51 protein-coding genes and 1 pseudogene (2 of these 52 running past the window's edge) are annotated in these 57,671 nt (G+C 72.1%); 34 read left to right on the top strand and 18 right to left on the bottom strand.

Going from position 1 to position 57,671, the window contains the following annotated elements:
- The 9 genes from JOD49_RS02880 to JOD49_RS02840 all read left to right on the top strand — a co-directional run.
- Positions 1–847, top strand: the 3' portion of a protein-coding gene (locus JOD49_RS02880; protein ID WP_205305894.1) for a TlyA family RNA methyltransferase. The gene continues 182 nt to the left of window position 1, outside the view; the window shows 847 of its 1,029 coding nt (coding positions 183–1,029); the start codon falls outside the window, past its left edge; the stop codon is at positions 845–847.
- Positions 844–1,839, top strand: coding sequence for an NAD kinase (locus JOD49_RS02875; RefSeq protein ID WP_205305893.1), 996 nt, complete (start codon positions 844–846; stop codon positions 1,837–1,839). Before JOD49_RS02880 ends, JOD49_RS02875 begins: the two co-directional genes overlap by 4 nt.
- A 2-nt stretch (positions 1,840–1,841) precedes the next feature.
- Complete coding sequence (gene recN, locus JOD49_RS02870) at positions 1,842–3,590, top strand: DNA repair protein RecN (RefSeq protein WP_205305892.1); 1,749 nt, start codon at positions 1,842–1,844, stop codon at positions 3,588–3,590.
- 5 nt (positions 3,591–3,595) lie between these two features.
- Entirely contained in the window at positions 3,596–4,780 is a 1,185-nt protein-coding gene (gene steA, locus JOD49_RS02865) for a putative cytokinetic ring protein SteA (protein WP_205305891.1), read from the top strand.
- Positions 4,781–4,865: 85 nt separating this feature from the next.
- Positions 4,866–5,951 (top strand): copper transporter, encoded by a 1,086-nt coding sequence (locus tag JOD49_RS02860; protein ID WP_205305890.1) that lies wholly within the window; start codon positions 4,866–4,868, stop codon positions 5,949–5,951.
- A gap of 5 nt (positions 5,952–5,956) precedes the next feature.
- Positions 5,957–6,874 (top strand): hypothetical protein, encoded by a 918-nt coding sequence (locus JOD49_RS02855; RefSeq protein WP_205305889.1) that lies wholly within the window; start codon positions 5,957–5,959, stop codon positions 6,872–6,874.
- Complete coding sequence (gene murJ, locus JOD49_RS02850; protein ID WP_239525126.1) at positions 6,871–8,559, top strand: murein biosynthesis integral membrane protein MurJ; 1,689 nt, start codon at positions 6,871–6,873, stop codon at positions 8,557–8,559. Before JOD49_RS02855 ends, murJ begins: the two co-directional genes overlap by 4 nt.
- Positions 8,560–8,674: 115 nt before the next feature.
- Positions 8,675–10,351 (top strand): CTP synthase, encoded by a 1,677-nt coding sequence (gene pyrG / locus JOD49_RS02845; protein WP_307822337.1) that lies wholly within the window; start codon positions 8,675–8,677, stop codon positions 10,349–10,351.
- Between the two features lies 1 nt (position 10,352).
- Positions 10,353–10,997, top strand: coding sequence for an NUDIX domain-containing protein (locus tag JOD49_RS02840; protein ID WP_205305888.1), 645 nt, complete (start codon positions 10,353–10,355; stop codon positions 10,995–10,997).
- A gap of 96 nt (positions 10,998–11,093) precedes the next feature.
- Here JOD49_RS02840 and JOD49_RS02835 read toward each other — a convergent pair whose 3' ends face one another.
- Together JOD49_RS02835 and JOD49_RS02830 are read right to left on the bottom strand one after the other, a co-directional pair.
- On the bottom strand, positions 11,094–13,394 hold the full coding sequence (locus tag JOD49_RS02835) for an exo-beta-d-1,3/1,6-glucosidase (protein WP_205305887.1): 2,301 nt from the start codon (positions 13,392–13,394) through the stop codon (positions 11,094–11,096).
- A gap of 207 nt (positions 13,395–13,601) precedes the next feature.
- The gene (locus JOD49_RS02830) at positions 13,602–14,174 is read right to left on the bottom strand and encodes a TetR/AcrR family transcriptional regulator (protein WP_205305886.1); all 573 of its coding nucleotides are present in this window, start codon (positions 14,172–14,174) and stop codon (positions 13,602–13,604) included.
- Positions 14,175–14,248: 74 nt separating this feature from the next.
- On the opposite strand from JOD49_RS02830, the gene JOD49_RS02825 reads away from it, so the two are divergent.
- Positions 14,249–14,872: a sugar O-acetyltransferase gene (locus JOD49_RS02825; RefSeq protein WP_205305885.1), complete on the top strand. Its 624-nt coding sequence runs from the start codon at positions 14,249–14,251 to the stop codon at positions 14,870–14,872.
- A gap of 95 nt (positions 14,873–14,967) precedes the next feature.
- Positions 14,968–18,345, top strand: a complete 3,378-nt coding sequence (locus JOD49_RS02820) for an AfsR/SARP family transcriptional regulator (RefSeq protein ID WP_205305884.1) — start codon at positions 14,968–14,970, stop codon at positions 18,343–18,345.
- Positions 18,346–18,408: 63 nt separating this feature from the next.
- On the opposite strand, the gene JOD49_RS02815 is transcribed toward JOD49_RS02820, so the two are convergent.
- The 3 genes from JOD49_RS02815 to JOD49_RS02805 all read right to left on the bottom strand — a co-directional run bounded on the left by JOD49_RS02815 (position 18,409) and on the right by JOD49_RS02805 (position 21,380).
- Positions 18,409–19,242: an ABC transporter permease gene (locus tag JOD49_RS02815; protein ID WP_205305883.1), complete on the bottom strand. Its 834-nt coding sequence runs from the start codon at positions 19,240–19,242 to the stop codon at positions 18,409–18,411.
- Positions 19,239–20,264: an ATP-binding cassette domain-containing protein gene (locus JOD49_RS02810; RefSeq protein ID WP_205305882.1), complete on the bottom strand. Its 1,026-nt coding sequence runs from the start codon at positions 20,262–20,264 to the stop codon at positions 19,239–19,241. Before JOD49_RS02810 ends, JOD49_RS02815 begins: the two co-directional genes overlap by 4 nt.
- A gap of 177 nt (positions 20,265–20,441) precedes the next feature.
- Complete coding sequence (locus tag JOD49_RS02805) at positions 20,442–21,380, bottom strand: COX15/CtaA family protein (RefSeq protein ID WP_205305881.1); 939 nt, start codon at positions 21,378–21,380, stop codon at positions 20,442–20,444.
- A gap of 198 nt (positions 21,381–21,578) precedes the next feature.
- On the opposite strand from JOD49_RS02805, the gene JOD49_RS02800 reads away from it, so the two are divergent.
- Entirely contained in the window at positions 21,579–22,409 is an 831-nt protein-coding gene (locus JOD49_RS02800) for a hypothetical protein (RefSeq protein WP_205305880.1), read from the top strand.
- A gap of 96 nt (positions 22,410–22,505) precedes the next feature.
- On the opposite strand, the gene JOD49_RS02795 is transcribed toward JOD49_RS02800, so the two are convergent.
- Both JOD49_RS02795 and JOD49_RS02790 read right to left on the bottom strand, forming a co-directional pair.
- Positions 22,506–23,312: an ABC transporter permease gene (locus tag JOD49_RS02795; protein ID WP_205305879.1), complete on the bottom strand. Its 807-nt coding sequence runs from the start codon at positions 23,310–23,312 to the stop codon at positions 22,506–22,508.
- A complete protein-coding gene (locus tag JOD49_RS02790) occupies positions 23,309–24,268 on the bottom strand; it encodes an ABC transporter ATP-binding protein (protein ID WP_205305878.1) in 960 nt (319 codons plus the stop codon). The genes JOD49_RS02795 and JOD49_RS02790 overlap by 4 nt, the downstream gene beginning before the upstream one ends.
- Before the next feature lie 169 nt (positions 24,269–24,437).
- Between JOD49_RS02790 and JOD49_RS02785 the strand changes: the two genes are divergently transcribed.
- The 8 genes from JOD49_RS02785 (at position 24,438) to JOD49_RS02750 (ending at position 31,541) form a co-directional block, all read left to right on the top strand.
- Positions 24,438–25,334, top strand: a complete 897-nt coding sequence (locus JOD49_RS02785; RefSeq protein ID WP_205305877.1) for a helix-turn-helix transcriptional regulator — start codon at positions 24,438–24,440, stop codon at positions 25,332–25,334.
- A 1-nt stretch (position 25,335) separates the two neighbouring features.
- Positions 25,336–26,790, top strand: coding sequence for a Fe-S cluster assembly protein SufB (gene sufB, locus JOD49_RS02780; protein ID WP_191791376.1), 1,455 nt, complete (start codon positions 25,336–25,338; stop codon positions 26,788–26,790).
- Positions 26,791–28,023 (top strand): Fe-S cluster assembly protein SufD, encoded by a 1,233-nt coding sequence (sufD, locus tag JOD49_RS02775; protein ID WP_205305876.1) that lies wholly within the window; start codon positions 26,791–26,793, stop codon positions 28,021–28,023.
- Positions 28,024–28,033: 10 nt separating this feature from the next.
- Positions 28,034–28,375 carry a non-heme iron oxygenase ferredoxin subunit gene (locus JOD49_RS02770; RefSeq protein ID WP_030152220.1) on the top strand — a complete coding sequence of 114 codons (342 nt, stop codon included), beginning with the start codon at positions 28,034–28,036 and terminating at the stop codon, positions 28,373–28,375.
- A 34-nt stretch (positions 28,376–28,409) separates the two neighbouring features.
- Positions 28,410–29,177, top strand: a complete 768-nt coding sequence (gene sufC / locus JOD49_RS02765) for a Fe-S cluster assembly ATPase SufC (protein ID WP_138824653.1) — start codon at positions 28,410–28,412, stop codon at positions 29,175–29,177.
- Positions 29,178–29,258: 81 nt separating this feature from the next.
- Positions 29,259–30,557, top strand: coding sequence for a cysteine desulfurase (locus tag JOD49_RS02760; protein WP_205305875.1), 1,299 nt, complete (start codon positions 29,259–29,261; stop codon positions 30,555–30,557).
- A gap of 94 nt (positions 30,558–30,651) precedes the next feature.
- Positions 30,652–31,197, top strand: a complete 546-nt coding sequence (sufU, locus tag JOD49_RS02755; protein WP_205305874.1) for a Fe-S cluster assembly sulfur transfer protein SufU — start codon at positions 30,652–30,654, stop codon at positions 31,195–31,197.
- Positions 31,194–31,541 (top strand): metal-sulfur cluster assembly factor, encoded by a 348-nt coding sequence (locus JOD49_RS02750; RefSeq protein WP_030152224.1) that lies wholly within the window; start codon positions 31,194–31,196, stop codon positions 31,539–31,541. Before sufU ends, JOD49_RS02750 begins: the two co-directional genes overlap by 4 nt.
- Positions 31,542–31,672: 131 nt before the next feature.
- Here the strand turns inward: JOD49_RS02750 and JOD49_RS20460 are convergent, their stop codons facing one another.
- From JOD49_RS20460 to JOD49_RS02735, 3 genes and pseudogenes are all read right to left on the bottom strand, one after another.
- Positions 31,673–32,620: a restriction system modified-DNA reader domain-containing protein gene (locus tag JOD49_RS20460; protein WP_205305873.1), complete on the bottom strand. Its 948-nt coding sequence runs from the start codon at positions 32,618–32,620 to the stop codon at positions 31,673–31,675.
- Between the two features lie 281 nt (positions 32,621–32,901).
- Positions 32,902–33,510 carry a dihydrofolate reductase family protein gene (locus JOD49_RS02740; protein ID WP_205305872.1) on the bottom strand — a complete coding sequence of 203 codons (609 nt, stop codon included), beginning with the start codon at positions 33,508–33,510 and terminating at the stop codon, positions 32,902–32,904.
- 215 nt (positions 33,511–33,725) lie between these two features.
- Positions 33,726–34,690: pseudogene (locus JOD49_RS02735) on the bottom strand (IS481 family transposase).
- A 180-nt stretch (positions 34,691–34,870) separates the two neighbouring features.
- Between JOD49_RS02735 and JOD49_RS02730 the strand changes: the two are divergent.
- Positions 34,871–35,422, top strand: coding sequence for a hypothetical protein (locus JOD49_RS02730; protein WP_205305871.1), 552 nt, complete (start codon positions 34,871–34,873; stop codon positions 35,420–35,422).
- Positions 35,423–35,482: 60 nt separating this feature from the next.
- On the opposite strand, the gene ypfJ is transcribed toward JOD49_RS02730, so the two are convergent.
- Positions 35,483–36,388 carry a KPN_02809 family neutral zinc metallopeptidase gene (gene ypfJ, locus JOD49_RS02725; RefSeq protein WP_205305870.1) on the bottom strand — a complete coding sequence of 302 codons (906 nt, stop codon included), beginning with the start codon at positions 36,386–36,388 and terminating at the stop codon, positions 35,483–35,485.
- A gap of 388 nt (positions 36,389–36,776) precedes the next feature.
- Between ypfJ and JOD49_RS02720 the strand changes: the two genes are divergently transcribed.
- Positions 36,777–38,375, top strand: coding sequence for an ABC-F family ATP-binding cassette domain-containing protein (locus JOD49_RS02720; RefSeq protein WP_205305869.1), 1,599 nt, complete (start codon positions 36,777–36,779; stop codon positions 38,373–38,375).
- Positions 38,376–38,494: 119 nt separating this feature from the next.
- On the opposite strand, the gene JOD49_RS02715 is transcribed toward JOD49_RS02720, so the two are convergent.
- Genes JOD49_RS02715 through JOD49_RS02705 form a run of 3 tightly spaced genes read right to left on the bottom strand, consistent with a single transcriptional unit; the run spans position 38,495 to position 40,282 of the window.
- Positions 38,495–39,547 carry an SURF1 family cytochrome oxidase biogenesis protein gene (locus tag JOD49_RS02715; protein ID WP_307822335.1) on the bottom strand — a complete coding sequence of 351 codons (1,053 nt, stop codon included), beginning with the start codon at positions 39,545–39,547 and terminating at the stop codon, positions 38,495–38,497.
- Entirely contained in the window at positions 39,544–39,792 is a 249-nt protein-coding gene (locus JOD49_RS02710; RefSeq protein WP_030152230.1) for a hypothetical protein, read from the bottom strand. Before JOD49_RS02710 ends, JOD49_RS02715 begins: the two co-directional genes overlap by 4 nt.
- A complete protein-coding gene (locus tag JOD49_RS02705) occupies positions 39,785–40,282 on the bottom strand; it encodes a DUF3099 domain-containing protein (protein WP_307822333.1) in 498 nt (165 codons plus the stop codon). The genes JOD49_RS02710 and JOD49_RS02705 overlap by 8 nt, the downstream gene beginning before the upstream one ends.
- 171 nt (positions 40,283–40,453) lie before the next feature.
- On the opposite strand from JOD49_RS02705, the gene JOD49_RS02700 reads away from it, so the two are divergent.
- The 3 genes from JOD49_RS02700 (at position 40,454) to JOD49_RS02690 (ending at position 42,684) form a co-directional block, all read left to right on the top strand.
- On the top strand, positions 40,454–41,182 hold the full coding sequence (locus JOD49_RS02700; RefSeq protein WP_307822332.1) for a beta-ketoacyl-ACP reductase: 729 nt from the start codon (positions 40,454–40,456) through the stop codon (positions 41,180–41,182).
- A 150-nt stretch (positions 41,183–41,332) separates the two neighbouring features.
- Positions 41,333–42,100, top strand: coding sequence for an enoyl-ACP reductase FabI (gene fabI, locus JOD49_RS02695; protein ID WP_205305868.1), 768 nt, complete (start codon positions 41,333–41,335; stop codon positions 42,098–42,100).
- Positions 42,101–42,186: 86 nt separating this feature from the next.
- Positions 42,187–42,684, top strand: a complete 498-nt coding sequence (locus JOD49_RS02690; protein WP_307822331.1) for a SixA phosphatase family protein — start codon at positions 42,187–42,189, stop codon at positions 42,682–42,684.
- A gap of 125 nt (positions 42,685–42,809) precedes the next feature.
- Here the strand turns inward: JOD49_RS02690 and serB are convergent, their stop codons facing one another.
- Positions 42,810–43,475 carry a phosphoserine phosphatase SerB gene (gene serB / locus JOD49_RS02685; protein WP_205305867.1) on the bottom strand — a complete coding sequence of 222 codons (666 nt, stop codon included), beginning with the start codon at positions 43,473–43,475 and terminating at the stop codon, positions 42,810–42,812.
- A gap of 4 nt (positions 43,476–43,479) precedes the next feature.
- Positions 43,480–44,718: a glucose-1-phosphate adenylyltransferase gene (locus JOD49_RS02680; protein WP_205305866.1), complete on the bottom strand. Its 1,239-nt coding sequence runs from the start codon at positions 44,716–44,718 to the stop codon at positions 43,480–43,482.
- Between the two features lie 138 nt (positions 44,719–44,856).
- On the opposite strand from JOD49_RS02680, the gene glgA reads away from it, so the two are divergent.
- On the top strand, positions 44,857–46,077 hold the full coding sequence (gene glgA, locus JOD49_RS02675) for a glycogen synthase (protein WP_205305865.1): 1,221 nt from the start codon (positions 44,857–44,859) through the stop codon (positions 46,075–46,077).
- Here glgA and JOD49_RS02670 read toward each other — a convergent pair.
- Positions 46,041–46,871, bottom strand: coding sequence for an Rv1486c family protein (locus tag JOD49_RS02670; RefSeq protein ID WP_205305864.1), 831 nt, complete (start codon positions 46,869–46,871; stop codon positions 46,041–46,043). The genes glgA and JOD49_RS02670 overlap by 37 nt on opposite strands.
- A gap of 27 nt (positions 46,872–46,898) precedes the next feature.
- Here JOD49_RS02670 and JOD49_RS02665 point away from each other — a divergent pair, with 27 nt between their 5' ends.
- The 6 genes from JOD49_RS02665 (at position 46,899) to JOD49_RS02640 (ending at position 54,780) form a co-directional block, all read left to right on the top strand.
- A complete protein-coding gene (locus JOD49_RS02665) occupies positions 46,899–47,684 on the top strand; it encodes an ABC transporter ATP-binding protein (RefSeq protein ID WP_205305863.1) in 786 nt (261 codons plus the stop codon).
- Positions 47,685–47,890: 206 nt separating this feature from the next.
- Positions 47,891–48,340 (top strand): NfeD family protein, encoded by a 450-nt coding sequence (locus JOD49_RS02660; protein WP_205305862.1) that lies wholly within the window; start codon positions 47,891–47,893, stop codon positions 48,338–48,340.
- A gap of 217 nt (positions 48,341–48,557) precedes the next feature.
- Positions 48,558–49,784, top strand: coding sequence for an SPFH domain-containing protein (locus tag JOD49_RS02655; RefSeq protein ID WP_205305861.1), 1,227 nt, complete (start codon positions 48,558–48,560; stop codon positions 49,782–49,784).
- A gap of 253 nt (positions 49,785–50,037) precedes the next feature.
- Positions 50,038–50,754 (top strand): TetR/AcrR family transcriptional regulator, encoded by a 717-nt coding sequence (locus JOD49_RS02650; RefSeq protein WP_307822330.1) that lies wholly within the window; start codon positions 50,038–50,040, stop codon positions 50,752–50,754.
- A gap of 151 nt (positions 50,755–50,905) precedes the next feature.
- A complete protein-coding gene (locus tag JOD49_RS02645) occupies positions 50,906–52,645 on the top strand; it encodes an ABC transporter ATP-binding protein (protein WP_205305860.1) in 1,740 nt (579 codons plus the stop codon).
- A 215-nt stretch (positions 52,646–52,860) separates the two neighbouring features.
- The gene (locus tag JOD49_RS02640) at positions 52,861–54,780 is read left to right on the top strand and encodes an ABC transporter ATP-binding protein (RefSeq protein WP_205308753.1); all 1,920 of its coding nucleotides are present in this window, start codon (positions 52,861–52,863) and stop codon (positions 54,778–54,780) included.
- Between the two features lie 99 nt (positions 54,781–54,879).
- On the opposite strand, the gene JOD49_RS02635 is transcribed toward JOD49_RS02640, so the two are convergent.
- Positions 54,880–55,323, bottom strand: a complete 444-nt coding sequence (locus tag JOD49_RS02635; RefSeq protein WP_205305859.1) for a hypothetical protein — start codon at positions 55,321–55,323, stop codon at positions 54,880–54,882.
- Between the two features lie 202 nt (positions 55,324–55,525).
- Here JOD49_RS02635 and JOD49_RS02630 point away from each other — a divergent pair, with 202 nt between their 5' ends.
- Together JOD49_RS02630 and JOD49_RS19930 are read left to right on the top strand one after the other, a co-directional pair.
- Complete coding sequence (locus tag JOD49_RS02630) at positions 55,526–56,542, top strand: phosphodiester glycosidase family protein (RefSeq protein WP_205305858.1); 1,017 nt, start codon at positions 55,526–55,528, stop codon at positions 56,540–56,542.
- 6 nt (positions 56,543–56,548) lie between these two features.
- Positions 56,549–57,671, top strand: partial view of a glycosyltransferase family 2 protein gene (locus tag JOD49_RS19930; RefSeq protein WP_307822329.1) — the 5' portion only. It continues 116 nt past the right edge of the window; only the first 1,123 of its 1,239 coding nucleotides appear in the window; the start codon lies at positions 56,549–56,551; its stop codon lies off the right edge, out of view.

Genomic DNA, 57,671 nt, shown 5'->3' with positions numbered 1-57,671 from the left:
CGCCTCGCGGGCCGCTTTCAAGCTGGCCGGTGCCCTCGATGCGATCGCTGCCGAGGTTCCGGGCGACGCCCCTCGCACCGCGGGTGCGTCGTGCCTCGACCTGGGCGCCTCGACGGGCGGGTTCACCGACGTCCTGCTGCGCCGCGGGGCACGTCGGGTCGTGGCGGTCGACGTCGGGCACGACCAGCTCGTGCCCGGGTTGCGCGAGGACCCGCGCGTCGTGGTCCGTGAAGGCTTCAACGTCCGCGACCTCGCCCCGGACGACCTCGACGAGACCCCCGACGTGGTCGTGGCCGACCTGTCCTTCATCTCGCTGCGCCTGGTCCTGCCCCCCGTCGCCGCGGTCGTGGCGCGCGGTACGGACCTGCTGCTCATGGTCAAGCCGCAGTTCGAGGTCGGGCGGGAGCGGCTCGGCACCGGGGGAGTGGTCCGCGACCCGGCTCTGCACGCGCGGGCGGTGCTCGACGTGGCGCTCGACGCCGCCGCCCTGGGCCTGCAACCGCTCGGCGTGATCCCCAGCCCGTTGCCCGGACCCAGCGGCAACCGCGAGTTCTTCGTGTGGTTGCGCGCGACCGGCGGGCCGGCGGACCTCGACCGGGAGGCGCTGGCCCGCGCCGTCGAGCACGCCGCGGCGTCTCCCGTGACGACCGAGCCCGTCGTCGCGCTCGTCGCCCGCACCGGGCACCCGGGGGATCGCGAGGGCACGGACGTCATCGATCTCACGGCCGCCCCGGGCACCTCCGGACGCCGGGACCTGACAGACTCGCAACCGGTGCCCGACGACGGCGCGCCGCCCCAGGACCACGGCACCGCCGCGGACCCACGACCGACCGGAGGAGCCCTGTGACCAGGAGAGTGCTGATCGTCACGCACGGTGGACGACCCGAGGCGGTCGTCGCGCTGCACGAGGCGGTCAAGGAGCTCCAGGACGCGGGCTTCGAAGTCGGCCTCCACGACGACGACCTCGCCGAGACCTTCGGCGACCACATGGCCCAGCTGCGCACCCGTGAAGGGGTCGCGGAGTCCGAGGTCGTCATGGTCCTCGGCGGAGACGGGACCATCCTGCGTGCCGCCGAGCTCACGCACGGGACCGGTGTCCCGCTGCTCGGCGTCAACCTCGGCCATGTGGGCTTCCTCGCGGAGGCCGAGCGCGAGGGCCTGCCCGCGGCTGTCCAGCGCCTCGCGGCGCGCGACTACGTGGTCGAGGAACGAGGCGTCCTCGAGGTCCGCGTCACGCTGCCCGGCGAGGACGAGCCACGGATCGGCTGGGCGCTCAACGAGGCGACGGTCGAGAAGGCGTCCCGCGAGCGCATGATCGAGGTCGCGATCGGGGTCGACGGGCGGCCGTTGTCGTCGTTCGGCTGCGACGGCGTGGTTATGTCGACCGCGACCGGCTCGACGGCGCACGCCTTCTCTGCCGGTGGGCCGGTCGTGTGGCCCGACGTCGACGCGATGCTCCTCGTCCCCCTCGCGGCGCACGCGCTCTTCGCCCGCCCGCTCGTCGTCGGCCCGCGCTCGACGTTCGCGCTCGAGCTGTTGCAGCGCTCGGGCGCCGCGGTGCTCACGTGCGACGGTCGTCGCCGCATCGACTTGCCGGCAGGCGCCCGCGTCGAGGTCTCGCGCGGGGACACACCCATCCTCCTGGCGAGGCTCTCCACGGCCCCCTTCACGGACCGGCTCGTCTCCAAGTTCTCGCTGCCAGTGGTCGGCTGGCGCGGTCGCGTCGCCGAGGACGCCGCGGACGCGGTCCGGGTCGCCCGCAAGGCGGCCACCGACGCCGTGGACGCCGCCCGGCTCGGCGGCTCGCGCCCCACCGCCCCCGACCCGAAGGAGGACTGACCGTGCTCGAAGAGATCTCGATCGAGAACCTCGGCGTCATCCGTTCCGCCCGTGTCCCGCTCCACCCCGGCCTGACCGTGATCACGGGCGAGACGGGCGCCGGCAAGACCATGGTCCTGACCGGACTGGGCCTCCTCATGGGGGGCAAGGCCGACCCGTCCTCGGTCCGCCCCGGCGCGACGGGCGCCGTGGTCGAGGGCCGCCTGCGCGTGAGCGGGCGCGACGCCGTCGGGCAGCGCATCGACGAGGCCGGCGGGAGCGTCGACGACGACGGGACCGTGGTCGTGCTGCGCACCGTCGCGGCCGAAGGCCGCTCGCGCGCGCACCTGGGTGGGCGCAGCGTGCCCCAGGGCGTGCTCGCCGAGATCGCCGACGACCTCGTGACCGTGCACGGGCAGGCCGACCAGCTGCGCCTGCGCACCCCGAGCCACCAGCGGGCCGCGCTCGACGCGTTCGCGGGTCGCGCGCACGCCGACCTCCTCGACGAGTACCGGGCGGCCTGGACCGAGCGCACGGGCCTGCTCGAGGAGATCGCCGACCTCACGGCCCGCGCCCAGGAGCGGGCGCGTGAGGCCGAGCTGCTGCGCATCGGCCTCACCGAGATCGAGCGGGTCGACCCGCAGCCCGGCGAGGACACCGAGCTCACCTCGCTCGTCGCGCGCCTCGGGAATGCCGAGGAGCTGCGCCTGGGCGCCCAGGCGGCCCACGACGCGATCGTGGGTGACGACGCCCTCGACGGGACGGACGCGCCCGGCGACGCGGCGTCGGCCGTCGAGCGCGCCCGGCGTGCGCTCGAGACCGCGAGCCACCTCGACCCGGGCCTGGCCGGGCTCGTCGAACGGATCGCGGGCGTCGGCTACGTCCTCGCGGACATCGCGACCGAGGTCTCGGGCTACGTCGAGGACCTCCAGGCCGACCCGGGCGGTCTCGAGCAGGCGCACACCCGCCTGGCGGCTCTCAGCGCGCTCACGCGAACCTACGGCGAGACGATCGACGACGTCCTGGCGTGGGCCAGCGACGCCGGCCTGCGCCTGCTCGACCTCGACGACGGCGGCGAACGCCTGCGCTCGATGACCGAGCGCGCCGACGAGCTCACCGCACTCCTGTCAGCGCTGGGTGCCCGGATCACCGCCGCACGCACCGCCACGGGGGAGCGCCTGGCCCGAGCGGTGACGGACGAGCTCGCGGGACTCGCCATGACCGGGTCGAACCTCGTGGTCGACGTGGTGCCCGCCGACGAGCCCGGCCCGTGGGGCGCCGACGTCGTGACCCTCTCACTCGTGCCGCACCCCGGCTCGCCGCCGCGTCCGCTCGGCAAGGGAGCGTCGGGCGGCGAGCTGTCCCGCGTGATGCTCGCGATCGAGGTGGCGCTGGCCACCTCGGGCGCCGACGCAGGCACCGACGACGCGGCACCGCTGCCCACGTTCGTGTTCGACGAGGTCGACGCGGGCGTCGGCGGCCGGGCGGCGGTCGAGGTCGGACGGCGGCTCGCGTCCCTGGCCCGCACGGCCCAGGTGATCGTCGTGACGCACCTCGCCCAGGTCGCCGCGTTCGCCGACTCGCAGCTCGTGGTGACCAAGTCGCCGGGAGGCGCCGACGGTGTCGACCCCGTCACGGTCACGGGAGTCCACGAGGTCACGGGTGACGACCGGGTCCGCGAGCTGGCGCGCATGCTGTCCGGCCAGGACGAGTCCGACGCAGCGCTGCAGCACGCGCTCGAACTGCTCGAGTCCTCGGTCGTGGGACGATAGCGGCGATGAGAATCACTCTGCGCAGAACCACGTCCGACGCGACGGAGCCCGGGACCAGCGGCCCCGCCCGGGTCGACGCCCGCACCAAGGCGCTCACCAAGCGGCTCAAGCCCGGTGACGTCGCGGTCATCGACCACCTCGACATCGACCGGGTCGCGGCCGACGCCCTCGTCACCGCCAAGCCCCTCGCGGTGCTCAACGCCGCGAAGTCGATCTCGGGGCGCTACCCGAACCTCGGTCCGGAGATCCTGGTCGACGCCGGGATCATCCTGATCGACGACCTCGGCGGCGGCATCATGAGCATCTCCGACGGGCGCGTGCTGCGGCTCGAGGACGGCAAGGTGTACGCGGGCGAGGACCTGCTCGCCGAGGGGGTGCGGCAGACCCCCGAGACCATCGCGGTCAGCCTCGACGAGGCCCGTGCCGGGCTCTCGGAGGAGATCGAGCGGTTCGCCGAGAACACCATGGACTACATGCGACGCGAGCGCGAGCTCCTGCTCGACGGCGTGGGCGTGCCTGACATCCGGACCGTGATCGAGGGTCGCCAGGTCCTCATCGTGGTGCGCGGCTACCACTACCGCGAGGACCTCGCGACGCTGCGCCCCTACATCAAGGAGTACCGCCCCCTGCTCATCGGGGTCGACGGCGGTGCGGACGCGATCCTCGACGCGGGCTGGAAGCCCGACATGATCGTGGGCGACATGGACTCGGTCTCGGACCGCGCGCTCTCGTGCGGTGCCGAGATCGTGGTGCACGCCTACCGTGACGGCAAGGCTCCGGGGCTCGAACGGGTCCAGGCGCTCGGCGTCGAGCCGGTGGTCTTCCCGGCGACGGGCACGAGCGAGGACATCGCGATGCTCATGGCCGACGACAAGGGCGCCGAGCTCATCGTCGCGGTGGGCACCCACGCGACGCTCGTCGAGTTCCTCGACAAGGGACGCTCGGGCATGGCCAGCACGTTCCTCACGCGCCTGCGCGTGGGCGGCAAGCTGGTCGACGCCAAGGGCGTCTCACGCCTCTACCAGCACCGGATCTCCAACCTGCAGCTCACCCTGCTCTCGCTCGCCGGACTGTTCGCCGTGATCATGGCGATGTGGTCCACGGCCGCTGGGCAGACGGTCTTCGGCATCATCGGCGCGCGCTTCGACGACTTCACGTCGTGGATCGGCGCACTGTTCGGGGGCGTATGACCCCCCGAGCCCACCATCTCCTCTCCTCCCTGACGCGCGCCGCCCGCACGTCGCCCCGCACGGACACGAAGGACGCAACAGCACAGTGATCGACTTCAGGTACCACATCGTCTCGTTGATCTCGGTCTTCCTGGCGCTGGCGGTCGGGATCATCCTGGGCGCCGGGCCGCTGCAGGGCGCGATCGGCGACCAGCTCACGGGACAGGTCGAGCAGCTGCGCCTCGAGCGCAACGAGCTGCGTGACCAGCTCGACGCGACGAACCTGGAAGCGGCCGACAACCAGGAGTTCATCGTCGCCGCCGGCCCGCAGCTCGTCGCCGGCTCGCTCCAGGACCGTCGGGTCGCCGTGGTCGACCTCGGTGAGGTCGACGGCGACCGCTACGAGGCCGTGCAGAAGCAGCTCGAGAGCGCCGGCGCGAGCGTCGTCGGGCACGTCCGTCTGCACGGGGCCTGGACCGCCGAGGACCAGGCCGACGCGCGCAAGGCCGTGGCGACCGAGGTGACGAACCTCGTGTCCGGCGTCGAGGAGGCAGGGACCGACGAGAAGCTCGCCGCTGCGCTCACCACGTCGCTCAGCGCCAAGCAGCTCGCCGCCCCCGAGGCCCGGACCTCGGAGGCCGTGCTGATCGAGCAGAAGCTGGCCGAGGCCGAGCTCATCGAGGTCGTGCAGCAGCAGGACGTGCCCGCCGACGTCGTCCTCCTGCTCGAGCCCCAGCCCGCAGCCGTCCCCGCGGCCGACGCGACCAAGGAGGCGTCGGTCGACGAGGCGAAGGCCTACGCGGTCGACATCGAGGTCCTGCTCGCCCAGGCCGCGCAGGCCCGGTCGGACGGTTCGCTCGTCGCCGGCTCGACCCCCGTGCCTGGCGACCTGATCTCCACGATCACGGCCGACGCCGACCTCGCGGCGGTGCTCTCGACCGTGAGCGGCATCGAGGAGGCGGCCGGTCAGATCTCGGTCCCGCTGGCTCTCGCGGCGCGTCTGGGCGACAAGGTCGGGCAGTACGGCTTCGAGGACGGCGCGACGGCGGTCATCCCGCCGGCCGTCCAGCTCCCGCCCGTGGACCGTACGCCCCTGGGCGCCGCCCCGGGCACTGCCGGCGACGCAGGTACCGCAGGCGACACCGGCACGGCAGGCGACACCGGCACGGCCGGCGAGCAGACGGAAGGCTGAGACGCATGGGCACCTTTCTGCGCGCCGTCGGCGCGGCGCTCACGTCCGCCGCGGCGACGGCGACCGCGCGCGCGTATCTCGACGCCACCCCTCCGGGCGGGGACGAACGCTGGACCCGGACCAACCACCGTGGGGAGCCCATCAGCCTCCTCGAGGGGCCGGCGGTCGCCGCGGGTCTCGTGGCGGGAACCCTCGTCGCGGGTCCTGCTGCCCGGACGCGGACCGCGGCGGCGCTGGCGACCGCGGGAGGCGGCGCGTTCGGCCTGATCGACGACCTGGCCGAGGACACCTCGACGCGCACCAAGGGCATCAAGGGGCACGTCGGTGCGCTGCTCGAGGGGCGAGTGACCACGGGGGGCCTCAAGGTCCTGGGGATCGGGACGACGTCGCTCACGGCGGCCTTCATCGGTACGCGCCGGACGGGGTCGGTGTTCGGCTACCTGACGGACGTCGCGGTCAACGGCTCGATCGTCGCGCTCAGCGCCAACCTCTTCAACCTCCTCGACCTGCGCCCCGGGCGTGCGCTCAAGGCGGGGGCCGCCCTGGCGCTGCCGCTCGCGGCGACGCCCGTCGGGGCGACGTCGGGCGCGGTGCTCGGCGCTGCTGCCGCGGCCGCTCCCGGGGACCTGGGCGAGCGCGACATGCTCGGCGACGGCGGCGCGAACGCGCTTGGCGCTCTGGTCGGCACGCAGATCGCGTTCGGTGCGCCGCGGGCCGTCCGGCTGCTCGCGCTCGCCGGCATCCTGGGCCTCAACGTGGCGAGCGAGAAGGTCAGCTTCTCGAAGATCATCGACGGCAACCAGGTGCTGCGCCGGTTCGACCAGTGGGGCCGCCGTCCGGCGCCCACCCCGGCCGCCACTGCGCCCGCCCCCGCCTCCGGCCCCGCCGACCCGGGGCCGTCCAGTCAGGACGCTCCCGCTTGAGCGAGGACGTGACGCCGGGCCCGGAGACCGCGCCCGCGCCACGCCCCGCACGCGGCTCCCGGCTGCGTGCGGGCACGCAGACGCTCGCGGGCGCGGCGCTCATGATCACGGTCGTGACGATCGCGAGCCGCCTGGTGGGCTTCGCCCGCTCGCTCGTCATGGCGTCGGCGGTGGGTACCGAGGGCATCGGGACGGCGTACACGTCGGCCAACATCCTGCCGAACGTCCTGTTCGAGGTAGCGGCCGGCGGCGCGCTGGCCGGCGCGGTGGTCCCGCTGCTCGCAGGCCCTATCGCGCGCGGGGCCCGCGTCGACGTCTCGAAGATCGCCTCGGCGCTGCTCGGCTGGACCCTCCTGGTCCTGGTGCCGCTGGGCGCCCTCCTCGCCGCGCTGGCGTACCCCATCGCCTACGTGCTGATGGCCAAGCATCCCGACCTGGTCGACGTCACGGCGCTCTTCGTGCGCGTCTTCGCGCTGCAGATCCCGATGTACGGGTTCGCGGTGATCCTCGGCGGGATCCTCCAGGCGCACAAGCGCTTCTTCTGGCAAGCCTTCGCACCGCTCGTCTCGAGCCTCGTGGTCATCGGGGTCTACCTGGTGTTCGCGGGCATGGCGGACGGGGACCAGAACGACGTCGCAGCGCTGTCGTCGAGCGCGATCGCGTGGCTCGGCTGGGGGACGACGCTCGGGGTCGCGGCGCTGGCCCTGCCCCTCGTCGTGCCCGTCGCGCGCACCGGGACCCGGTTGCGCCCGACGCTGCGCTTCCCCGGGGGTGAGGGGGTCCGGGCGCGCAACCTCGCGTTCGCGGGGGTGGGCGCGCTCGTCGCGCAGCAGGTCTCGGTGCTCGCGGCCATGTACGCCGCGAACACCTTCGGACCCGAGGCGACGTTCCCGACGTACTTCTACGCGCAGCAGGTCTACCTGCTGCCGTACGCCGTGCTCGCGTTCCCGCTCGCGACGAGCGCGTTCCCGCGGCTCGCGGAGCACGTGGCCCAGGGGAGCCACGAGCTCTTCGACAGGCTGCTGGCGTCGACGACCCGGACACTGCTCCTGGTGTCGGGGGTGGGCGTGGCGGCGCTCGTGGCGGCCTCGGCCGCGGTCGAGTCGGTCTTCGCCGTCGTCGCCGACGGGTCCGTCGAGGGCCTGGGCGTGGCCACGGCCGCCATGGCGCCGGGCATCGTGGGCTTCGCCCTGATCCTGCACCTGTCGCGCGCGCTCTACGTCCTGGACCGGCAGCGCGCGGCGGTCGTCGCGACGGCGTCCGGGTGGGGCGTCGTCGCCGTGCTGGCGGTCGTGGGTCCCGCGGTGCTCGGGGAGGGCGCCCAGGTGAGGGTGCTGGCGCTCCTCGGCCTCGCGACCGCGGTGGGCATGAGCGTCGCGGGCCTCCTGCTCCTGCTCGCGGTGCGACGCCACGCGGGCCCCGAGGCGGTGCGCGGCGTGCCTCGCACGCTGGCCGTGCTGGTCGTGGGCGTGGCGCTCGGCGGTGCGGCAGGCCGGGGACTCAGCGCGGTCCTCCTGCCCGACGACGCGCACGTCGTGGCGGCGCTCGCCGTGGGCATCGGGGTCGCCGTCCTGGCGGCCCTCGTCGTGGTCGGGCTGACGTTGGTCGCGGACAGGTCGTCGGTCGTCGGGCTGGCGCGTCGCGGGCGGGGCACGGCACCCGCCGACGCGCGCCCGGACGCCTGACGGGCTGGGCGGTACCGGCCCGCCGGGCGCAGACTGGAGGGCGAGCGCACGACTGAGAGTCATCCCACGCTGGATCCGGAGCGGCCCCCACGAGTCACTGTTAGGATGGAGTTCCGTGGCAGATCACCTGAACAGACCCCAAGCCCTCGGCGGCGGCCGCTCGGACCACAGCACCCGGCACATCTTCGTGACCGGCGGCGTGGCCTCTTCTCTCGGCAAGGGGCTGACGGCCTCGAGCCTGGGTCGCTTGCTCCGATCCCGTGGCCTGAGCGTCACGATGCAGAAGCTCGACCCCTACCTCAACGTCGACCCCGGGACCATGAACCCGTTCCAGCACGGTGAGGTCTTCGTGACCGAGGACGGTGCCGAGACGGACCTCGACATCGGGCACTACGAGCGCTTCCTCGACGTGGAGCTCCCGGCCTCGTCCAACGTGACGACCGGCCAGGTCTACTCGCAGGTCATCGCCAAGGAGCGTCGCGGCGAGTACCTCGGCGACACGGTGCAGGTCATCCCGCACATCACCGACGAGATCAAGTCGCGCATGCGCGCCCAGGCGGGCGAGGGCGTGGACGTGATCATCACGGAGATCGGCGGCACGGTCGGCGACATCGAGTCCCAGCCCTTCCTCGAGGCGGCCCGCCAGGTCCGGCACGAGCTCGGCCGCGACGACGTCTTCTTCCTGCACGTCTCCCTCGTGCCGTACATCGGCCCCTCGGGCGAGCTCAAGACGAAGCCGACGCAGCACTCGGTCGCAGCCCTGCGCTCGATCGGCATCCAGCCGGACGCGATCGTCCTGCGTGCGGACCGCGTGGTCCCCGAGCCCGTCAAGCGCAAGATCGCGCTCATGTGCGACGTGGACAACGAGGCCGTGGTCAACGCGATCGACGCGCCGAGCATCTACGACATCCCGCGCGTGCTGCACTCGGAGGGCCTCGACGCGTACGTCGTGCGCCGTCTGGGTCTGGCGTTCCGCGACGTGGACTGGGACGGGTGGTCGCAGCTCCTCGAGCGCGTGCACCAGCCCGAGCACCAGGTCGAGGTCGCGCTCGTGGGCAAGTACATCGACCTGCCGGACGCGTACCTGTCCGTGACCGAGGCCCTGCGTGCGGGCGGTTTCGCCAACGACGCCAAGGTCACGATCCGCTGGGTCCCCTCGGACGACTGCCAGACGCCCGAGGGCGCCGCGGACGCGCTCGGCGGGGCCGACGCGATCCTGGTCCCGGGCGGCTTCGGGGTGCGCGGCATCGAGGGCAAGCTCGGCGCGCTGCGCTGGGCGCGGGAGAACAAGGTGCCGACGCTCGGCATCTGCCTGGGTCTGCAGTCGATGGTCATCGAGTACGCGCGCAACGTGCTGGGCATCGAGGACGCGTCGTCGAGCGAGTTCGACCCGGAGAGCAAGAACCCGGTCGTCGCCACGATGGAGGAGCAGCTCGCGATCGTCGACGGTGCGGGCGACCTGGGTGGCACCATGCGCCTGGGCTCGTACGAGGCCGCGCTGCGCCCCGGTTCCGTGGTCGCGAAGACCTACGGCGCCAAGTCGGTCACGGAGCGTCACCGTCACCGCTACGAGGTCAACAACGCCTACCGCGCGCAGCTCGAGGAGGCCGGCCTGGTCATCTCGGGGACGTCGCCCGACTCCTCGCTCGTGGAGTTCGTCGAGCTCCCTGCGGACGTGCACCCGTACTACGTGAGCACGCAGGCGCACCCCGAGTTCAAGAGCCGTCCGACGCGCGCCCACCCGCTGTTCTCGGGTCTGGTCGCGGCGGCGCTCGAGGCTCGGACGGCCTGACGTGACGGCCCGCCCGCTCGCCGACGTCCCGGTCTCCCGGGACGTCGGCGAGGCGCGTGTCCTGCACGCGGGTCGCATCTTCGACCTGCGCTCGGAGTCGGTCGACCTGGGTGAGGGCGGCGTGGTGACACGCGAGTTCGTCGACCACCCCGGTGCGGTCGCGATCATCGTCCTCGACGAGGATGAGCGGGTCCTGCTGCTGCACCAGTACCGGCACCCGGTGCGACGCGAGCTGTGGGAGCCGCCGGCGGGCCTGCTCGACGTCGACGGGGAGGACGCGCAGGCCGCGGCCGCGCGCGAGCTGCTCGAGGAGGCGGACCTGCGCGCCGCGCGCTGGGACGTCCTCGCGGACTACTTCACGTCCCCGGGTGGCAGCAACGAGGCCCTGCGCGTGTTCCTCGCGCGCGACCTGTCGCCGGTTCCCGAGGCCGAGCGCCATGAGCGCGAGGCCGAGGAGCTGGGCATGGAGCTGCGCTGGGTCCCGCTCGACGAGGCGGTGTCCGCGGTCCTGGCCGGGGATCTGCACAACCCGTCGGCCGTCGTCGGGATCCTGGCGGCTGCCGCGGCGCGCGCGACCGGCTGGTCCGCACTGCGCCCGGCCGACAGCCCGTGGCCCGAGCGGCGCGGGGGAGACCCGCGCGGCTGAGCCGGGTACCGCAGGACAGCACACGAGGGCCCGACGGCGTCACGCGCCGTCGGGCCCTCGTCGTCCCCGGGGCCGCGCCCGGGCGACGCGCCGCGCTCAGGCCGTGACGGTGAAGCCCGCCACGAGCAGGGACTCGTCGCGCGAGGACGGCCCGACGAGCAGCTCGAACGCGCCGGGCTCGACGACGCGGTGCCCCTGGGCGTCGACGAGCGTGCAGTCCGCGACGGGGACCTCGAGCTCGACGATCCGCGACTCGCCGGGGGACAGGTCGACCTGCCGGTAGGTCTTGAGCTCCTTCTCGGCCCACGTGACGGAGGTGACGGTGTCGCGGACGTAGACCTGCACGGTCTCGCGGGCCGGCCGGGTGCCCGTGTTGGTGACCGTGACCTGGGCCCGGACGGTGTCGTCGAGCCCCAGCGCGGTGTCGAGGACGGTGAGCGCCGCGTACTCGAGCGTCGTGTAGCTCAGGCCCTCGCCGAACGCGAAGGGCGGCCGCTGGGTGAGGTCTGCGTAGCGGGTCCCGTGCTGGCCGGGAAGCTGGTTGTAGTAGACGGGGAGCTGCCCGACGTGCTCCGCGAAGGACAGGGGCAGGCGCCCCGAGGGTTCGATCAGTCCGAGCACGAGCTCCGCGACCGCACGCCCGCCGCGCATCCCGGGGTTGGCGGCCCACACGATCGCCGCCGCCGAGCGGGCCGAGGGCGGCAGGACGAGCGGCTTGGACGCGACGACCACGACGACCAGCGGGGTACCGGTCGCGGCGAGCGCGTCGAGGAGCGCGACCTGGGCGCCCACGAGGTCGAGCGTCGCGGTGGACCTGCCTTCGCCCACGAGCTCGATCCGGTCCCCGACGACGGCCACGACGTAGTCGGCGTCGTGCGCGGCCGCGACCGCCTCGGCGATCAGGGCCGCGTCGGGCTCGGCGGGCAGCACGACCTGGGGGCGGGGCTGGCCGTCGGGGAAGAACGCACCGTCGGGGTCCGGGACGAGCGTGAGGATGTCGGCGCCGCGCGCGTGCGTGACGGACCACCCGGCGGGGACGTGGTCCCGGAAGCCGTCGAGCACGGTCTGCGTCATCTCGCGCGGGTGCCCGTCGGGCAGCCAGTCGGCCTGGCCCGAACGCCCGGCCCAGTCGCCGAGCTGGGTGTCCGGGTCGTCCGCGTTGGGGCCGACGACCGCGATCCGGCGCACGGGGCGGTCCGCGTCGTCGTCGGCCGGCACCGCGCGAGCGTCCGGCCCGGCCACGTACCCGCCGTCGAGGGGAAGCGTGCCGTCGTTGGTGAGCAGGACGAGCGAACGGCGGGCGACCTCGAGGTTGAGGGCGGCGTGCTGCGCGGACCCGATGACCTCGGCCTGGCGGGCGGCGTCGGGGCGCCGGGGGTCCTCGAACAGGCCGAGCTCGAACTTCAGGGTGAGGATGCGCGCGACGGCGGCGTCGAGGTCGCTCTCGGCGAGCATGCCCTGGCGGACGGCGTCCTGGGCTCCCTCGAAGAACTGCGGGGTCGTCATGACCATGTCGTTCCCGGCCCGCACCGCGGCGGCCGCGGCGTGCGTGTGGTCGGGCTGGATGTGCTGCTCCCAGACCATGCGGCCCACGTTGTCCCAGTCGGTGACGAGCGTGCCGGTGTAGCCCCACTCGCCGCGCAGCACCTCGCTCAGGAGCCAGTCGTTGATGGTGACCGGCACGCCGTCCATCGACTGGTAGCCCAGCATGAACGTCCGGCAGCCCTCGCGGGCGACCCGCTCGAACGGCGGCAGGAACCACGAGCGCAGCTTGCGGCGGGAGATGTCCGCCTCGCTCGCGTCGCGTCCGCCCTGGGTCTCGGAGTACCCGGCGAAGTGCTTGGCGGTCGCGAGGATCGCGGTGGGGTCGTCGAGCCCGTCGCCCTGGTAGCCGCGCACCATCGCGGACGCGAGCTCACCGATGAGGAAGGGGTCCTCGCCGAACGTCTCGCTGACCCGGCCCCAGCGCAGGTCGCGCGTGATACACAGGACGGGCGAGAAGGTCCAGTGGTTGCCCGTGGCGGCGACCTCGACCGCGGTGGCGCGCCCGACCTGCTCGAGCAGGTCGGGGCTCCAGGTGGCGGCCATGCCGAGCTGGGTCGGGTAGATGGTCGCGCCCTCCCAGAAGGAGTGCCCGTGGATGGCGTCCTCGGCGATGAGCAGGGGGATCCGGAGACGGGTCGTGGCGGCGAGCTCGTGGGCGCGCAGGACGTTCTCGGGGGAGGTGTGCAGGATCGAGCCGACGTGGACCTCGGTCACGAGCCGTTCGACGCCGTCCGCCGCGTTGAGCTGCATCATCTGACCGACCTTCTCCTCGAGCGTCATGCGGCCGACGAGGTCGGCGACGCGCTCGGGGACCGGGAGGGTCGGGTCCTGGTAGGGCAGGCGGTCGGACATGGGGGGGTGTCCCTTCGAGACGACGACGGTGGCGCGGGAGCGGCGGAGGTCGGGGTGGGGAGTGCGGTGACCTCGGCCGGTCGAGAAAACCATACACTGATAGGTAAATGATCCGACGAACGGAGGACCGACGCGATGGGGTGTCGCCCGGGGTGTCGCCGCGACGAGCCGGGGCACGGCCGACGTCGTGCGCGCCACGCGGGGAGGCTACGGGCGAGCGAGGCCCAGCACGTCGTACAGCAGCGTGCCGAGCGGTCCCTCCAAGGTCGCACCGTCGTCGACCATCCACTGGAGCTGAGCCCCGTCCGTCACCGCGATGATCAGGCGGGCCAGCGCCTCGGGGTCCAGGTGCGCGGGGATCTCGCCCGCCTCCTGTCGTGCGCGCACGTCCTCGCCCAGCGTCGCCCGCAGTCCCTCGTACCGCCCGGCCAGGACCTCGCGCGCCGGGTGCTCGGGGTCGCGGGCCGCTGCCGTCAGGGACACGAACAGCTCGACCAGCCCCGGGCGCTCGGCGTTGCCCCGGACGTTCTCGGCGAGCGTGCGGGGTGCGTCGTGGTAGATCGGGCGACCGGTCTGGTCCCGTCGGACGATCACCTGCGTGAGCAGGTCCTCGCGCGAGTCGAAGTAGTGCATGACCCCCGCGACCGTCAGACCGCAGCGCGCGGCGATCGTCCGCAGGCTCGTCCCGCGGTACCCCTCGTCGGCGAAGACCTCGAGCGCGACGTCGAGGATCTCCTCACGCCGCAGCCGCCCCTTCGCGTACACCCCGTCCCTCGCCACCCGACGATCCTATGCGGGACCCGACGCCACCGACCGGCGGCGCGGCACGACCACCGACCGACCAGGAGACGACCATGACCACCGAGCAGTACCGCACCGTCCGTGCCCGCATGAACACGGGCGAGCCCTACGTGGACTTCGGGGACGGCCTCGAGCACCTCGAGGCCGAGCGGACCGCGGGCAAGGAGCTCGCGTACGACTTCAACCGCTCGCGCCCGAGCCAGGTCGCCGAACGTTCCCGGATCCTGGGCGAGCTGTTCGGGTCGATCGGCGAGGGGGTCTGGATCGAGCCCCCGCTGAGCGTGTCCTACGGCTCGCACGTGCACCTCGGGGACCACGTCTACGCCAACTTCGACCTGGTCCTCGTCGACGACGGCGACATCCACGTCGGCGACCGCGTCCTGTTCGCCCCGCACGTCACGATCACCACGGCCGGACACCCCCTCTCGCCCGAGGCTCGTCGGGGAGGCGCCCAGTTCTCGCTGCCCGTGCGCATCGAGGACGACGTGTGGATCGGCTCGAACGTGGTGATCCTCCCGGGCGTCACGATCGGCGCGGGTTCGGTCATCGGCGCGGGCAGCGTCGTGACGCGCGACGTCCCGCCGCGCGTGGTCGCGCTCGGTTCGCCGTGCCGTGTGGTGCGTCCGGTCGACGACCAGGACCGTGCGGAGCTCGCGGCAGGTCGTCCGGTCGCCTGACGCCCGCGGGGACGGACCGGCCCGACGGCGGCGCTCGCCGTCGGGCCCCGCGCCCCCTCCCGGTGGCGCGGGCCACGCGCACTAGAGTGTGGCGGGTGTCCTCGTCGGCCCCACGCCACCGCGCCCTCGTCCTCGGCCCGGTGCTCGTCGACGGTCGGGACGGGACGCCCGTCACACCGCCCAGCGCGCGCGCCCGCAACCTCGTGGTGGCCCTGCTCCTCGCGCGCGGCCGAACCGTGAGCGCCGCCTCGCTGGTGGCCGACCTGTGGCCCGACGACCGGCCGGCGGACCCGCGTGCCGCCCTCCAGAGTCTCGTCTCGCGGACCCGCGCGGTGCTCGCCGAGGGGATCCTGGTCTCGGGGCCAGGTGGCTACTCGCTCGACGCCCGCAGCGACCTCGACGAGGTCCACGAGCTCGCACGGGCGGCGGCCGGCGCGCTCGCGGCCGGCGACGCGACGGGCGCCGCGGACGCCGCACGATCGGCCCTCGCCCGCTGGCGCGGAGAACCAGGGGAGGACCTGCCGGAGGATTCCGCGGTCCGGGGCGAGCTCGTCGCGCAGGCCGGTCGTCGGCGCGCCGCGGTCGAGCAGGCCCTCGTCGCGTCGCTCCTCGCGACCGGCGACCATCGCGACGCCGTCGAGTGGGCCGAGCGCGCGGTCGAGAGGTCCCCCCTCGACGAGGACGCGCACCTCGCACTCCTGCGCGCCTACGCGGGCAGCGGTCGCTCCGCCGACGCGCTGCGTGCGTTCGGCGCGCTCCGCACCCGGCTCGCGACCGAGCTCGGCACCGACCCTCGCGCAGACCTCGTCGCGCTCAACACCCGCATCCTGCGGGCCACGGCCACGGCGACCGCCACCGACATCACCGGCGGCGCAGACAGCGGCAGCGGCACCACGGACCGTGTCGCTGCCCCCTCGCCGTCGTCCCGTGCGCCCAGGCGCGGGACCGCGCTCGGACTGCGCGCGGCGCCCAACGCCCTGGTCGGGCGCGAGGCCGACGTCGGCACGATCCTCGACCTGCTCGCGCGCGCCCGGCTCGTGACCGTGCTGGGCCCCGGGGGGATGGGCAAGACCCGCGTCGTCCAGGAGGTCGCGCGCCGCGCGAGCGCGACGACCGCGCTCGTCGTCGTGGTCGAGCTCGCGAGCGTGCGCACCGGCGAGGACATCGGGATCGCCCTCACCTCCGCTCTCGAGATCCGGGACACGCGCAGCCCGCGACTCGGCGACCAGGTCGCGCGCGCCGAGGTCCACGAGCTCGTCGCCGGCCGCCTCGGGGAGACCGGGGCCCTGCTCGTGCTCGACAACTGCGAGCACGTCGTGGACGAGGCCGCCCGCTGGGCCGCCGAGCTGCTCGCCGCCGTCCCCGGGCTCACGATCCTCACGACCAGCCGCTCGCCCCTCCAGGTCGGAGGAGAGCAGGTGCACCCGCTCGAACCGCTCGCGACGACCGGTACCGGGGGACACGGCCCCGCGGTCGAGCTCTTCCGCGCGCGGGCGCTCGCGGCCCGCCCCGGCGCCGACCTGCCCCACGACGTCCTCGACCGGCTCTGCACCCACCTCGACGGTCTGCCGCTCGCGATCGAGCTCGCCGCGGCACGCGTGCGCACGCTCTCCGTGCAGGAGATCGAGCGCCGGCTCGACGCCCGCTTCGCGCTGCTCACCACAGGGGACCGCAGTGCCCCCGCCCGCCACCGGACCCTGCACGCCGTCATCGACTGGAGCTGGAACCTCCTCACCGCACCCCAGCAGGAGCTCCTGCGCCGCCTGTCCCTGCTGCCCGACGGGTTCGGCGTGCAGACCGCCCAGGCGGCCTCCGCCGTCGGGCTGGACGACGTCGAGGCCCTCGTCAACCAGTCCCTCCTGACCGTGACCGACGAACCCCTGTCCCACACGGCCCGCTACCGCATGCTCGAGACCGTGCGCGAGTTCGGCGCCCTCGCGCTCGACGAGGCCGGCGAGCGCGAGATCGCCCAGGAGGCCACGTACCGGTGGGCCGTCGACCTCGCACGCCGCGAGGTCGCACGCCTCGAAGGGCCCACGCAGGTCCCCGCGATGCTCGCCCTGCGGGTCGAGCAGGAGAACCTGCTGCACGTGCTGCGCACGGCGCTCGCGGCCGACCGTGCGGACGTGGTGCTGCCCGTCTTCCACGCGCTCGGGCTGCACTGGTCCCTGCGCGGGGCCCACACCGAGGTCGTCGCGCTCGGACGCGACGTGCTGCGCGTCGTCGCGGGCTGGCAGGGCCGACTCGTGCGGGGCGCACCGGACGCCCCCGCCGAGCGGCTCACGCGCGAGGCCGGCATCGTGCTGTTCCTGCTCACGGCCTCGACGCCCAACGGCGACCCGGCGACCGGCGTCCGGGCCGCGGCCCGGCTGCGTCGGCTCCACCGCGACGCCGACATCGGCTCGCGCGCCGCCGCGCTCACCGAGCTCCTGGCCGACGCGGGCGACCCGCTCGGCATGGGGCCGCGGCTCGCCGAGCTGCACACGTCCGACGACCCGTTCGTCGCCCTCGTGGCCCACCTGCTCAGCGCGCAGCTCTCCGAGAACGCAGGACGCCTCGACGAGGCGATCGCGCAGGTCACGGTCGCGCACGGGTTCGCGACGCGCACCCAGGACACGTGGGGAGCCGCGACCTCGGCTCTCTTCCTCGCCCAGCTCGCGAGCGAGCAGGGCGACGCCGTGCGCGCGCTCGAGTGGGTGGCGACGGCCCGCGAAGGGCTCGGCAGGCTGCACGCGGACGAGGACCTGCGCCAGCTCGCCTGGCTCGAGGCGACCAACCTGGCGCTCGTCGGGCGCGTCGCTGAGGCCGAACCGCTGTTCACGTCGCTCGTCGAGACCGACGACGACCCGGTGCCCTCAGGGATCGGGGGGTCCGCGCACGAGCTGCGTTCGATCGGGCACGCCGGGCTGGCCGAGATCGCCGTCGCGCGCGGTGACCACGCGCGCGCCCTGGCCGAGCTCGAGGCTGCCAACGCAGCGGTCGGGAGCGGGTCCGCGCGTCGCTCGCCCTGGTACACGATGTTCGCGGCCGGCTGGCTGTCGACCCTGCTGCTGCCCGCGCCCGGGACGACCGGGCCGTGGGAGCCGGACCCGTTGCCCTCGGTCCAGGCCGAGCGGCTGGCCCGCGAGGTGCGGGTGCGGATGATCGCGGGGCACCGCGCCGCACCCGGCATGGTCGACTATCCCGTCCTCGGCACGGCCGCGCTCGCGCTCGGGGCGTACCTGTGGGCGTCGCCCGGCTTCGGACGCGTCGACGACGGGCTCATGCTGCTCGAGCTCGCGCACCGCATGGGAGCGCGCCAGGACGTGCCCTCGCTCCGTGCGCCGCAGCACGTCGCCTGGGCGCGCACCCTGCACGGTGACGCCTGGGTGGACGAGGTGCGCGACGCCGTCGGGCGGCTCGGGCACGACGACCTGCCCGGCCGGGTCATGGAGATCCTGCGCACGGGCCCCTGGACCCGACCGGCTGCATGAGGGGGGGCGGTGCCCCGGCGGGATCCGCCGGGGCACCGCCCGTCCGTGGTCGAGCGCGAACGCTCAGGCCTTGCGCATGTACGCCCGCACCGTGAGGGGCGCGAAGACCGCGACGACGACCGCCGCGCCGACGAGCGAGATCACGGCGTCCGACCCGAGCACCCCGTTGTTCGTCAGCTCGCGCACCGCGGTGACCAGGTGCGAGACCGGGTTGACGTTCACGAAGCCCTGGAGCCAGCCCGGCATGGTGTCGGGCTGGACGAACGCGTTCGACAGGAACGTGAGCGGGAACAGGATGATCATCGAGATCCCCTGGACGCTCGACGCCGTGCGGGCGATCACGCCGAAGAACGCGAAGATCCAGCTCACGGCCCACGAGCACACGATCACGAGCAGCCCCGCCAGGACGACCGACCCCAGGCCGCCCTCGGGGCGGTAGCCCATGGCGTAGCCCATCGCGAACGTGAGGGTCGTCGCGATCCCGTACCGGACGGTGTCCGCGAGCAGTGCCCCGGACAACGGTGCGATGCGCGCGATCGGCAGCGAGCGGAACCGGTCGAACACGCCCTTGTCCATGTCCTCGCGGAGCTGGACGCCCGTGACGACGGACGTCGTGATGACGGTCTGCACGAGGATGCCCGGGATGATCGTGGGCAGGTAGCTCACGACGTCGCCCGCGATCGCGCCGCCGAAGATGTAGGTGAACATGAGCGTGAACAGGATGGGCTGGACCGTCACGTCGACGAGCTGCTCGGGTGTCCGGCGGATCTTCAGGAGCCCGCGGTACGCCATGGTGAACGTGTTGCGGACGGTCTGACCGACACTCGTGCGGTTGGACAGGCTGCGGTCGGAGCCGGCCTGGATCTGCTGACGGGGAGCGGTGAGGGTCGTGGTCATCGCAGGGCTGCCTCTCGCGTGGTGGTGGCTGCGGGGGTGTCCGCGGAGGAGGTGGCCGGGTCCTCGGTGTCCGAGCCCTCGGCGACGCCGTGGCCCGTGAGGGTCAGGAACACCTCGTCGAGGCTCGGCTTGTCCATGCTGATCGAGTCGACCGCGATGCGGGCCTCGCGCAGCCGGACCAGGAGGTCCGTGACCTCGTCGGGGCCCGTCACCGGGACCGTGATGCGCCGGGCCTCGGGGGACGTGGTCGCGGGCACGCCGAACGTCGTCTCCACGATGTCCAGGGCAGAGCCCAGGTCCGCGGCCGCGACCAGTCCGAGCTGGAGCGACTGGTTGCCCACCGCGTCCTTGAGCTCGTCGGCCGTGCCCTCCGCGACCACGCGGCCGCGGTCGATGACCGCGATCCGGTCCGCGAGCTGGTCGGCCTCGTCGAGGTACTGCGTCGTGAGCACGACCGTCGAACCCGTCGCGACGAGCTCGCGGATCGTGTCCCACATCTGCGCACGGGTGCGCGGGTCGAGGCCCGTCGTCGGCTCGTCGAGGAAGATCAGCGGCGGCTGGGCGATGAGGCTCGCCGCGAGGTCCAGACGGCGGCGCATGCCGCCCGAGAAGTTCTTCAGGGGGCGTGTGGCCGCCTCGGTCAGACCGAAGATCTCGAGCAGCTCGGCCGCCTTGCGCCGCGACTCGGCGCGGCCCAGGCCGAGCAGGCGCGAGAAGATCACGAGGTTCTCGGTCGCGCTCAGCGTCTCGTCGACCGAGGCGTACTGGCCCGTGACGCCGATGAGCTGGCGCACGACCTGGGCCTCGCGGACGACGTCGTGCCCGAAGACCCGGGCCTCACCCGCGTCGGGGCGCAGGAGCGTCGCGAGCATGCTGATCGTGGTGGTCTTGCCGGCGCCGTTGGGGCCGAGCACGCCGTACACCGAGCCGGCGCGGATGCTCAGGTCGACGCCGTCGACCGCCCGGTTGTCGCCGAACGTCTTGACGAGGCCGTGTGCCTCGACCGCCCATTCGTGGGTCATGGAATCCTCCTGGTGACTGAGGGGTCCAGCCTCCGGGAGGTGCCTGTCGCGCCCCTGTCAGGGCGCTGTCACGGCTCGGTCGTCGCCGGGGCCCGGCGACTCCCCTGGACGCAGAAGGGCCACCGTCCCGAGGGGACGGTGGCCCTATCCGACCGCCGTGGGCGGCGGGCGGAGCGTTCAGGCGCGCACGCGGAACGTGAGCAGCGTCCAGGTGAGCGACGTGATCAGCAGGCCCGCGCCGAGCATGTGGGCCGCGACCAGGATCTCCGGCAGCCCCGTGAAGTACTGGACGTAGCCGATCAGTCCCTGCAGGAGCGTCACGGCGACCAGCACCAGGACCGCCTTGCGGGCGCGGGCAGGTGCGTCCGCAAGGCGGAGGACGCGGACCGCGAGGACGACGAGCACGATCAGGAACAGCCACACCGAGGCCGCGTGGACCTTGCTGATGAGCGCCGGGTCGAGCGCGAAGCGGTACGCGACCTCGTCGTCGCCCCCGTGCGGGCCCGAGCCCGTGGCCAGGACGCCCAGGACCAGCAGCGGGACCGAGACGACAGCGAGGGCCCGGCCCACGAGGCGCGTGCCCGCGTCGACGACGGCCACCGGCGCCTTGTCGCCCTCGCCGTGTCGGTAGAGCAGGTACGCCGAGATCCACACGAGCGCGGCCGAGACCAGGAAGTGGAACCCGACGACCGCGGGGTGCAGGTGCAGGAGCACCGTGATGCCGCCGATCACGGCCTGCGCCACGACGCCGCCCAGCGGTGCCCACCCCAGGCGCCGGTAGGACGGTGCGCGCGAGGCGTCCGTCCACACGAGCACGAGGAGCGCGACAGCGATGATCCCCAGCACGCCCGTGAGCGTGCGGTTGCCGAACTCGATGATCGGGTGGATCGACATCGCGGAGTGGAACTCGGGCGTGAAGCTCCCGGGCTCGCACAGGGGCCAGGTCGAGCAGCCGAGCCCCGAGCCCGTCAGGCGCACCGCGCCACCGGTCACGATGATGCCGATCTGACCGACGAGGTTCGCGACGAGGACCGGTCGGGTCCAGCGGCGGAACCGGTCGACCTTCGCGTACCAGGCGGGGGAGGTGGGTACGGGGGCGAGTTCTGCGCTGCTCACCGTCCAAAGGTAGCCGCGCGGCGAGCGGCCCTCGCCCTCCGGGCGTCGCCTCCGGGTGTGACGTTGGCCCGGATCGGTCGCGGGCACGGTCGCAGTTTCTTGGCACGAGTGTCCGGGAAGGCGAGTTCTTGACAAGGTCGATACCCTGACCTGACTCTTTCTCGACCGCAATATATCTCCGCTGCACAGGGGGCTCGCATGGTTGCTCGCCGTCCGTCCGTCGTCGCTCGGCCCGGCCGCCTGCTGGCGACGTCTCTGACCCTGCTCGTCCTCGCGGGATGCACGTCGGGAGGTGAGCCGCAGCCCGGTCCGACCCCCGCGGCAGAGACGGACCGCAGCTCGGCGAGCGAGCCACCCGAGGGTCCGACGCCGAGCCCGACGTCGACCGCAGCGGGAGGAGCGGGCGACGTCACCCAGGAGCCGCCCGCGGTGTCAGGACCCGCGGACGGCCCCGACGAGTACGTGCCGGACCCCGAGCAGGTGCGCCAGACGCTGGTCGACACCTTCACGCCGCTCATGGTGCTCCAGCCGAAGGGCTTCTCGGCGTCCCACCGGTTCACGATCCGTGACGGGTGGACCGTCCTGAGCTCGAACGGGCGGTGCGCCCTGTCCAGCACCACGTCCGCCGCCCCGACGGACGGCCCGACGGACGACGTCCCCGGCGCCGCGAGAGACGCCTCGTTCAGCGTTCTCCGGGACGTCCTCGCTGCCGAGCGGGGAGCGAAGAACGTGTCCGCGGAGTCGGAGTCCCTCGTCTTCGGCGAGGACCGGACCGAACCCCGGAAGGGGACGAACGTCGCGACCCAGGAGTGGACCGTCGAGCGCTCGGGGACGGTCCTGCGGTCCAGGGTCCTGGCCCGGGCGACCACGCGGATGAGCTACTCCGGCGTGGCGATGCGGACCAGCACCGTCCTGTCCTTCGAGTGCACGGGCGCATCCATCGACGAGAAGGCGTGGACCGGCGTGCTGGAGTGGCTCCGCCTTCCCGCGACGGCCTCGGAAGCCGCTGGCGCGTGGACCGGCGCGTGAGTCCTCCTGCCGGCCGGGGCGCCCGTCAGCGGCCGGGCGGCTCGTCCGCCGACCGCCTCGCCCGCTGCCGGCCGACCGGCTGACCTGCTCGGCGGATCAGTGCCAGCGGAACAGCTTGCCCGCCCCCCACCCGAGGGCCGCGGTCCAGCCGAGCAGCACGACCACCGAGAACGCGGGCACCTCGCCGAGCAGGAGCGCGCCGCGCATGGCCTCGCCGAGCGCGCCCGAGGGCAGCAGCAGTGCGACCTGCTCGAGCGCCCCGGGCAGCTGGGCCGCAGGGACGAGCACGCCGCCCGCGACGGTCAGCAGCACGAGCAGCAGGTTCGCGACCGCGAGCACGCCCTCGGCGCGCAGCGTCCCCGCGAGCAGGAGCGCGAGGCTCGTGAACGCCGCGGTGCCCAGCAGGACCGCGAGCAGGGCCGGCAGGATGCCCGCCGGGTCCGGGGACCAGCCCAGGGCGAGCGCGACCCCGCCGAGCACGACCACCTGGACCACCTCGACCGCGAGCACGCCGAGGATCTTGCCCGCGAGCAGGCCCCCGCGCCCCAGCGGCGTCGTGGACAGCAGGCGCAGCACACCGTTGCGGCGGTCGAAGGCCGTCGCGATGGCCTGCGACGTGAACGCGGTCGACATGACGGCCAGCGCCAGGACGCCCGGGGTCACGAAGTCGATGCGCGAGTACCCCTGGGTGTCGAGGTCGATGAAGGACGTGCGGGCGAGCCCGACGAGCAGCATCACGGGCAGGATGATCGTCACGAGCAGCTGCTCGCCGTTGCGCAGGATCATGCGCGTCTCGAACGCCGTCTGCGACGCGACCCGGCGCCACGCGGGGGCGGCTCCGTCTGTCGCGGCCGGCGCGGCAGGGTCCGGGGCGACCGGGCCGGCCGTCGTCTGGTCGGTCATCGGAGCTCTCGTCCTGTCAGGTCGAGGAACACGTCCTCGAGGGTGCGGCGGCCGATCGTCAGGCGCGAGGCGAGCGCGCTCTCGTCCGCGAGCCACGCGGTCACGACCGCGACGGTCGACGGGTCGACCGGCCCGGTCACGCTGTACGAGCCGGGCTGCGTCTCGGTGACGGTCCACGCGGAGGCGGGCGACGTCGTCGGGCCGGACTCGACCCGCTTGCGGAGGGCGCCGGTGTCCAGGCCCTCACGGGCCTCGAGGCGCAGCGTGCGGTTCCCGTCCGCGGACGGACCCGTGTGCAGCAGCTCGGCGGTCGCGCCCGAGGCGATGACCTGCCCGTGGTCCACGATGTACACGTGGTCCGCGAGGTCCTCGGCCTCGTCCATGAGGTGGGTCGTCAGCACGATCCCGACGCCGTCCGCGCGCAGCTCGCGCACGAGCTCCCACACCGCGTGCCGGCTCTGGGGGTCCATGCCCGCGCTCGGCTCGTCGAGGAACACGACCTCGGGGCGGCCCACGATCGCCGCGGCGAGCGCGAGGCGCTGGCGCTGACCGCCCGACAGGCGCCGGACCGTGGTCCGGGCGAAGCTCGCCAGGCCCAGGCGTTCCGTGATCTCCGCCACGTCCCGGGGGTTCGCGTACATGGACGCGACGTGGTGCAGCATCTCCAGCGCGCGCACGCCCGTGGGCAGCCCGCCGTCCTGGAGCATGACGCCGACACGCGGGCGCAGGTCGCGTGCGTTCAGCAGCGGGTCGAGGCCGAGGACCCGCACGCTGCCCTCGTCAGGCGCGCGCAGACCTTCGCAGCACTCGATCGTGGTGCTCTTGCCGGCCCCGTTGGGGCCGAGGACGGCGGTCACGGCGCCTCGGGAGGCGGTCAGGCTCAGGTGGTCGACGACCGCCCGGCCGTCATATCGCTTGACCACGTCCTGGAGGACGACGGCGGGGGAGTCGGGCACGGTGGCGATTGTAGGGGAGCGGGCTGGGGGCGGCTGTGAGGTACGCCTTGCTTGCGCCGGAACAATTAGCGCATGAGACTGTTACCTATATCGATGACGCCTCCCGGGATCGTGCGCGCCCGCGGGCCGGGCGGAAGGACACCAGCAGGCCGACGACGTGGAGGTGAGCATGAGCGACGACGCACGTACGCACCGCGCCCTGCCGACCGCGGGGCCGCTCACCCTTCCCGCCGGGAACGACACCGCTCACGGTGACGGGGACGGCACCACGCGCGAGCGCGTCCTCGCCCTCATCGTCTCCGACGGTCCCGTGAGCGCGGCCTCGCTCGCGACCGACCTCGGCCTCACGCCCGCCGGCGTCCGCCGCCACCTCGCCCAGCTCGAGACCGACGGTCAGATCACCGTCCACGAGTCGGGCGCGGGCACCGGGATGCGCGGACGACCCGCCCGCCACTACGTCGCCACGAACCGCGGCCAGTCGGAGCTCTCGGGCGCCTACCCCGACCTCGCGACCCAGGCGCTGCGCTACCTGCGCGACGTCGCCGGCGAGGACGCGGTCGAGGAGTTCGCGCACCGCCGCCTCGAGGAGCTCACCGACCGCTACGCGAGCCGCATCACGGCCGACGACGTCGCGGGCCGGGCCGAGCAGCTCGCCACCGTCCTCGCGGAGGACGGGTTCGCGGCGAGCGTGCGACCCGTCGCCGGCACCGCGACCGTCCAGCTCTGCCAGGGGCACTGCCCGGTCCAGCACGTCGCCGAGGAGTTCCCCCAGCTCTGCGACGCCGAGGCCCAGGTCTTCTCCCAGCTCCTCGGCTCGCACGTCCAGCGGCTCGCGACCCTCGCGGGCGGCGGGCACGCGTGCACCACCAACGTCCCCGTGCTCCCCGCGGCGACCCGCGCACCCGAGGCGCGCGACGCCGTCGGGCACCAGACCACCGAACGCCGTGCCACCGCGCGCGGACCGCGCGCCCCGGCGCACCCCCCAGCACGACACCCCGAACCGACAGGTTCATCGACCACCGCCCCACCGCCCCCCTCCGTCGTCGACGGAACGTGGAAGGAATGACATGAGCGCTCCCACCCAGGACACCGCCGGCGTGTCCCAGAGCACCGGCCAGTCCGACGAGGAGATCATCGCCTCGATCGGCTCCTACGGCTACGGCTGGCACGACAAGGACGACGCCGGTGCGACGGCGCAGCGCGGCCTCTCCGAGGCGGTCGTGCGCAACATCTCCGCGCTCAAGAGCGAGCCCGAGTGGATGCTGAACTACCGCCTCAAGGCCCTGCGCCTGTTCGACAAGAAGCCCATGCCCAACTGGGGCAGCGACCTCTCGGGCATCGACTTCGACAACATCAAGTACTTCGTGCGGTCCACCGAGAAGCAGGCCACGTCCTGGGACGACCTGCCCGAGGACATCAAGGAGACCTACGACAAGCTCGGCATCCCCGAGGCGGAGAAGCAGCGCCTCGTCGCCGGCGTCGCGGCCCAGTACGAGTCCGAGGTGGTCTACCACCAGATCAACGAGGAGCTCGAGAAGCAGGGCGTCATCTTCCTCGACACCGACACCGCGCTGCGCGAGCACCCCGAGCTCTTCCAGGAGTACTTCGGCACCGTCATCCCCTCGGGTGACAACAAGTTCGCCGCGCTCAACTCGTCCGTGTGGTCCGGCGGCTCGTTCGTCTACGTCCCCCCGGGCGTCCACGTCGAGATCCCGCTCCAGGCCTACTTCCGCATCAACACGGAGAACATGGGCCAGTTCGAGCGCACGCTGATCATCGCGGACGAGGGCTCGTACGTGCACTACGTCGAGGGCTGCACCGCCCCGATCTACTCGAGCGACTCGCTGCACTCCGCGGTCGTCGAGATCATCGTCAAGAAGAACGCCCGCGTGCGCTACACGACCATCCAGAACTGGTCGAACAACGTGTACAACCTCGTCACCAAGCGTGCGACGGCCGCCGAGGGCGCGACGATGGAGTGGGTCGACGGCAACATCGGCTCCAAGGTCACCATGAAGTACCCCGCGATCTACCTGCTCGGCGAGCACGCCAAGGGCGAGACGCTGTCGATCGCGTTCGCGGGCGAGGGCCAGCACCAGGACGCGGGCGCCAAGATGGTGCACGCCGCCCCCCACACGTCCTCCTCGATCGTCTCGAAGTCCGTGGCGCGAGGCGGTGGGCGCACGTCCTACCGCGGCCTCGTCCAGGTCCTCGAAGGGGCGGAGCACTCCGCCTCCACCGTTCTGTGCGACGCGCTGCTCGTCGACCAGATCTCCCGGTCCGACACCTACCCCTACGTCGACGTCCGCGAGGACGACGTCTCGATGGGTCACGAGGCGACCGTGTCGCGCGTGAGCGAGGACCAGCTGTTCTACCTCATGTCCCGAGGCATGGCGGAGACCGAGGCCATGGCCATGATCGTGCGCGGGTTCGTCGAGCCCATCGCCCGTGAGCTGCCCATGGAGTACGCGCTCGAGCTCAACCGCCTCATCGAACTGCAGATGGAAGGGTCCGTCGGCTAAATGACTACTACTGCGAGCACCACACAGACCGAGCCGGTCGGCCTGAGCACGGACCACTCCCAGGCCGTCCAGGACGGCGCTCACTCGCACGGGGTCGGCGGCACGCCGCAGGGCTCGCGCGCCGAGCGCATCACCTCGTTCGACCCGAACGTCATCACCGAGCCCACGGGCCGCGAGGAGGAGTGGCGCTTCTCCCCGGTCAAGCGCCTCGCCCCGCTGTTCTCGACCCAGCTCGGCAGCGCCGGCGTGCGCACGACCGTGGTCGAGGCCCCCGAGGTCAACGTCGCGATCGTCGGCCGTGACGACGAGCGCCTCGGCCGTGCGGGCGTCCCGGGCGACCGCACCGCCGTGACCGCGTGGAACGCGTTCGCCGAGGCGACCGTCGTCACGATCCCCGCCGAGGCGGTGGCCAGCGACATCACGTCCGTGCGCATCGAAGGACTGTCCGACGAGCCCACCGCGACGCACCTGCTCGTCCACGCCGAGCGCCACAGCGAGTCCGTCGTGGTCATCGACCACGTGGGCTCCGCGACGCTCACCGAGACCGTCGAGATCGTCGTCGAGGACGGCGCGCACCTCACGGTCGTCTCGGTGCAGGACTGGAGCGAGGGCGCCGTGCACGCGAGCTCGCACCGCGCCCGCATCGGCCGCGACGCCAAGCTCAAGCACGTCGTCGTGACGTTCGGCGGAGACGTCGTCCGTGTGACCCCGGACGCCGAGTTCACCGGTACCGGTGGCGAGGTCGAGATGGTCGGCCTGTACTTCGCGGACGCCGACCAGCACCAGGAGCACCGCCTCTTCGTCGACCACGCCGTGCCGAGCTGCAAGTCGCGCGTCACCTACAAGGGCGCGCTGCAGGGCGAGGGCGCGCACACGGTCTGGGTCGGCGACGTGCTGATCCGTACCGAGGCCGAGGGCACCGACACCTACGAGCTCAACCGCAACCTCGTCCTCTCGGACGGCGCGCGCGCGGACTCGGTGCCGAACCTCGAGATCGAGACGGGCCTCATCGAGGGAGCCGGGCACGCCTCGGCGACCGGCCGCTTCGACGACGAGCAGCTCTTCTACCTGCAGGCGCGCGGCATCCCCGAGGCCGACGCCCGTCGCCTCGTGGTCCGCGGCTTCTTCGCCGAGCTCATCCAGGAGATCGGCGTCCCGTCGGTCGAGGAGCGCCTGCTCACCTCGATCGAGGCCGAGCTCGCCAAGTCGATGAGCGTCATCGAAGGCCGGTGACCCGACCCGCATGACTGCACAGCTTGCTTGCATGACCGACGACGTGGCGCCCGAGGAGGCGCTGCGTGTGGAGCTCGAGGGCGAGAGCGGCCCCGTCGAGGTCGCGGTCGTCCGCGACGGAGACGGGAACTGGCACGCCATCTCGGACATCTGCTCCCACGGCGCGGTCTCGCTGTCCGACGGCGAGGTCGAGGGCTGCTTCATCGAGTGCTGGCTGCACGGCTCGCAGTTCGACCTGCGGACCGGCATGCCCACCGCGCTGCCCGCGATGCGCCCCGTGCCCGTCTACCCGGTCACGATCGACGGCGAGCGCGTGCTCGTCGACATCGACCAGACCGTCTCCCCGTCCTGACCCCTGAACTTTCTCGAATACTGGAGAACACCACATGTCCACTCTGGAGATCCGCGACCTGCACGTCAGCGTCGAGACCAAGGAAGGCCCGAAGCCGATCCTGCGCGGCGTCGACCTGACCATCAACGCCGGTGAGACGCACGCGATCATGGGCCCCAACGGCTCGGGCAAGTCGACCCTCGCGTACTCGATCGCCGGCCACCCCAAGTACACGATCACGAGCGGTACCGTGACGCTCGACGGCGAGGACGTCCTCGCGATGACGGTCGACGAGCGTGCCCGTGCGGGCATGTTCCTCGCCATGCAGTACCCGGTCGAGGTCCCCGGCGTGTCCGTCTCGAACTTCCTGCGCACCGCCAAGACCGCGATCGACGGCGAGGCCCCCGCGCTGCGCACGTGGGTCAAGGACGTCAAGGGCGCCATGGAGAACCTGCGCATGGACTCGTCCTTCGCGGAGCGCTCGGTCAACGAGGGCTTCTCCGGTGGTGAGAAGAAGCGCCACGAGATCCTGCAGATGGAGCTCCTCAAGCCGAGCATCGCGATCCTCGACGAGACCGACTCGGGCCTCGACGTCGACGCGCTGCGCATCGTCTCCGAGGGCGTCAACCGCGCCAAGGAGTCCACGGACGTCGGCGTGCTGCTCATCACGCACTACACGCGCATCCTGCGCTACATCAAGCCGGACTTCGTGCACGTGTTCGTCGACGGCCGCATCGCCGAGGAGGGCGGCCCCGAGCTCGCCGACCGCCTCGAGAACGAGGGCTACGACCGCTTCCTGACGACGGGCGCGGCCACGGCCTGACCTGGGCCTGCGGGTGGCCGGTCCGCCGGCCACCCGCCCGCCAGATCTCGGCGGGCACCTGACACCTTGAGGAGACTTCCGATGACCACCACCGACACCGTGCGGGCCGGGCTGAGCGCCACCGAGCTCGCCGCCGTGCGAGCCGACTTCCCGCTGCTCGCCCGCACGGTGCGGGGTGGCCGTCCGCTCGTCTACCTCGACTCGGGCGCCACGTCGCAGAAGCCGCAGGTCGTGCTCGACACCGAGGTCGACTTCTACGAGGAGCGCAACGCCGCGGTGCACCGCGGCGCGCACCAGCTCGCGGAGGAGGCGACCGAGGCGTTCGAGGACGCCCGGTCCGCGGTGGCCCGCTTCGTGGGGGCCGACGCCGACGAGATCGTCTGGACCTCCGGGGCCACGGCCGCGATCAACCTCGTCACGTACGCGCTGTCGAACGCGACGATCGGCCGCGGGGGAGAGGCGGCCCGCCGCTTCGCCCTGGCGCCGGGCGACGAGATCGTCCTGACCGAGGCCGAGCACCACGCCAACCTCGTGCCGTGGCAGGAGCTCGCCGCGCGCACGGGCGCCGTGCTGCGCTGGTTCGGCGTCGACGACGACGGGCGCATCCGCGTGGACGAGGCGGACTCGGTCATCACCGAGCGCACGCGTGTCGTCGCGTTCACGCACGCCTCGAACGTGACCGGGGCGATCACGCCGGTCGCGCCGATCGTGGCGCGCGCCAAGGCGGTCGGGGCGCTCACGTTCCTCGACGCGTGCCAGTCCGTGCCGCACCTGCCCGTGGACCTGCACGCCCTCGACGTCGACTTCGCGGCGTTCTCGGGGCACAAGATGCTCGGCCCCACGGGCATCGGGGCGCTCTACGGGCGCCGCGAGCTGCTCGAGGCGCTGCCCCCGGTCACGACCGGCGGGTCCATGATCGAGGTCGTCACCATGACCGAGGCCACGTACATGCCGCCGCCCCAGCGCTTCGAGGCCGGCACCCAGGCCGTCGCGCAGATCGTCGGTCTCGGTGTCGCGGCGCAGTACCTCGAAGAGCTCGGGATGGAGAACGTCGCGGCCCACGAGCACGACCTCGCGGTCGAGCTCCTCACGATCGCCGACGTCCCGGGCGTGCGGATCATCGGCCCGGCCACACCGGAGGACCGCCTCGCGGTCGTCTCGTTCGTCGTCGAGGGCGTCCACGCCCACGACGTGGGCCAGGTGCTCGACGCCGCCGGCATCGCGGTGCGGGTCGGTCACCACTGCGCCCAGCCCCTGCACCGCCGGTTCGGGATCGCCGCCACGGCACGTGCCTCGGCCTCGGTCTACACGACGTCCGAGGACGTCACGGCGTTCCGGGAAGGTTTGGCGGGGGTCCGGGCGTTCTTCTCAGTGGACTGAGAACCCGCACGTCCACGTCGACCGTGGGCGCGACCCGTCTCGTCCCCGCTGTCCAGCGCACCGCAGGATGTACCGAAGGAGCAGGACCCCAGCAATGAGCAGCTCGTTGGAGCAGATGTACCAGCAGGTCATCCTCGACCACGCGAAGTCCCCGCACGGGCGAGGGTTCGTCGACCTGTCGGAGGGTCACCTCCACGGTGAGTCGCACCAGATCAACCCCACGTGCGGCGACGAGGTCACGATGCGCGTCGAGTTCGACACCGCCGACCCGAAGGTCCCGACCATCTCGAGCGTGAGCTGGGAGGGCCAGGGCTGCAGCATCTCGCAGGCCTCCCTGTCCGTGCTCACCGACCTCGTGACCGGCGCGCCCGTGGCGGAGTCCGAGCATCTCGGCGACCTCTTCCGCCAGCTCATGCAGTCGCGCGGCAAGGGACTCGACGACGACCTCGAGGACGAGCTCGGGGACGCCACGGCCTTCACCGGGGTCGCTCAGTTCCCGGCCCGTATCAAGTGCGCGCTGCTCGGCTGGGCCGCGCTGCGTGACACCCTGGCGACGTCGGGGGTCCTCGCAGACGCCCACGCCACCCAGCCCGAGCTCGACCAGACCACGTCCCCGCAGGCACCCCAGGAGAACCGATGACGACCGAGACCCCCGCCGCCGCTGCGGCGCCGACCCCGCCGACCGCGGCCGACGTCGAGGAGGCCATGCGCGACGTCATCGACCCCGAGCTCGGGATCAACGTCGTCGACCTCGGCCTCGTCTACGGCATCCAGGTCGACCAGAACAACCACGCGGTCATCGACATGACGCTCACGTCGGCGGCCTGCCCGCTGACCGACGTCATCGAGGACCAGACGGCGCAGTCCCTCGACGGGCTGATCGACGGCTTCCGGGTCAACTGGGTCTGGATGCCGCCGTGGGGCCCCGAGAAGATCACGCAGGACGGCAAGGACCAGCTGCGCGCGCTGGGGTTCAACGTCTGAGCCTCCGCAGGATCACGGCGAGCTTGCGCGATCTCTCGACGTGATGGCCGCAGTGGAGGGGGAGCAAGCCGCCTGGAACGGTGACTTGCTCCCCCTGATGTTGCCCCAGGACGATTGTTGAGTCGTGACCATCAGCGGCTCCGCTGATCCTCGGGGAATCTCGCCTCGTACTCGTCGCGCAGATCCCAGATGGGCTTCCAGACGTCGTCTCGGGACACGCGCCAGAATCGCCACGCGTTCTGCGTCTTCCCGGGCGCCGGGTTCGTGGCGACCTCCCATGCGCGGTTGGGGCTCCAGCAGACCTCGCCGTCGACGACGAGACTTCCGTTTGCGCGAACTGTCGCCGGCGCACCGGAGGTTCCGTGCAGGGTCTCGCCGTCGTGAAGGTATCCGCGAGCCACCAGATCGCCCATAGTCGCCCAATGCGACTTTCTTTGAGGCCGGTCGCTGGGCACTGCTGCACGCTGAGCGATCGGCTGGGCCGTTGATTCGAGCGACGCGATCTCCAAGGCTTGACTGATGAGCGGTGGCGTCAGAGGCGTTGAACCTGCCGCAGAGGTGTCCCGCGGACGTAGGCGCCCTGTCGACACGTCGTAGCCGAGCAGCCGCAGGATGGCAGTGACATTCGGCAGCACGCCCTTGCGTAGACGGTGACGTTCGCGTTCTGTCGGAGTCTCGTCCCCGGGGGTGTTGCTGTTCTGGGTCACGGCGAATCGGAACCCGCCGAGGTGATCGTAGAGCGCTCCCTCGAGAAACCCGGCCGAGGCCGAGGAGAAGGAGTCGTTCCAGGCGCCGGGCAGGACGACGAGAACTCGATTCCACCACGACTTGTCCTTGAGGTGGCTTGCGATCCGCTGGGAGACGGTTCCTGTTCCGACCTTGCCGACGTAGAAGGTCCACGCACCGTTCTCGCCGGGGGCGGGCCCGAGCAGAAGGTAGTTTCCGTGGGTGCCCTCCGCCGTCGCGGCGAACGAGCGCTCGAGCAGAAGGAATCGGTATGCCGACTCGGGCACGCGGAACTCGATGGCCTGGTGCGCGGTGTCGGGAAGGAGGGCCTGGATCTCTACGTCGTCACTCACGGAACTCTTCCTGCTGCGGACGTGAAACCGCTGCCGTGGAGAACGGTGCCGCACTCCCATCGGGCGATTCGTTGACCGCCACGATAGTGCACGCTCCGGGCCATCTCCTGCAGCCCGGGCAGGGGCCGTGGAAGGGTTGAATCGTCGATACCGGCCGCGTGCTCGACGTGCCGGAAGAGCGCTCGCGGCTCCTCCGGCAATCGCCGCCATGTCCTACTGCTCCTCCGTGGTGGAACGCGGGTCCTCGGTGGCGGAACGCGGGCATTTGCGACCTGGCGCCTTCACCCCTCGGCGCCCGCCAGCGGTGGACCCTCCAGCACCCGCGGGCGGTACTCGACGAACTGGATGCCGGTGTCGAACGTGTGGTGCTCGAGCATCTCGAGGGCGACGTCGGGGTAGCCGTCGTAGACCCGCTCGGATCCCGTCGCGCCGGTGATCACGGGGAACATCCCGACCCGGAAGCGGTCGACGAGCCCGGCCCGCAGCAGCGCCCGCGCGAGGCTGAGGCTGCCGATCGTGCTCAGGATGCCGTCCTCGGTGTCCTTCAGGGCGCGGACCGCCTCCACGGCGTCGCCGCGCACGAGCGTCGAGTTGGCCCAGCTCAGCGGCTCGGTGAGCGTGCTGGAGAAGACGATCTTCCGCGCCGCCGTGAGCTCGTCGACCGACGCCTCCTCGTCGGCCGTGAACTCGTCGGTCCCCTCGGGCATCTGCCCGGCCGCGAAGCCCGACATCAATCGGTAGGTGTTGGCACCCATCAGGTAGGTGACCTCGGGTTGCTCCTGCAGCCAACCGAGGTACTCGGGCCCTTCGAGCCCCCAGAATCCCGGCCAGCCCTCGCCCGACGCGTAGCCGTCGAGCGAGGTGATGAAGTCGACGAGCAGCTCTGCCATGGGTCCGTCCCCGTCCTCGGTGCTCCCGTGCGGTGGCGCCGCCTGGCGGCGGCCTGGTCTCACCCTTGAGACGGCGGGACGGCCGCGAACTCATCGGTCGGCGCACCGACCGGACGCTCGAGGCTGTGAGGGTGACGTGGCGTCGTCGTGCTGCGTCGAAGGGGCTTGCCAGGGGGGCGGCGGCTGCCAGGATCTGACGCGCTAGGTGTACCCGGTCACGAGGTTGGTTGCAGTCGGCTTGTCGGGGGTTGGCCTCCGAGGGCTTGGTGGCGGCGTTGGGTGTTGTAGTACTCGATCCAAGGGGTCAGTGCGGCGGCTCGTTCGGCGTTCGAGGTGAAGACTTGTCGGTATGCCCACTCGGTGGCCAGGGTGCGGTTGAGTCTTTCGACCTTGCCGTTCTGCCAGGGGCAATGGGGCTTGATGAACTTCTGCCTGATGCCATGCTGGGCGCAGATCTCGCGCAGCGACCAGCGGTAGGCCCAGGCGTTGTTCGTCATGAGTCGCTCGATCCGGTTGATGCCTCGGGCTGCGAAGTAGTCGAGCGCGCGGGTCAGGAAGCCCGCGCAGGTGGTGCCCTTCTCGTCGGGCAGGATCTCGGAGTACGCCAGGCGCGAGTGGTCGTCCACGAGGGAGTGCACGTAGTCGTAGCCCGCGCCGTGTTTGCGGTCGCGGTTGTCCCCGGCGCCGCGGCCGTGAGCGCGCCATCCGCCGCCGTCCGGGATGCGGCCGAGCTTCTTGACGTCCATGTGGACCAGCTCGCCCGGCCGCTCGCGCTCGTAGCGCACGGCCGTCGACTTCGAAGCTCGCAGTCGTTCTCCGGTCATCGGGTCCAGCACGGCCAGGTGCGGCATGTGGTGGCGGGCCAGGATCCGAGAGACGGTCCGGGCCGGGACGCCGGTCTCGGCGGCGATCTGGTCTCGCCTGCGCCGCTCGGCCAGTCTCAGGGCAACGACCTTGGCCTCGACTCGGGCGCGGTCTTTGTCGGGCACCGGTGCGGCCGCGAGGACCGGTCACCCAGGCCGGCCTCGCCCTCGGTCGCGAACCGGTGCAGCCAGTGCCGGACGCACTTGCGCGAGACGCCCATCGCCGCAGCGATGTTGGCCTGCTTCCACCCATCACGGCGACGTTCGACGATCAACATCCTGCCGCGAACGGTCAGGCGGGCATTAGCGTGGGACATGAGGACCTCCGGGTTGTGAAGACTTCGACATCTCCACTAAGCCCGGAGGTCCTCCCTTCCACAACCCGAACTGACACCAACCTCGTGACCGGGTACAGCTAGGGCTACCACAGGGGGCATGCCCAGGTCGGGAGGACTTCGATGAGCGACGCTGCTTCAACGACTGGACGGGCAGCGCGCATGACGACGACGCTCACCCTCGCGACGATCGCACTCGCCCTGTTCAGCGCATGCTCGAGCGGGCCGGGGATCGACGCCTCGAACCCCTATGCCGCGGAGTTCGAGAACGCGCTCGAGAACGCCACGTCGGACTTCGAGCGGGGGGTGCTCGAGGACGGCGAGATCACGAGCGCGGAGTACGAGGAGGCGGTGGACCGTTATCTCGGCTGCATGCACGACCTCGACGTCGACGTGACGCTTCAGGCGAGCGGCGAGATGTACCAGTTCGTGACGTCCACGGCCGAGGAGTTCGACCTGCACGACGCGGACTGCCGGCGCGGGACCACCGCCTGGGTCACGCAGCTCTATGACGCCAAGATCAACAACCCGGAGAACGTCGAGGTCGAGCTCGCGGAGCTCGCTGCAGCGTGCCTGGTGGAGGCCGGGATCGCTCCCGCTGGGTACTCGGCGGAGATGCTCGGTGACGACATGAACAACGGGACGGGGCTCGTGCTGACGCACATGGACGACATCGACGACTGCTTCCAGGAGGCGCTGGACGTGCAGGAGTGACGCAGCGCTCCCTGCGAGCGGTCCAGGACGGCCCGTGGCGCGTCGGCGCCTGCGCCACGATCAGAGCGTCGACGCCTCGAGCGCGTTGCAGTCCTGGAACGTCCCACCGTCGTAGCCCGTCATGAACCAACGCTGGCGCTGCTCGCTCGACCCGTGGGTCCAGGCCTCGGGGTTCACCGAGCCGGTCGCGGACTGCTGGATGCGGTCGTCGCCCACGGCGGAGGCTGCCGAGAGGGCGTCCTTCAGCTCGGCCGGGGTGATCTCCTGGAGGAACGGCACGCCGGTCTGTGGGTCGATCGTCGTGGCCGCGTTCCCCGCCCACATGCCCGCGAGGCAGTCGGCCATGAGCTCGATGCGCACCGAGTCGGACTCCGGGCCGGTCCCGGAGCGGTCCGCCGACGCCATGACGCCGGAGAGCTGCTCGATGTGGTGACCGAACTCGTGTGCCGTGACGTACTCCTCGGCGAGCGGGCCGCCCGAGGACCCGAAGCGGTCGCGCAGCTCGTCGAAGAACGAGACGTCGATGTACACGGCCTGGTCGGGCGGGCAGTAGAAGGGGCCGACCGCGCTGGTCGCCGCGCCGCACCCCGTCTGGGTCGACGCCGTGAAGCTGTAGACCTCCGGGAGGACGTACTCGACCCCGACCTGCGCGGGGAGCGCCTCGGCCCAGTAGGTGTCGAGAGACTGGGCTGTCGCCGACAGCCGGCACTCCCGCTCGGTGTTGGCCTGCTCGGCCGTGCACTCCTCGACGAACTGCTGCTGTCCGGTGTCCTCGGCCCCGGAGGGCTGGACCACCTGGTCGCTCACGGTCCCGAGCACGCTGCCCAGGTCACCACCGTTGAGGAGCGCGACCACGACCGCCACGAGCACGGCCGCGAGACCGCCGCCCGCGATCACGGGACCCTTGCCGCGCCCGCCCTTGCGGACCCGGCCACCCTCGAATGAACCACCCTCGTTGAACGTCACGGGTCAACGCTACTCGTCGCCGCAGGTCACGGCGTCCTGCGGTGCGACGTCGGGCGAGGACGGCCCGTCGGTGGTACCGGCCCGACGGCGCCGCTCACCCGTGACCCGTCCGGCACCGCCCGCAGCCCGCCCCGGGCGGCGAGCGCCGCCGTCGGGCAGTCGGGTGCCGAGAACGGGGTCGAGGCCGCCACAGCCACCGGAACGACCGCAACCCCGTTCCCGGCACCCAGTGGCGACCAGCAGCCGACTGTGACGGACCAGCCCACGAAATCCCGTACCGTCCACGGGCTCGCGGCACTAGAATCGGTGGCGTTTGTGTCTCGCGCACAGCGCGACCGCGCGAGCACCCACGCCCTGAAGACCCCACCATCCTCCGGAGGAACTCTCTGTGATCACTGCCCACGCCGTCGAGCTGCGCGTCGGCGCCCGCGTCCTGCTGGACGAGGCGTCCTTCCGCATCGCTGCCGGAGACCGGATCGGCCTGGTGGGTCGCAACGGAGCGGGCAAGACCACCCTGACGAAGACCCTCGCGGGGGAGACCCAGCCCACGGCCGGGCAGATCGTGCGCACGGGAGACGTCGGCTACCTGCCGCAGGACCCGCGCACGGGCGACCTCGACGTGATCGCGATGGACCGCGTGCTCTCGGCGCGTGGCCTGGACGTGCTCGTGCGCAAGATGCGCGAGACCGAGGGCGAGATGGCGAGCGCCGACGCGGAGACGCACCTCGCCGCGATGGAGCGCTACCCCAAGCTCGAGGAGCGGTTCACGGCCGCCGGTGGCTACGCCGCGGAGAGCGAGGCGCAGCGCATCACGTCGAACCTGGGCCTCGACGACCGCATCCTCGCGCAGCCCCTCAAGACCCTGTCGGGTGGTCAGCGCCGACGCATCGAGCTCGCGCGCATCCTGTTCTCGGGCGTCGAGACCCTGCTCCTCGACGAGCCGACCAACCACCTCGACGCCGACTCGATCCTGTGGCTGCGCGACTACCTGAAGAACTACTCGGGCGGGTTCGTGGTCATCAGCCACGACGTCGAGCTGCTCTCGGCGACCGTCAACAAGGTCTTCTACCTCGACGCGACGCGCGGCGTCCTCGACCAGTACAACCTCGGCTACCGGGCGTACCTGGAGCAGCGCGAGACCGACGAGCGCCGTCGTCGTCGTGAGCGCGCCAACGCCGAGAAGAAGGCCGGCACGCTGCTCGCGCAGGCCGAGAAGATGCGCGCCAAGGCCACCAAGGCCGTGGCCGCGCAGAACATGATCAAGCGCGCCGAGCGCATGCTCTCGGGCCTCGAGGGCGAGCGCGTGAGCGACAAGGTCGCCAAGCTGCGGTTCCCGACCCCGGCACCGTGCGGGCGCACGCCCATCACGGCCGAGGGGCTGTCCAAGTCGTACGGCTCGCAGGAGATCTTCGCGGGCGTCGACCTCGCGATCGACCGTGGCAGCCGCGTCGTCGTCCTCGGGCTCAACGGTGCGGGCAAGACGACCCTGCTGCGCATCCTGGCGGGCGTCGAGAAGCCCGACACGGGCGAGGTCATCGCCGGGCACGGGCTCAAGCTGGGCTACTACGCCCAGGAGCACGACACTCTCGACATGGACGTGACGGTCGTCGAGAACCTGCGCCACGCCGCGCCGGACCTCACCGACACCCAGGTGCGCTCGGTCCTCGGCTCGTTCCTGTTCTCCGGGGACGACGCGAACAAGCCGACCAACGTCCTGTCCGGTGGTGAGAAGACGCGCCTCGCGCTCGCGACCATCGTGGTCTCGGGGGCGAACGTGCTGCTCCTCGACGAGCCCACCAACAACCTGGACCCGGCCTCGCGCGCCGAGATCCTCGACGCCCTCAAGAACTACGAGGGCGCAGTCGTCATGGTCACCCACGACGACGGAGCGGTCGAAGCGCTCTCCCCGGAGCGCGTCCTGCTGCTGCCCGACGGCGACGAGGACCTGTGGAACGACTCCTACGCGGAGCTCATCTCCCTCGCCTGACGTGGTCGAAGGCTCCGCTGTCCGCGGGGCCGCCCGACGCGCCCAGCACGGGGACGACGAACGGCCCGTCTGCTCCTCGGAGCAGGCGGGCCGTTCGTCGTGCCTGGCGGTTCGCGCGGTCAGGCGCGCGGCTCGGGGAGCTGCGCGTCGATGAGCGCGTCCTCCTCCTCCTCGGCCGTGGGACCGCGCTTGCGGCGCGGCGCGGTCTCGCCCGGCGTGCGTCCCGACGCCCGCTGCTCGCCGAGCAGGTCGCCCGCGGTCACGGTCTCGCGCTTCTCGCGGCGGATCAGGACGAGGAACCCGCCGATCGCGCCTGCGGCGAACACGAACCACTGGAACGTGTACGACAGGTGCGAGCCAGGGTCGGTGTCCGGGACGGGCAGTGGACGCAGCGACGCCGCCGGAGCGGGGTCCTCGGCCCGGAGCGAGCCGTACGCGCCGACGGTCGCCCCCTCGGCCCACGCGGCGCCGTCGGGGCCCTCGGCGAGGACCTGGGCCGTGTTGATGGCCTGGACCTGCCCGGCCGGGGCGTCACGCCTCGACGCGGGCTCGTCCGCGCGCAGGCTCACGGTCACCTCGACCGTGCCTGGCGGGGGAGCGGGCACGGCGTCGGGGGCGCTCGCGTCGGACCCGAGGGGCACGAAGCCGCGGTCGACGACCATGACGACCTTCTCGCCGCCGTCCGACGGGGTCGTCACGAACGGGACCAGGACGTGGAAGCCCGCCTTGCCCCCGGCGGGCCGGTTGCGCAGCAGGACCGTGGCGTCCTCGACGTAGGAGCCCTCGAGCGTGACGCGCTGCCACACGTCCTGCGGGTCCAGGACGGTGCCCGGGCCGTCGAGGACGTCCGTGAGCGGCACGGGCTCCGCGTCGTAGTTCGACTCGATGATCTCGATCTGGGCCGAGCGCGACTCGTACCGGTGCCACTGCCACCGGCCGGCGAGGACGCACAACGCGGCCACGAGCAGGACCCCGAGGGCGAGAGTGACCCACTGGCGCACGGTCCGGGGCTCGGCCTTGGCGTCTCGCGACACGTCGTGCGCGAGCTGGTCCGCGTCGGGCTGCCGGGCGCCCTGGGGGGCCGGGGTCTCGTCCGGTCCGGCGGGCTTGGCGGGCTTGGCGGGCCCGGTGGGCCCGGCTGATCGGTCGTGGCCGGGAGGAGCCTGGGTCACAGCTCGGGCCGGCGCTCGAGGTCCGCGACGGGGACGGTCTGCTTCCAGAAGTCACGGGCGCCGAGGAAGGTCTCGAGGTGCTCGCGGTGGTCGTCGCACGCGAGCCACACCTTGCGGCGCTCGGGCGTGTGCAGCTTGGGGTTGTTCCAGAGCAGCCCCCAGACGGCCTCGGCGGGGCAGCCCTTGCCGCTGCAGATCAGCTCACCCTCGTCGACGGGGTCGGCGAGGTGGAGGAGGTCAACCATCGTGCGGCTCCTGGTCGGTGGTTCGGTCGGTTCGGTCGGTGGTCGGGTCGGCGTTCCCGTCGGCAGCGCCCGCCTCGTCGGCAGCACCCGCCTCGTCTGCTGCACCCGCGTCGTCGGCTGCGCCGGCCCTGTGGGCGTCTCCCGCCGCGGCGGGAGCGTCGTCGCGGACCCTGCCCTCGTCGTCGAGCTCGACGACCCTCCCGAGGCTCGGGTGGTCCGGGGCGGCCCCGACCTGGAGGTGCTCCATGGGCGAGACGTCGTAGGACTTCTGGTCGCGCCCGGCGTTGACGAGCAGCACCGCGACGTACGGCAGGACGATCGCGGCGCCGATCAGGACGAACGAGAACCACCCGTGGACGATCACCGCTCCGAGGAAGCACACGAGCCGGATCCCCATCTGGATGAGGTACCGCTTGGTGCGCCGCGACTGGTCCTCCGCGAGCGACTCCGGTGCGTTCGAGATGCTCGGCACCTGGTTGCTGCTGCTCACCCCTCCATCCTACGTTTGTCGGAACCCGACAAAGGACCCCGGTCGCCTGTGATGGTCCCTGCGCGCACGGGGTCCGGGCCGCGGGGTACGGTCGTGGCGGCGACGTGCCGCACGTGCGGGACCTCTCCCGCCGCGGGCGTCGCCTCCCAGCCACCCGAACGAGGAGATGTCGTGTCCGAAGCCCCCGCTTCCCCCAGCCCGCGCACCGTGGTCGTCACGGGCGCCAACCGGGGCATCGGCCGCTCGATCGCCGAGCGGTTCGTCGCCAACGGCGATCGAGTCGCGACGATCTACCGCAGCGGCGACCTCCCCGACGGCGTGTTCGGCGTCGTGGGCGACATCACCGACACCGACGCCGTCGACGCGGCCTTCACCGCGATCGAGGCCGAGCTCGGCCCCGTCGAGGTCCTCGTCGCGAACGCGGGCGTGACCCGCGACCAGCTCCTCATGCGCATGACCGACGACGAGTTCGAGTCCGTCATCGACGTGAACCTCACCGGGACGTTCCGTTGCGTGCGCCGCGTCTCCAAGGGCATGATCCGGCTGCGTCGCGGTCGCATCATCCTGATCTCCTCGGTCGTGGGCCTGTACGGCGGCCCGGGGCAGGTCAACTACTCGGCCTCGAAGGCGGCGCTGGTCGGCATGGCCCGCTCCATCACGCGCGAGCTGGGCGGGCGCGGCATCACCGCGAACGTCGTGGCCCCGGGCTTCATCGAGACGGCCATGACGGCCGAGCTGCCCGAGGAGCGCCAGAAGCAGTACAAGGCCAACATCCCCGCCGGGCGCTTCGCCCAGCCCGAGGAGGTCGCCGGCGCGGTGCAGTTCCTCGCGTCCCCCGAGGCCGGGTACATCAGCGGCGCCGTGATCCCGGTCGACGGCGGACTCGGCATGGGGCACTGACGGCGGCCGCCGGGCGCCACCACCACCTCGCACTCCCCGAGGAGCACCGCGTGTTCCTCGACACACCGCTCGACCCCTCCAGAACTGTCGGGGCGGGTCGTCCATGAGTACGCTCAAGCAGCGCACGACGAACGAACGGAAGAAGAACTGATGGGTCTGCTCGAAGGCAAGAAGCTCCTGATCACCGGTGTCCTCACCGACTCCTCGATCGCGTTCCACGCGGCGAGGCTCGCTCAGGAGGAGGGGGCCACGGTCGTGCTCTCCTCGTTCGGTCGCCAGATGAAGCTCACGCAGGCGTTCGCCAAGCGCCTTCCGGTCGAGGCACCCGTCGTGCAGCTCGACGTGACGAACGAGGAGGACCTCGCCGGTCTGGCGGACGCCGTCCGCGAGCACGTCGACACGCTCGACGGCGTCGTCCACTCGATCGGCTTCGCGCCGCAGTCGGTCATGGGTGGCAACTTCCTGTCCGCGAGCTGGGAGGACGTCGCGACCGCGCTGCAGGTCTCGACCTTCTCCTACAAGTCCCTCGCCGTGGCCGCGAAGCCGCTCATGACGAACGGTGGTGCCGTGGTCGGGCTGACGTTCGACGCGCAGTTCGCCTGGCCCGTGTACGACTGGATGGGCGTCGCGAAGGCGGGCCTGGAGTCCGCGAACCGCTACCTCGCGCGCGACCTGGGCCCCGAGGGCATCCGCACCAACCTCGTCTCCGCCGGCCCGATCCGCACGACGGCCGCGAAGTCGATCCCCGGGTTCGAGCAGATGGAGGACGGCTGGCCGACGCGCGCGCCCCTCGGCTGGGACCAGATGACCGCCGAGCCCGCCGCACGCGCCGTCGTCGCACTCCTGTCAGACTGGTTCCCGGCAACCACGGGGGAGATCGTGCACGTCGACGGCGGCGTGCACGCCATGGGTCTGTGACGAGAGGGACGAACGTGCGAGATGGTCGATCGGCGGCGTCGTTCGATGCCACCGGGCCCGGGGTGCCGGGCCGTACGCATCGGCTGGTGCTGCTCCGGCACGCCAAGGCCGAGCCCGCGGGGGGCGTCGACGACGTCCTGCGCCCGCTCGCGCTCAACGGGCGGCGTCAGGCCGGCCGGGTCGGTGCCGCGCTCGCCCACTCCGCGCTCGTCCCCGAGCTCGTCCTGTGCTCGTCGGCCCTGCGCACGCGGCAGACCTGGGAGCTGCTCGCGGCCAACCTCGGCGACGTGGGCCCTGAGGTCGTCGTGACGGACACCCTGTACGCCGCGGGGGTCAAGGACGTCGTGGACCTGGTCCACGGCGCCGACTCCCGGGTGCGCACGCTCCTCGTGATCGGCCACGAGCCGACCATGGCCGCCACGGCGGCACACCTCGCCGCGCCCGGATCGGACTCGGGTGCCCTGGCGCAGGTCCGCGTCGGGGTCCCGACGGCCACGTACAGCGTGCTGGAGTCCCTCACCCCCTGGAGCGAGTGGACCGACGGCGTCGCGGACCTGACGTACGTCGGGCGTCCCGCGAGCTGAGGTCCTCCCGGAGGGGTGACGAGGCGTTGCGCGGTGCCGAGGGCCCGCGACCGCCCGCCGACGACACATGACGAAGGCCCCTTCCCCCGCTGACCGGGAGGAAGGGGCCTTCGTCGTACCGGACGTCAGTCGGTCCGGTCCTGCGCGTCGATGATCTCCAGCACCGCGTCGAGGCGCGGCCCCGGCACCGAGAAGGGGGCCTGGTCGACGACGACGGGCTTGGCCGCGAACGCGATCCCGACACCGGCCGCGCCGATCATGTCGAGGTCGTTGGCGCCGTCGCCGATGGCCACGGTGTCCGCCATGTCGATGCCCTCGGCGGCGGCGAGGTCGCGCAGCGTGACCTCCTTGGTGGCGCGGTCGATCACGGGGCCCGACGTACGTCCCGTGAGGCGGCCGTCCGCGACCTCGAGGCGGTTCGCCCGGAAGTGCGTGATCCCCAGCCGTGCGGCCAGAGGGGCCACGATCTCCTCGAAGCCGCCCGACACGAGCGCCACGGTCCACCCGCGGCGCTGGAGCTCGGCGACGAGCTCGGGGGCGCCGGGGGTGAGCGTGACCTTCTCGAGCACGTCGTCGAACGCGCTGACGGGGACCCCGGCCAGGGTCGCGACGCGCTCGCGCAGCGACTCGGCGAAGTCGATCTCCCCGCGCATCGCACGCTCGGTCACGTCGGTGACGAGCTCACGTGTCCCGGCGTGGTCGGCGAGGAGCTCGACGACCTCCTGCGTGATGAGCGTGGAGTCCACGTCCATCACGACGAGGCGGCGGGTCGAGGCGGGGCGGGCGGTCATGGTGCTATTCAACGATGGTTCCCTTGGGGACGACGGTGATACCCGAGTCGGTGACCGTGAAGCCTCGCGCGCGGTCCTGCTCGGGGTCGAGGCCGATGCGGGCACGCTCGGTGACGATCACGTTCTTGTCGAGGATCGCGCGGTGGACCTGGGCGTGCCGCTCGACCTGGACGCCGTCCATGAGGACGGAGTCGGAGACGGACGACCAGGAGTGCAGGTAGACGCCGGGGGACAGGACCGAGCCCACGACGGTGGCGCCGGAGATGATGACACCGGGGGACACCAGGGAGTCGGCCGCGTGACCGAGGCGACCCTGTCCCGAGTGGACGAACTTGGCCGGCGGCAGGCCGACGTAGCCCGTGTGCAGGGGCCACTCGTCGTTGTACAGGTTGAAGACGGGCGTGATCGAGATGAGGTCCTTGTTCGCGTCGTAGTACGCGTCGAGGGTCCCGACGTCGCGCCAGTAGTCGCGGTCGCGGTCCGTGGATCCGGGCACGTCGTTGCGGATGAAGTCGTAGACCCCGGCCGTCCCGCGGGCGACGAAGGCCGGGACGATGTCCCCGCCCATGTCGTGGCGCGAGTCCTGGTCCGTCGCGTCGGCCGTCACGGCGGCCACGAGCGCGTCGGCGTCGATGACGTAGTTGCCCATCGAGGCGAGGATCTCGCCGGGGGAGTCGGCCAGCCCGACGGGGTCGGTCGGCTTCTCGAGGAACGCGCGGATCTTGGTGGGGTCCTCGGGGTCGGTGTCGATGACCCCGAACTGGTCGGCCATGGAGATGGGCTGGCGGATGCCCGCGACGGTGAGCTCGGCACCCGAGGCGATGTGTGCGTCGACCATCTGGGAGAAGTCCATGCGGTACACGTGGTCCGCACCGACGACCACGACGATGTCGGGGCGTTCGTCCTCGATGATGTTGAGGCACTGGTAGATCGCGTCGGCGCTGCCGAGGTACCAGTGCTTGCCCACCCGCTGCTGTGCCGGCACCGGCGCGACGAAGTTCCCGAGCAACGACGACATGCGCCACGTCTTGGTGATGTGGCGGTCGAGGCTGTGGGACTTGTACTGCGTCAGCACGACGATGTGCAGGTAGTGCGAGTTCACCAGGTTCGACAGCGCGAAGTCGACCAGGCGGTAGATGCCGCCGAACGGTACGGCCGGCTTGGCGCGGTGGGCGGTGAGCGGCATGAGCCGGTTGCCCTCGCCACCGGCGAGGACGATTGCAAGGACACGTGGGGCGGCCATGGGCAAAACCTTAAGGCCACGCGCACGGTTCGCGGTGACCGAACCGCAGGCTGGTCGGGGTTCGTCCCACGTCCTGGTGCGGTGGGTCCGGCGGGGCGCGTGCGCGAGAGTCCCGCGGACCGCGCTAGCGTGTGGCGCGTGAGAGTCGACCTGCTGACCCGTGAGTACCCGCCCTACGTCTACGGAGGCGCGGGCGTCCACGTCGCCGAGCTGTCCCGTGTGCTGCGCGAGCGCATCGACGTGCGTGTGCGCGCGTTCGACGGCCCGCGCGCCGAGGAGGGCGTGACGGGCTACTCGGTCCCGGGCTCGCTCGCGTCGGCGAACGCGGTCCTGGGCACCTTCGGCGTGGACCTGGCGATGGCCGACGACGTCGCGGGCGCGGACCTCGTGCACTCGCACACCTGGTACGCGAACCTCGCGGGCCACCTGGCCTCGCTCCTGCACGGGATCCCGCACGTGCTCAGCGCGCACTCGCTCGAGCCGCTGCGGCCCTGGAAGGCCGAGCAGCTCGGTGGCGGCTACGCGCTGTCCGGCTGGGCCGAGAAGACGGCGTACGAGGCCGCGGCGGGCATCATCGCGGTCTCGGCGGGCATGCGTGCGGACATCCTGCGCTGCTACCCCGACGTCGACCCGGCCAAGGTCCACGTGGTCCACAACGGGATCGACCTGGACGGGTGGCGCCGGCCGGAGTCGGAGGCGCAGGCCGCCGCGGCGGACCGCGTGGTCCGCGACCTGGGGATCGACCCCGAGCGTCCGGCCGTGGTCTTCGTGGGGCGCATCACACGCCAGAAGGGTCTGCCGTACCTGCTGCGGGCGGCCGCCGAGCTGCCCTCCGAGGTCCAGCTGATCCTGTGCGCGGGCGCTCCCGACACCCCCGAGATCGCGACCGAGGTGAGCGACGCCGTCGCGCGCCTCGCGGAGCAGCGCACCGGCGTGGTCTGGATCGAGCAGATGCTCCCGCGCGAGGAGCTCGTCGCGGTCCTCGCGGCCTCGACGGTCTTCGTGTGCCCGTCGGTCTACGAACCGCTCGGCATCGTCAACCTCGAGGCCATGGCCGTGGGGCTGCCGGTCGTGGGCTCCGCGACGGGCGGCATCCCCGAGGTCATCGACGACGGCGTCACGGGCCACCTGGTCCCGATCGAGCAGGTCGACGACGGGACGGGCACGCCCGTGGACCCGGACCGCTTCGTCGCGGATCTCGCCGCGGCACTCGTCGCGGTCGTGTCCGACCCCGAGCGGGCCCGGGAGATGGGCCGCGCGGCGCGTACCCGGGTCGAGGACCACTTCGCGTGGGACGCGATCGCGGACCGCACGCTCGAGGTCTACCGCAGCGTGCTGGGGTCCGGTCCGGTCGCGTAGCGTGCCGTCGCGGCGGACATGGCCCGCCGCGCGGCCCGGTCGACCTCGCGCAGCGCGGTCGAGCGTTGGTCGGCCTGCCACAGGTTGACCGCGCCGCCGTCGTCGGCCGTGGCGAGGTCGACGATGGCCCGCAGCCGTGCGGCCTGCGCGAGCACGCGCACGCGCCGGGCCTCGGCCTCCCCGCGCACCGCGGGCAGGGGCCAGTCCGGGGGAGTCGTGGACCGCAGCGAGGCGATGGTCTCGGCCGCGTCCTCGCGCCAGCGCGCGACGTCCAGCGAGGCGAGGGCCTCGGTCGCGGTCAGCAGGGCCACGCGCAGGTCGCGCTCGGCGTCCGCGAGCGGCCCGACGGCGGCGAGCACCTGGGTGCGCCACGTCGGCACGGGCGTCACGTGCCAGGCGACGAGGTGACCCGTCTCGTACACGGAGCCGAACTCCGTGATCTCGGGCACGAGCGCCCACGATCCCTCGGCGGACTGCACGAGCAGGCACTCCTGTGCGTCGGTCGCGTCCGGGCTCACGGCGGCAGGCGCCCCCAGGACGTCGCCGGGAGCCGGGAGGAGCGCGCAGACCTCGACCGGGCCACGGGTCCAGCGCGTGAGGAGGTCGAGGAGCGTCGAGGCGTCGTCGGCCCCTTCGACGGTGTGAGGTTCGTCGTCCTGCCGGACGGCCGCGACGGCACGGCGGAGCAGCGCCTCGTCGGGCGCCTGCACCGCGCCGGGCTGCGGGGCCAGCGCCTGCACCCACAGAGCGAGGACGACGGCGCGGGGGAGCGGGAGGGTCGAGTGGGATTCCACGTCAGCCAACCTATAGGGTCGTGTCCCATGAGCTCGGTTCTGGACCTGCAGGCAGTCACGGTGCGCCGTGGCACGAAGACCATCCTCGACTCCGTGGACTGGCAGGTGAACGAGGGCGAGCGGTGGGTGATCCTGGGCCGCAACGGCGCCGGGAAGACGACCATGCTCCAGATCGCGGCGGCGCGCATGCACCCCACCTCGGGAACCGCGGACCTGCTGGGCGAGCGGATCGGGCGCACCGACGTGTTCGAGCTGCGCCCCCGCATCGGGCTCGCGAGCGCGGCGCTCGCGGAGCAGATCCCCGCCGCGGAGACGGTGCGCAACGTGGTGCTGACCGCGGCGTACGGCGTCACCGGTCGCTGGCGGGAGACGTACGAGGACTTCGACGCCGAGCGTGCCGACGACCTCCTCGCGGCCTTCGACGTCCTGCCGCTCGCCGAGCGCCTGTTCGGGACGCTGAGCGAGGGCGAGCGCAAGCGCGTCCAGATCGCCCGTGCCCTCATGACGGACCCCGAGCTGCTGCTCCTCGACGAGCCCGCGGCGGGTCTGGACCTGGGCGGGCGCGAGGAGCTCGTGGGCGCTCTCTCGGAGCTCGCGACGGATCCCGCCTCGCCCGTACTGGTCCTGGTCACGCACCACGTCGAGGAGATCCCGCCGGGCTTCACGCACGCTCTGCTGCTCAAGGACGGGGCGGTGCACCGCGCCGGGCCGCTGACCGAGGTGCTCACGGCCCAGAACCTCAGCGAGGCGTTCGGGCTGCCTCTGTTCGTCGCGCACGGCGGCGGACGCTGGATGGCGCGCGCAGCGCGCTGACGGCCCGGGGCGGGCCGACCGTCCGGCGGACGGGTCCGGTGGACGGGGCTGACGGGCTCGGTGGACCGTCGTGGACGGTGGCGTACGCGACACGCCCGATAGGTGCACGGATCTCGTTCTTCCGGTAAAATCTGGGCAAAGAACGCAGGTGGTGTCGACACGTCGACGACGTGCAGCGAACGAGCCTCACGACGGAAGGAACCGTCATGGACTGGTTGTGGTGGGTAGGGGCAGGTCTGCTCTTCATCCTCATCGAGATCATCTCCCTCGACCTCGTGCTGATCATGTTCGCGGGCGGGGCGTTCGCCGCGGCCGGCGTGAACGCGGCCGGTGGCCCGCTGTGGCTCCAGATCATCACGTTCGCCGTGGTGTCGGCCGCGCTGCTGCTCTCGCTGCGTCCCTGGCTGCTGCGCCACCTGCGCCACCGTGTGCCCCTCGCCGAGACCGGTGCCGCCGCCCAGATAGGCAGGACCGCCGTCGTCGTGGACCGCGTGACCGAGCTCAGCGGACGGATCAAGCTCCAGGGCGAGATCTGGAGCGCCCGGACCGTGGACGGGTCGCCCGAGCTGCCGATCGGCGCCGAGGTCAGGGTCGTGCGCATCGACGGCGCGACCGCCGTCGTCCAGTCGCTCGCCTCCGACAACCACACCGTCTGACCGTGGCCGGGACGTCCTTCCTCGGACGCCTCGGCGAGCCGGTCCCGAGCGGCCTCCCGTCGGTCGCCCCTGGTCCCCACCCTCGGTGGCCCGGACGCTCTCTCGGCGGCCGCGCCGCACCGGCCGCACAGCCGGAGCTCTCTCGTCTCCACCGCACCGCACGACCACTACCGCGTGACCCGTCAGCCCACCGAGAACCATCCTCAGGAGAAGATCGATGAGTGACCCAGACCCCGGAATGATCGCCGTGTACGTCGTCCTCGGACTGATCCTGCTGTTCGTGATCATCGCGCTCGTCAAGGCCGTGCGGATCGTCCCGCAGGCGACTGCCCTGATCATCGAGCGGCTGGGTCGCTACTCGAGCACGCTCGAGCCGGGACTGCACCTGCTCATCCCGTTCGTCGACCGCGTGCGCGCCGGCGTCGACCTGCGCGAGCAGGTCGTGTCGTTCCCGCCGCAGCCCGTGATCACGTCGGACAACCTCGTGGTGAGCATCGACACCGTCATCTACTTCCAGGTCACCGAGCCCAAGTCCGCGGTCTATGAGATCGCGAACTACATCCAGGGCATCGAGCAGCTCACGGTCACCACGCTGCGTAACGTGGTGGGGTCCATGGACCTCGAGCAGACCCTGACGAGCCGTGACCAGATCAACGGTCAGCTCCGCGGGGTGCTCGACGAGGCGACGGGGCGCTGGGGCGTGCGCGTCAACCGCGTCGAGCTCAAGTCGATCGACCCGCCCGCGAGCGTGCAGGGCTCGATGGAGCAGCAGATGCGCGCCGAGCGTGACCGTCGTGCCACGATCCTCACGGCCGAGGGCATCAAGCAGTCCCAGGTCCTGACGGCCGAGGGTGAGAAGCAGGCCGCGATCCTGCGGGCCGAGGGCAACGCGCAGGCCGCGATCCTGAACGCCGAGGGCGAGGCCCGCGCCATCCTGCAGGTCTTCGACGCCATCCACGAGGGCGACGCCGACCCCAAGCTGCTGGCCTACCAGTACCTCCAGATGCTGCCGAAGATCGCCGACGGCACCGCGAGCAAGCTGTGGGTCATCCCCACCGAGTTCACGGCCGCGCTGGGGTCGATCGCCCAGGGTTTCGGTGGTCTCCCGACCCCGTCCGGCGATGCCTCGGAGGCCTCCGAGGCCGCACGTCGCGAGCGAGACCGTGACCGGGTCAAGTTCGGTACCCCGGCGCTGGTCGACCCGGCCGAGGCGCTCGCGGAGGCACGTCGCCAGGCCGAGGCCGCCACGGCCGACGCGACGAGCGCGGGCACGCACTCGGGTCTGCCGTTCGACCAGCAGGCCGAGCGGGGTCAGCGCCCCGGCGGCCCTGGCCAGCGTTTCGCGCAGGCTCCCGAGCCGGGCACGGCCGCACCGCGCCCGCTCGGCACGCCCCCGGTCGAGGCGCCGGAGGACATCGAGGGCGGCTCGGAGGAGCGCCCGTAGCGTCGACCGACGTGTGCCGCACGAGGCACGAGAGAGCATCGCTACCCGGAGGGGCGTCGCGCGAGCGGCGCCCCTCCGGCGTTCGCGGGCGCAGGTTCCGCGCGCCGGTCCCACACGGCGGTCCCGTCGGTCAGGTGGCCGGAGCCACATGCCTGACCCGCCTCGGGTGCGGCCCCTCGGTTCGGCGCGAGCACGACGCAGTTGCGCCGGGCAACCTTGACGAGTGAGTGCTCACTCACTTAGGGTCGGAGACGTGACCACCTCCTCGGGCCGCGCCCGACCCATGAGCCGTGACGACCGTCGCGCGGCGATCGCCACCGCGACCGTCCCGCTGCTCGCGCGCTACGGCGCCGCCGTGACGACCCGCCAGATCGCCCAGGCCGCGAACGTCGCCGAGGGGACCTTGTTCCGCGCCTTCGAGGACAAGGACGAGCTCATCCACGCGGCCCTGGTCGCGGCCCTCGACCCCGCACCCCTGGTCCGGGCGATCCAGGGCCTCCCGGAGCACGGCGCTCTCGAGACGACGCTCGTCGCCCTGGCGGACCTCATCCAGGAGAGCCAACGCGCGACGGCGAGGATCGTCCAGGTCGCCCACCAGGTCATGGGGGACCGACCGGGGAGCGGCGCACTGCACGGCCGGCCCGGTGGGCCGGGGAGCGGGGCCGACCAGCGCCACGGCGACCACGGACCGGACACGCACCGCGACGCGCGGATGTCCGCCGTCCAGGACATCGTCGGCGCGATCGAGGCGCGCATCGCGCCCTTCGCCACCGAGCTGCGCACCGAGCCGCGCGTCGCGGCGAGCGTGTTCTTCTTCCTGGTGCACGGCCACGCGAGCCCCATGATGTCGCAGGGCGGACCGCTCGACCCGACCCAGATCGTCGACGTCTTCCTGCACGGCGTCCTCGACGACCCGTGCCGGGCGAACGGCCCGCCCGCAGTCCCCGTCCCGACGGCGTCGCTCGCCTGACGCCGCCGCCTCGCCCTCGCGGACGTCGCCCCGGCGACGCATGCTTGGACCGGTCGGCGAGGTCACCGAAAACGCTCGACGCGCGCTCCGCCGTCGGGCACCGTCGAGATCCCCGTCCTCCTCTCGCTCCCACCCTGACAGGACCCCCCACATGCTCCTTCGTCTACTGAGGACGTACCTGCGTCCCTATCGGACGCCCATCGTGATCCTGCTCGTGCTCCAGCTCGTGCAGACCATTGCCACGCTCTACCTCCCCAGCCTCAACGCCGACATCATCGACAAGGGCGTCACGCAGGGGGACACCGCCTACATCATGCGCACGGGCGGGGTCATGCTCGTCATCAGCCTCGGCCAGGTGATCTGCGCGATCGTCGCGGTGTACTTCGGCGCCAAGGTCGCCATGTCGTTCGGACGCGACGTGCGGGGCGGGCTCTTCACGCGCGTCCAGTCCTTCTCCGCGCAGGAGATGGGCGTGCTCGGCGCCCCGTCGCTCATCACGCGCACCACGAACGACGTCCAGCAGGTCCAGATGGTCGTGCTCATGGCCTTCACCATCATGGTCATGGCGCCCATCATGCTCGTGGGTGGCGTCATCATGGCGCTCCAGGAGGACGTCGAGCTCTCCGGGCTGCTGCTCGTCGTCGTGCCCGTCCTCGGGATCGTGGTCGGGCTGATCGTCTCGCGCATGGTTCCGTACTTCCGCAAGATGCAGAAGCGCATCGACGCGATCAACGGCGTGCTGCGCGAGCAGATCTCCGGCATCCGCGTCATCCGGGCGTTCGTGCGCGAGCGCCGCGAGGAGGAGCGGTTCGCCGTCGCGAACGACCGGCTCTACGACACGTCGCTGCGCGTGGGCAAGCTCATGGCGCTCATGTTCCCGACCGTCATGCTCGTCATGAACGCGACGAGCGTCGCCGTCCTGTGGTTCGGCGCGTACCGGGTCGAGAACGGCATGCAGATCGGGGCCCTGACCGCGTTCCTCAGCTACATCATGTACATCCTCATGGCCGTGATGATGTCGACCATGATCTTCATGATGGTCCCGCGTGCCGCGGTCTCGGCCGAGCGCATCGGCGAGGTCCTCGACACCGAGACGACCGTCGTCGAGCCCCGGACGCCCGTGCGCCTGGCCGCCCGGGCCGAGCGCACCGGGACGATCACGTTCTCCGACGTCGACTTCCGCTACCCCGGCGCCGAGGACCCCGTGCTCCACGACCTCACGTTCACGGCCCGACCGGGCGGGACGACCGCGATCATCGGGTCCACGGGCTCGGGCAAGACGACGCTGCTCCAGCTCGTCCCTCGGCTCTTCGACGCGACCGCCGGGTCCGTGCGGATCGACGGCACCGACGTCCGCGACGTCTCGCTCCAGGACCTGTGGTCGATGATCGGCTACGTGCCCCAGAAGGCGTACCTGTTCTCCGGGACCGTCGCGGACAACGTCCGCTACGGCAAGGAGGACGCGACCGACGAGGAGGTGTGGGAGGCGCTCGAGGTCGCGCAGGCGCGCGAGTTCGTCGAGCAGCTCGACGGGCAGCTCGACGCCCCCGTCGCGCAGGGCGGCACCAACTTCTCCGGCGGCCAGCGCCAGCGGCTCGCGATCGCCCGCGCGATCGTGCGCAAGCCCAGCGTCTACCTGTTCGACGACTCGTTCTCGGCCCTCGACTACGCGACCGACGCGGCCCTGCGGCTCGCGCTCGCCCCGCGGACGCGTGAGGCCACGGTCCTGCTCGTCGCCCAGCGCGTCGCGACCATCCGGCACGCCGAGCAGATCGTCGTGCTCGACCACGGCCGCATCGTCGGCACCGGCACCCACGACGAGCTCCTGGAGACGTGCGAGACGTACCAGGAGATCGTGTACTCGCAGCTCTCGGCGCAGGAGGCAGCATGAGCACCCAGACCCCCCGCCCGAGCGACAACCCGGGCGACAAGAACGCCGGGCCGCACGTGACGCCGTCGGGCGGCGTGCAGGACGCGGCAGTGCCGCACGACGCCCCTGCCCCCCAGGACGCGACCGGCGGCGAGGGTGAGAAGCCCGACCTGTCCACGACCCGTCTCAAGGGGCGACCCCAGGGCGGCGGCCACGGCCCCATGGGCGGCATGGGCATGCCGACCGAGAAGGCCATGAACTTCACCGGCTCGCTCAAGCGCTTCGCGGGCTACCTGCGGGTCGAGCGGCTCGCGGTCGTGGCCATCACGGTCCTGTCGGTCCTGTCCGTGACGCTCGCCGTGCTGGGCCCCAAGCTGCTCGGCAACGGCACCAACGTCATCTTCGCGGGCGTGATCGGCTCGCAGATGCCCGCGGACATCACCAAGGCGCAGGCCGTCGACAACCTGCGCGCCACGGGGCAGGACACGCAGGCCGACATGCTCGCGGCCATGGACGTCGTGCCCGGGCAGGGCATCGACTTCACCGCGCTGCGCGTCATCCTGCTGTGGGTCCTCGCGATCTACATCGGCTCGTTCTTCTTCGGCTGGATCCAGGGCCGCGTGACGACGTCGGTCGTGCAGCGCACCGTGCGTCGCCTGCGCGCCGAGGTCGAGGCCAAGCTGGGCCGGCTGCCGCTGTCGTACTTCGACCGGCAGAAGAAGGGCGAGGTGCTCAGCCGCGTCACCAACGACATCGACAACGTCGCCCAGACGCTCCAGCAGACGCTCTCTCAGCTCGTCACGTCGGTCCTGACCGTGGTCGGCGTGCTCGCCATGATGTTCTGGATCTCGCCGCTGCTCGCGGTCATCGCCCTCGTGACGGTGCCCCTGTCGGTGGTCGTGACCGCGCTGATCGCCAAGCGCTCGCAGCCCCAGTTCATCAAGCAGTGGGCCGCGACCGGGCGCCTCAACGCGCACGTCGAGGAGATGTACACGGGCCACGCGCTCGTCAAGGTCTACGGGCACCAGCAGACGGCCGTCGACACGTTCACCGACGAGAACGCCGAGCTGTACGAGGCGAGCTTCAAGGCGCAGTTCATCTCCGGGATCATCCAGCCCGCGATGGGCTTCGTCGCGAACCTCAACTACGTGATCGTGGCGGTCGTCGGTGGCCTGCGGGTCGCGTCCGGCCAGCTCTCGCTCGGCGACGTCCAGGCGTTCATCCAGTACTCGCGCCAGTTCACGCAGCCGATCACCCAGATCGCGTCGATGATGAACCTGCTGCAGTCGGGCGTCGCCTCCGCGGAGCGCGTGTTCGAGCTGCTCGACGCCGAGGAGGAGTCCCCGGACCCGTCGCCCGCGGCCGTGGTCACCGACGTGCAGGGCAGGGTCGCGTTCGAGGACGTCTCGTTCCGCTACGTGCCCGACCGTCCGCTCATCGACGACCTGTCGATCGTCGCCGAGCCCGGCCAGACGGTCGCCATCGTCGGGCCCACGGGGGCGGGCAAGACGACGCTCGTGAACCTCATCATGCGGTTCTACGAGGTCGACGGCGGGCGCATCACGCTCGACGGCGTCGACACCCGGACCATGAGCCGCGACGGGCTGCGGTCCAACATCGGGATGGTGCTCCAGGACACCTGGCTCTTCAAGGGGACCATCGAGGAGAACCTGCGGTACGGCGTGCCCGACGGCGTCGAGGTCACCGAGGAGCAGTTCCTCGAGGCGACGCGGGCCACGCACGTGGACCCGTTCGTGCGCACGCTGCCCGACGGGTACGCGACCGTGATCGACGACGAGGGCTCGGGCGTGAGCGCGGGGGAGAAGCAGCTCCTGACCATCGCGCGCGCGTTCCTCGCCGACCCGGCCATCCTCATCCTCGACGAGGCCACCAGCTCGGTCGACACCCGCACCGAGGTGCTCGTGCAGCAGGCCATGAACGCGCTGCGTGCCGGGCGGACGTCGTTCGTCATCGCGCACCGGTTGTCGACGATCCGCGACGCCGACGTCATCCTCGTCATGGAGGACGGCGCGATCGTGGAGATGGGCAACCACGAGGTGCTCATCGAGAAGGGCGGCGCGTACGCGCGGCTCTACGAGAGCCAGTTCGCGGCCGCGGCGGTCGAGGAGGTCGCCGAGGGGGAGATGACCCGCTGACGCAGGCCTCCCCGTGAACGACGAGAGCCGGTACCGCCTTCTGGGCGGTACCGGCTCTCGGGGTTTCGCCCGGGATGAGGGCGAGGTCGCTGCTGAGTGTCAGGAAGCGGTGTACCCGGCGGTGTCGCAGATCGACTGGAGCTCGGCCACGGCCTCGGTCACTCCGGTGGTGTCGATCGAGGTGCCCGTCTCGTCGGCGATGTCGTCAGCCATCTGGAACGGGGTCTTGATCTTGCTGATGACGAGGTTGGTGTCCTCGGGGCCAGCGAGGCGCAGGATGGCCTCGAGCTGGATGTTGGTGCTGCGCATCGCGTTCGACTGGTCCGGCGTGAGGGCCGTCATGTCGTACTCGAGCTCGTCCGTGACGCGCTGCGCGAGCGACAGCTCGGCGCCGTCGAAGTACTTCTCGCACACCTGGAGGTTGGTCGCGCCCGCGGGGGTCTCGTCGGTGGCCGAGCCGCTGTCGGTCGTGGTGTCGGTACCGCACGCGCTCAGGAGCGCGATCGCGCCCACGGCAGCGAGTGCCATCATCTGCTTCTTCATGCATCCATGAAATCACGCGGGAACCGGGCCGAAAGTATGTATTAGTCGTACCGGGGTGCAAGAGTGAGCGACGTCTCACCTGGGAGTTCGGTGGGAGCGTGTCGTCGTGACGGCGATCACGTGCCGCTGTCAGGACGCACTCACAGCGACCCCTCAGCCGGCACCTGCGCCCGGCACACGCGCGCTCCGTAGACCTGGGTGCATGACGACCGACGACCAGCACCCCGGCACCCCGTCCACCGCCCCGCCTGCCCCGCGCCGCCGCCGACGAGGGGTCCTCGCGGGCGGTCTCGCCCTGACGCTGAGCCTCGGCGGGGCGACCGCGTGGGCCCTCGACCGGTACGTGGTCGAGCACGTCGAGATCGCCGACGTCGCGGCCTACGAGGCGAGCCAGGCGTCGGTGCCGGACTCGGGGACGCAGGGGGCGTCGTCGGGCACCTCGTCCGGTACCTCGTCGGGGACGGCGGCCTCCGCCGACGGCTCGACCTCGTCCGACGGGACGAGCGTGAGCGTGCGGCAGGTCGTCGAGGGGTCGGGCGAGGACACCGTGACGTACTACGTCGCGGACGTCGTCCTGGGGGACGCGACCGACCTGCGCTCGGCCTTCGCCCAGAACGCGTTCGGCCAGAACATCACCGAGAAGACCTCCGACATCGCGGCCGACAACGACGCCCTCCTCGCGATCAACGGCGACTACTACGGCTTCCGCTCGACGGGCATCGTGATCCGCAACGGCGTCGTCTACCGCGACGAGGGCGCGCGCGAGGGGCTCGCGTTCTACCGGGACGGCACCGTCGAGGTCTACGACGAGACCGCCACGACCGCGCAGGAGCTCGTGGACGCGGGCGTGTGGAACACGCTGTCGTTCGGGCCCGCGCTGCTCGACGACGGAGAGGTCGTCGACGGGATCGACGGCGTCGAGGTCGACACCAACGTCGGCAACCACTCGATCCAGGGCGAGCAGCCCCGCACCGCGGTCGGCGTGATCGACGCGAACGACCTGGTCTTCGTCGTAGTCGACGGGCGCAGCCCGGGCTACAGCCGCGGCGTGACCATGACGGGGCTCGCCGAGATCCTGCAGGGTCTGGGCGCGACGACCGCGTACAACCTCGACGGCGGCGGGTCGTCGACCATGTACTACGACGGCGAGCTCGTCAACGACCCCCTCGGCCGCGGCGCCGAGCGCGGCACCTCCGACGTCCTGTACGTCGGGAAGTGAGCCGCCGTGATCGTGCTGATCCCGGCCTACGAGCCGGGCACGGCGCTCGTCCGCCTGGTCGCCGCGCTGCGCGCGACCGGGGAGGTGCGGGGGATCGTCGTGGTCGACGACGGCAGCGGGCCGGGCTCCCGCCCCGTGCTCGACGACGTCGCTCACCTCGGGGCGGTCGTCGTCGGGTTCTCCGAGAACCGTGGCAAGGGGGCGGCGCTGCGGCGCGGGCTCGCCGAGGTCGCCCGACGCTGGCCCGGCCAGGACGTGGTGTGCGCCGACGCCGACGGGCAGCACGCCGCCGCCGACGTCCTGCAGGTCGGGGAGCGGGTGCGCGCCGGAGGTGCGGCCGTGGTGCTCGGCGCCCGGGCGTTCACGGGGGACGTGCCGCCGCGCAGCCGGGTCGGCAACACCGTGACCCGGTGGCTGTTCAAGGCCGCGACCGGTCTGCGGGTCCAGGACACGCAGACCGGGCTGCGCGGGTACCCCGCCTCGATGATCACCTGGCTGCTCGCCGTGCGCGGGGACCGCTACGAGTTCGAGCTCAACGTGCTGCTCGCCGCGGCGCGCGAGGGGCATTCCGTCGTCGAGGTCGGGATCGAGACGATCTACCTCGACGACAACGCGTCCTCGCACTTCCGGCCGCTCGCCGACTCTGCGCGCATCTACGCGCCGCTGCTCGCGTTCTCGCTGTCGTCGCTGCTGGCCTTCGGGATCGACACCGCGGCGCTGCTCGTGCTCGACGCGGTGACGGGGTCGCTGCTGCTGTCGGTCGTCGGGGCGCGCGGGGTCAGCGGGGCCGTGAACTTCCTGGTGAACCGGCGGGTGTTTGGTGGTGGGACTGGGGGCGGTGCGGGTGCTGGTGCTGGTGCGGGTGCTGTGGGCGGCCGGGCGAGCTCGGGGTCGGGTGCTCGTGCGGACGGGCTCGCGGACGGGCACGTGCACGGGCCCGGACCCGGGTGGCGGGCCGCGCTGCGGTACGCGGCGCTCGCGGTCGCGCTGCTGGCCGCCGGGTACGGGGTGCTCCGGGGGCTGACGGGGCTGGGACTCGCGCTGCTGCCGGCCAAGGTCATGACCGAGGTACTCCTCTTCGCGACGAGCTACGAGGTGCAGCGGCGCGTCGTGTTCGGGCGAGCGGCGC

Origin of the sequence: Oerskovia jenensis (assembly GCF_016907235.1) — a bacterium.
GTDB lineage: Bacteria > Actinomycetota > Actinomycetes > Actinomycetales > Cellulomonadaceae > Oerskovia > Oerskovia jenensis.
The sequence above is the reverse complement of the archived record's forward strand: the minus strand, read 5'-3'. Positions and strand labels throughout refer to the sequence as shown.

Excerpts from the sequence above, each read along its gene's own strand:
- JOD49_RS02740 (WP_205305872.1), bottom strand. The coding sequence starts at position 33,510 with ATGGCAGAGCTGCTCGTCGACTTCATCACCTCGCTCGACGGCTACGCG.
- JOD49_RS02655 (WP_205305861.1), top strand. The coding sequence starts at position 48,558 with ATGAGTGACCCAGACCCCGGAATGATCGCCGTGTACGTCGTCCTCGGA.
- JOD49_RS02630 (WP_205305858.1), top strand. The coding sequence starts at position 55,526 with ATGACGACCGACGACCAGCACCCCGGCACCCCGTCCACCGCCCCGCCT.
- JOD49_RS02640 (WP_205308753.1), top strand. The coding sequence starts at position 52,861 with ATGCCGACCGAGAAGGCCATGAACTTCACCGGCTCGCTCAAGCGCTTC.
- serB (WP_205305867.1), bottom strand. The coding sequence starts at position 43,475 with ATGACCGCCCGCCCCGCCTCGACCCGCCGCCTCGTCGTGATGGACGTG.
- JOD49_RS02785 (WP_205305877.1), top strand. The coding sequence starts at position 24,438 with ATGAGCGACGACGCACGTACGCACCGCGCCCTGCCGACCGCGGGGCCG.
- fabI (WP_205305868.1), top strand. The coding sequence starts at position 41,333 with ATGGGTCTGCTCGAAGGCAAGAAGCTCCTGATCACCGGTGTCCTCACC.
- JOD49_RS02710 (WP_030152230.1), bottom strand. The coding sequence starts at position 39,792 with ATGGTTGACCTCCTCCACCTCGCCGACCCCGTCGACGAGGGTGAGCTG.
- sufU (WP_205305874.1), top strand. The coding sequence starts at position 30,652 with ATGAGCAGCTCGTTGGAGCAGATGTACCAGCAGGTCATCCTCGACCAC.
- JOD49_RS02750 (WP_030152224.1), top strand. The coding sequence starts at position 31,194 with ATGACGACCGAGACCCCCGCCGCCGCTGCGGCGCCGACCCCGCCGACC.
- JOD49_RS02800 (WP_205305880.1), top strand. The coding sequence starts at position 21,579 with ATGGTTGCTCGCCGTCCGTCCGTCGTCGCTCGGCCCGGCCGCCTGCTG.
- steA (WP_205305891.1), top strand. The coding sequence starts at position 3,596 with ATGAGAATCACTCTGCGCAGAACCACGTCCGACGCGACGGAGCCCGGG.
- JOD49_RS02825 (WP_205305885.1), top strand. The coding sequence starts at position 14,249 with ATGACCACCGAGCAGTACCGCACCGTCCGTGCCCGCATGAACACGGGC.
- JOD49_RS02660 (WP_205305862.1), top strand. The coding sequence starts at position 47,891 with ATGGACTGGTTGTGGTGGGTAGGGGCAGGTCTGCTCTTCATCCTCATC.
- JOD49_RS02770 (WP_030152220.1), top strand. The coding sequence starts at position 28,034 with ATGACTGCACAGCTTGCTTGCATGACCGACGACGTGGCGCCCGAGGAG.
- JOD49_RS02810 (WP_205305882.1), bottom strand. The coding sequence starts at position 20,264 with ATGACCCACGAATGGGCGGTCGAGGCACACGGCCTCGTCAAGACGTTC.
- JOD49_RS02680 (WP_205305866.1), bottom strand. The coding sequence starts at position 44,718 with ATGGCCGCCCCACGTGTCCTTGCAATCGTCCTCGCCGGTGGCGAGGGC.
- JOD49_RS02730 (WP_205305871.1), top strand. The coding sequence starts at position 34,871 with ATGACGACGACGCTCACCCTCGCGACGATCGCACTCGCCCTGTTCAGC.
- JOD49_RS02760 (WP_205305875.1), top strand. The coding sequence starts at position 29,259 with ATGACCACCACCGACACCGTGCGGGCCGGGCTGAGCGCCACCGAGCTC.
- JOD49_RS02795 (WP_205305879.1), bottom strand. The coding sequence starts at position 23,312 with ATGACCGACCAGACGACGGCCGGCCCGGTCGCCCCGGACCCTGCCGCG.
- JOD49_RS02835 (WP_205305887.1), bottom strand. The coding sequence starts at position 13,394 with ATGTCCGACCGCCTGCCCTACCAGGACCCGACCCTCCCGGTCCCCGAG.
- JOD49_RS02635 (WP_205305859.1), bottom strand. The coding sequence starts at position 55,323 with ATGAAGAAGCAGATGATGGCACTCGCTGCCGTGGGCGCGATCGCGCTC.
- JOD49_RS02665 (WP_205305863.1), top strand. The coding sequence starts at position 46,899 with ATGAGCTCGGTTCTGGACCTGCAGGCAGTCACGGTGCGCCGTGGCACG.
- sufB (WP_191791376.1), top strand. The coding sequence starts at position 25,336 with ATGAGCGCTCCCACCCAGGACACCGCCGGCGTGTCCCAGAGCACCGGC.
- JOD49_RS02815 (WP_205305883.1), bottom strand. The coding sequence starts at position 19,242 with ATGACCACGACCCTCACCGCTCCCCGTCAGCAGATCCAGGCCGGCTCC.
- sufD (WP_205305876.1), top strand. The coding sequence starts at position 26,791 with ATGACTACTACTGCGAGCACCACACAGACCGAGCCGGTCGGCCTGAGC.
- JOD49_RS02855 (WP_205305889.1), top strand. The coding sequence starts at position 5,957 with ATGGGCACCTTTCTGCGCGCCGTCGGCGCGGCGCTCACGTCCGCCGCG.
- JOD49_RS02645 (WP_205305860.1), top strand. The coding sequence starts at position 50,906 with ATGCTCCTTCGTCTACTGAGGACGTACCTGCGTCCCTATCGGACGCCC.
- sufC (WP_138824653.1), top strand. The coding sequence starts at position 28,410 with ATGTCCACTCTGGAGATCCGCGACCTGCACGTCAGCGTCGAGACCAAG.